This is a genomic window from Proteus faecis (assembly GCF_030286765.1).
GTDB classification, from domain to species: domain Bacteria; phylum Pseudomonadota; class Gammaproteobacteria; order Enterobacterales; family Enterobacteriaceae; genus Proteus; species Proteus faecis.
On sequence record NZ_JASVWV010000011.1, the window covers coordinates 115,344 to 160,784 of the forward strand.

39 protein-coding genes (1 of these 39 cut by a window edge) are annotated in these 45,441 nt (G+C 38.9%); 17 read left to right on the plus strand and 22 right to left on the minus strand.

Going from position 1 to position 45,441, the window contains the following annotated elements:
• On the minus strand, positions 1–1,113 hold the 5' portion of the coding sequence (glpA, locus tag QSH13_RS14280) for an anaerobic glycerol-3-phosphate dehydrogenase subunit A (RefSeq protein ID WP_185901618.1). 546 nt of this gene lie to the left of the window's left edge; only the first 1,113 of its 1,659 coding nucleotides appear in the window; its start codon is at positions 1,111–1,113; the stop codon falls past the left edge of the window.
• Positions 1,114–1,493: 380 nt separating this feature from the next.
• Here glpA and glpT point away from each other — a divergent pair, with 380 nt between their 5' ends.
• The 6 genes from glpT to QSH13_RS14310 all read left to right on the plus strand — a co-directional run bounded on the left by glpT (position 1,494) and on the right by QSH13_RS14310 (position 6,872).
• A complete protein-coding gene (glpT, locus tag QSH13_RS14285) occupies positions 1,494–2,846 on the plus strand; it encodes a glycerol-3-phosphate transporter (RefSeq protein ID WP_109397712.1) in 1,353 nt (450 codons plus the stop codon).
• 136 nt (positions 2,847–2,982) lie between these two features.
• Complete coding sequence (gene glpQ, locus QSH13_RS14290; RefSeq protein WP_109397713.1) at positions 2,983–4,062, plus strand: glycerophosphodiester phosphodiesterase; 1,080 nt, start codon at positions 2,983–2,985, stop codon at positions 4,060–4,062.
• A gap of 187 nt (positions 4,063–4,249) precedes the next feature.
• On the plus strand, positions 4,250–4,807 hold the full coding sequence (locus QSH13_RS14295) for a LemA family protein (RefSeq protein ID WP_109397714.1): 558 nt from the start codon (positions 4,250–4,252) through the stop codon (positions 4,805–4,807).
• A gap of 30 nt (positions 4,808–4,837) precedes the next feature.
• The gene (locus QSH13_RS14300) at positions 4,838–5,911 is read left to right on the plus strand and encodes a hypothetical protein (protein ID WP_109397715.1); all 1,074 of its coding nucleotides are present in this window, start codon (positions 4,838–4,840) and stop codon (positions 5,909–5,911) included.
• A gap of 8 nt (positions 5,912–5,919) precedes the next feature.
• Positions 5,920–6,462, plus strand: coding sequence for a LemA family protein (locus QSH13_RS14305; protein ID WP_109397716.1), 543 nt, complete (start codon positions 5,920–5,922; stop codon positions 6,460–6,462).
• On the plus strand, positions 6,459–6,872 hold the full coding sequence (locus QSH13_RS14310) for a hypothetical protein (protein ID WP_072063824.1): 414 nt from the start codon (positions 6,459–6,461) through the stop codon (positions 6,870–6,872). Before QSH13_RS14305 ends, QSH13_RS14310 begins: the two co-directional genes overlap by 4 nt.
• Before the next feature lie 42 nt (positions 6,873–6,914).
• On the opposite strand, the gene epmA is transcribed toward QSH13_RS14310, so the two are convergent.
• The gene (gene epmA, locus QSH13_RS14315) at positions 6,915–7,892 is read right to left on the minus strand and encodes an elongation factor P--(R)-beta-lysine ligase (RefSeq protein ID WP_072063825.1); all 978 of its coding nucleotides are present in this window, start codon (positions 7,890–7,892) and stop codon (positions 6,915–6,917) included.
• A 941-nt stretch (positions 7,893–8,833) separates the two neighbouring features.
• Between epmA and frdA the strand changes: the two genes are divergently transcribed.
• From frdA to frdD, 4 genes are read left to right on the plus strand one after another with little or no spacing between them, the layout of a single operon-like run.
• Entirely contained in the window at positions 8,834–10,630 is a 1,797-nt protein-coding gene (gene frdA, locus QSH13_RS14320) for a fumarate reductase (quinol) flavoprotein subunit (RefSeq protein WP_109397717.1), read from the plus strand.
• Positions 10,623–11,360, plus strand: a complete 738-nt coding sequence (locus QSH13_RS14325; protein ID WP_109397718.1) for a succinate dehydrogenase/fumarate reductase iron-sulfur subunit — start codon at positions 10,623–10,625, stop codon at positions 11,358–11,360. The genes frdA and QSH13_RS14325 overlap by 8 nt, the downstream gene beginning before the upstream one ends.
• Positions 11,361–11,374: 14 nt before the next feature.
• Complete coding sequence (gene frdC / locus QSH13_RS14330) at positions 11,375–11,767, plus strand: fumarate reductase subunit FrdC (RefSeq protein WP_109397719.1); 393 nt, start codon at positions 11,375–11,377, stop codon at positions 11,765–11,767.
• A 14-nt stretch (positions 11,768–11,781) separates the two neighbouring features.
• A complete protein-coding gene (gene frdD, locus QSH13_RS14335; RefSeq protein ID WP_109397720.1) occupies positions 11,782–12,141 on the plus strand; it encodes a fumarate reductase subunit FrdD in 360 nt (119 codons plus the stop codon).
• A gap of 134 nt (positions 12,142–12,275) precedes the next feature.
• On the opposite strand, the gene sugE is transcribed toward frdD, so the two are convergent.
• From sugE to hydN, 4 genes are all read right to left on the minus strand, one after another.
• Positions 12,276–12,590, minus strand: a complete 315-nt coding sequence (gene sugE, locus QSH13_RS14340) for a quaternary ammonium compound efflux SMR transporter SugE (protein ID WP_006535439.1) — start codon at positions 12,588–12,590, stop codon at positions 12,276–12,278.
• Between the two features lie 131 nt (positions 12,591–12,721).
• A complete protein-coding gene (gene hybG, locus QSH13_RS14345) occupies positions 12,722–13,012 on the minus strand; it encodes a hydrogenase maturation factor HybG (protein WP_036933156.1) in 291 nt (96 codons plus the stop codon).
• A gap of 8 nt (positions 13,013–13,020) precedes the next feature.
• Positions 13,021–13,362: a hydrogenase maturation nickel metallochaperone HypA gene (gene hypA / locus QSH13_RS14350; protein WP_069368214.1), complete on the minus strand. Its 342-nt coding sequence runs from the start codon at positions 13,360–13,362 to the stop codon at positions 13,021–13,023.
• 72 nt (positions 13,363–13,434) lie between these two features.
• Positions 13,435–13,992, minus strand: a complete 558-nt coding sequence (gene hydN, locus QSH13_RS14355; RefSeq protein ID WP_069368213.1) for an electron transport protein HydN — start codon at positions 13,990–13,992, stop codon at positions 13,435–13,437.
• A gap of 412 nt (positions 13,993–14,404) precedes the next feature.
• Between hydN and QSH13_RS14360 the strand changes: the two genes are divergently transcribed.
• Both QSH13_RS14360 and QSH13_RS14365 read left to right on the plus strand, forming a co-directional pair.
• Positions 14,405–16,018: a sigma 54-interacting transcriptional regulator gene (locus tag QSH13_RS14360; RefSeq protein WP_109397721.1), complete on the plus strand. Its 1,614-nt coding sequence runs from the start codon at positions 14,405–14,407 to the stop codon at positions 16,016–16,018.
• A gap of 169 nt (positions 16,019–16,187) precedes the next feature.
• Positions 16,188–17,075, plus strand: a complete 888-nt coding sequence (locus tag QSH13_RS14365) for a 2OG-Fe dioxygenase family protein (protein ID WP_109397722.1) — start codon at positions 16,188–16,190, stop codon at positions 17,073–17,075.
• 259 nt (positions 17,076–17,334) lie between these two features.
• Here QSH13_RS14365 and fdhF read toward each other — a convergent pair whose 3' ends face one another.
• Positions 17,335–19,479: a formate dehydrogenase subunit alpha gene (gene fdhF / locus QSH13_RS14370; RefSeq protein ID WP_109397723.1), complete on the minus strand. Its 2,145-nt coding sequence runs from the start codon at positions 19,477–19,479 to the stop codon at positions 17,335–17,337.
• Positions 19,480–20,006: 527 nt separating this feature from the next.
• On the opposite strand from fdhF, the gene eptB reads away from it, so the two are divergent.
• Positions 20,007–21,698 (plus strand): kdo(2)-lipid A phosphoethanolamine 7''-transferase, encoded by a 1,692-nt coding sequence (gene eptB, locus QSH13_RS14375; RefSeq protein ID WP_109397724.1) that lies wholly within the window; start codon positions 20,007–20,009, stop codon positions 21,696–21,698.
• 79 nt (positions 21,699–21,777) lie between these two features.
• Here eptB and QSH13_RS14380 read toward each other — a convergent pair whose 3' ends face one another.
• From QSH13_RS14380 to QSH13_RS14410, 7 genes are all read right to left on the minus strand, one after another.
• Entirely contained in the window at positions 21,778–22,974 is a 1,197-nt protein-coding gene (locus QSH13_RS14380; RefSeq protein ID WP_109407120.1) for a lactate oxidase, read from the minus strand.
• Between the two features lie 122 nt (positions 22,975–23,096).
• Positions 23,097–23,720: an isochorismate family cysteine hydrolase YcaC gene (gene ycaC / locus QSH13_RS14385; protein ID WP_109397726.1), complete on the minus strand. Its 624-nt coding sequence runs from the start codon at positions 23,718–23,720 to the stop codon at positions 23,097–23,099.
• A gap of 373 nt (positions 23,721–24,093) precedes the next feature.
• Positions 24,094–24,771: a respiratory nitrate reductase subunit gamma gene (narI, locus tag QSH13_RS14390; protein WP_109397727.1), complete on the minus strand. Its 678-nt coding sequence runs from the start codon at positions 24,769–24,771 to the stop codon at positions 24,094–24,096.
• Positions 24,768–25,493, minus strand: coding sequence for a nitrate reductase molybdenum cofactor assembly chaperone (gene narJ, locus QSH13_RS14395; protein ID WP_194294881.1), 726 nt, complete (start codon positions 25,491–25,493; stop codon positions 24,768–24,770). The genes narI and narJ overlap by 4 nt, the downstream gene beginning before the upstream one ends.
• Positions 25,493–27,046 carry a nitrate reductase subunit beta gene (narH, locus tag QSH13_RS14400; protein ID WP_109397729.1) on the minus strand — a complete coding sequence of 518 codons (1,554 nt, stop codon included), beginning with the start codon at positions 27,044–27,046 and terminating at the stop codon, positions 25,493–25,495. Before narH ends, narJ begins: the two co-directional genes overlap by 1 nt.
• Complete coding sequence (locus QSH13_RS14405; RefSeq protein ID WP_249717994.1) at positions 27,046–30,807, minus strand: nitrate reductase subunit alpha; 3,762 nt, start codon at positions 30,805–30,807, stop codon at positions 27,046–27,048. Before QSH13_RS14405 ends, narH begins: the two co-directional genes overlap by 1 nt.
• A gap of 52 nt (positions 30,808–30,859) precedes the next feature.
• Positions 30,860–32,254 carry a NarK family nitrate/nitrite MFS transporter gene (locus tag QSH13_RS14410; RefSeq protein ID WP_109407122.1) on the minus strand — a complete coding sequence of 465 codons (1,395 nt, stop codon included), beginning with the start codon at positions 32,252–32,254 and terminating at the stop codon, positions 30,860–30,862.
• Between the two features lie 297 nt (positions 32,255–32,551).
• Between QSH13_RS14410 and narX the strand changes: the two genes are divergently transcribed.
• Positions 32,552–34,357 carry a nitrate/nitrite two-component system sensor histidine kinase NarX gene (gene narX, locus QSH13_RS14415; RefSeq protein WP_109397732.1) on the plus strand — a complete coding sequence of 602 codons (1,806 nt, stop codon included), beginning with the start codon at positions 32,552–32,554 and terminating at the stop codon, positions 34,355–34,357.
• 25 nt (positions 34,358–34,382) lie between these two features.
• Positions 34,383–35,036, plus strand: coding sequence for a two-component system response regulator NarL (gene narL, locus QSH13_RS14420; RefSeq protein ID WP_369961695.1), 654 nt, complete (start codon positions 34,383–34,385; stop codon positions 35,034–35,036).
• Here narL and QSH13_RS14425 read toward each other — a convergent pair.
• Positions 35,033–35,935 (minus strand): LysR family transcriptional regulator, encoded by a 903-nt coding sequence (locus QSH13_RS14425; protein ID WP_109397734.1) that lies wholly within the window; start codon positions 35,933–35,935, stop codon positions 35,033–35,035. The two genes, narL and QSH13_RS14425, sit on opposite strands and share 4 nt — an antisense overlap.
• 110 nt (positions 35,936–36,045) lie before the next feature.
• Between QSH13_RS14425 and QSH13_RS14430 the strand changes: the two genes are divergently transcribed.
• Positions 36,046–36,486, plus strand: a complete 441-nt coding sequence (locus tag QSH13_RS14430) for a PACE efflux transporter (RefSeq protein ID WP_109397735.1) — start codon at positions 36,046–36,048, stop codon at positions 36,484–36,486.
• 38 nt (positions 36,487–36,524) lie between these two features.
• Here QSH13_RS14430 and QSH13_RS14435 read toward each other — a convergent pair whose 3' ends face one another.
• From QSH13_RS14435 to QSH13_RS14465, 7 genes are all read right to left on the minus strand, one after another.
• Entirely contained in the window at positions 36,525–36,755 is a 231-nt protein-coding gene (locus QSH13_RS14435) for a hypothetical protein (RefSeq protein WP_109397736.1), read from the minus strand.
• A 104-nt stretch (positions 36,756–36,859) separates the two neighbouring features.
• Positions 36,860–37,657, minus strand: coding sequence for a sulfite exporter TauE/SafE family protein (locus tag QSH13_RS14440; protein ID WP_286039308.1), 798 nt, complete (start codon positions 37,655–37,657; stop codon positions 36,860–36,862).
• A 260-nt stretch (positions 37,658–37,917) separates the two neighbouring features.
• On the minus strand, positions 37,918–39,663 hold the full coding sequence (locus QSH13_RS14445) for an acetyl/propionyl/methylcrotonyl-CoA carboxylase subunit alpha (protein ID WP_286039309.1): 1,746 nt from the start codon (positions 39,661–39,663) through the stop codon (positions 37,918–37,920).
• A 16-nt stretch (positions 39,664–39,679) separates the two neighbouring features.
• Positions 39,680–41,257, minus strand: a complete 1,578-nt coding sequence (locus tag QSH13_RS14450; protein WP_286039310.1) for a 5-oxoprolinase subunit B/C family protein — start codon at positions 41,255–41,257, stop codon at positions 39,680–39,682.
• A 14-nt stretch (positions 41,258–41,271) separates the two neighbouring features.
• Positions 41,272–42,078 (minus strand): putative hydro-lyase, encoded by an 807-nt coding sequence (locus QSH13_RS14455; RefSeq protein ID WP_286039311.1) that lies wholly within the window; start codon positions 42,076–42,078, stop codon positions 41,272–41,274.
• Entirely contained in the window at positions 42,075–42,866 is a 792-nt protein-coding gene (locus QSH13_RS14460) for a LamB/YcsF family protein (RefSeq protein WP_109407127.1), read from the minus strand. Before QSH13_RS14460 ends, QSH13_RS14455 begins: the two co-directional genes overlap by 4 nt.
• Before the next feature lie 13 nt (positions 42,867–42,879).
• Positions 42,880–44,130 carry an NRAMP family divalent metal transporter gene (locus tag QSH13_RS14465; RefSeq protein WP_109407126.1) on the minus strand — a complete coding sequence of 417 codons (1,251 nt, stop codon included), beginning with the start codon at positions 44,128–44,130 and terminating at the stop codon, positions 42,880–42,882.
• Positions 44,131–44,596: 466 nt separating this feature from the next.
• Here QSH13_RS14465 and QSH13_RS14470 point away from each other — a divergent pair, with 466 nt between their 5' ends.
• Entirely contained in the window at positions 44,597–45,256 is a 660-nt protein-coding gene (locus QSH13_RS14470; RefSeq protein WP_109397742.1) for a GntR family transcriptional regulator, read from the plus strand.
• The last annotated feature ends 185 nt before the right edge of the window (positions 45,257–45,441 follow it).

The following is a 45,441-nucleotide window of genomic DNA, read 5'->3' on the forward strand; positions in this document are numbered from 1 at the left end:
GCAGATTTTATCTGTTGCCCATTCAGCCATTAAACGGTAAGTCATTAATTTACCGCCAGTAATTGTAATGAAACCTTCTAATCCATCACGTTGAGCATGGTCGAGTAAAACAATACCACGGCTCACATTACGACCGGATGGATCATCATCACTTGCAACTAAAGGACGCACACCTGCATAAGCACGCAAAATTCGAGTTTGAGCCAGTTTTGGCGCCAACATTGAACCTTCACGAATAAGAATATCGACTTCTTCAGGAGTGACATACATATTGTCAATTTCATCGTAAGGTACGCGTGTTGATGTTGTACCAATCAATGAAATGGTATCGCCAGGAACTAAAATATCGGCATCAGCAGGCTTACGACAGCGATTGATCACCATATTGTTAATACGATGACCCAAAATCAATAATGCGCCTTTGGCTGGGAACATACGCACTTTTAACTCGCCATATTCCGCAATTTTTTGCCCCCAAATTCCACCAGCATTTGCCACTATTTGCGCACGAATTTCATACAGTTTTTTCGCTTGATGATCGTAAACTTTCACACCTTTAACACGGTCACCTTCACGAATAAGCCCAACAACTTCATGATAAGTCAGGACTTGTGCACCATGTTCACGGGCATCTAACATATTTGCTGCAGTTAAACGGAAAGGATCGACAGTACCATCAGGTACTTTAACTGCACCGATTAAATTCGGGTTAACAGATGGCTCTAAGCGAATAGCTTCTTCAGGTGAAATCGCTTGAGCATCAATACCTGCAGCTTGGCAAGATTGAATAAAGGTCTGTTGAAACTCTAAAGAATCTTCAGGAAGGGTAATAAAAAGGCCATCCGTTTTTTCAACACAGTGACGAGCGACCCGTTTCAAAATCATGTTTTCTTCAATACACTCACGCGCTGACTCTGGGTCTGTTACTGCATAACGCGCACCACTGTGTAACAATCCATGATTTCGACCGGTTGCACCGGTTGCAATATCATGTCTTTCTAGCAGGACGCAACGTAATCCACGGCGTGCACAGTCTCTTGCCATGCCTGCACCGGTTGCTCCCCCGCCAATAATAATGACATCAGTTTCTGTCACTGGTGAACCGCTCATCATAGAGATGCCCTCTCACATTACATTCAGCAAACGCTTATTTATTCTTTAGCGTTAATTATAGTGTATAAGATACACAAAAAATGTGGTTAATGTTTGATAATGAGCAAAAACGAAAGAGAAACGCTCACGAGTGAAAAATTAAAACCACATATGTGATACTAATCACAAATTATTTAACAAAAAGTATTTGATAAAGTTAACATATCACTCAAAATTGCACATCTTGAAAAATTATTCGACAACTGAGTAATACCTCACAGTAAATTTGATTGTATAAGTTTACTATTAAGTTCGTTAAAGAAAATTTTTTGATAACTTCGTTGTTCGTTTTGTCATTATTTAATATCAACATATTAAAATAAAAGCCATCGGAGGCTAATATGTTAAGTCTGTTTAGACCTGCGCCACATAAAGCGCGTTTGCCAAAAGAGCAGATAGATCCCGTCTATCGTCGTCTGCGTTGGCAGATCTTTATGGGAATTTTCTTCGGTTACGCTGCTTATTATTTAGTAAGAAAAAACTTTGCGTTAGCAATGCCTTATCTTGTAGAAGAAGGTTTTTCTAAAGGTGACCTAGGTTTTGCTTTATCAGGGATCTCGATTGCTTACGGCTTCTCTAAGTTTATCATGGGTTCATTCTCTGACCGTGCAAACCCTCGTTATTTCTTACCTGCAGGTCTTATTTTAGCATCCGCAGTGATGCTAATTATGGGCTTTGTACCATGGGCAACTTCGAGCATTATGATTATGTTCGTTCTGTTGTTCCTTTGTGGTTGGTTCCAAGGTATGGGTTGGCCTCCTTGTGGACGTACTATGGTGCACTGGTGGTCACAGAAAGAACGTGGCGGTATCGTTTCTATCTGGAACTGTGCGCATAACGTTGGTGGTGGCTTACCTCCATTACTATTCTTATTAGGTATGGCATGGTTTAACGACTGGAAAGCAGCGTTATATATGCCAGCATTTGCAGCAATTTTAGTTGCAATGATTGCATTCGCATTAATGCGCGATACTCCTCAATCTTGTGGTCTTCCTTCGATTGAAGAGTACAAAAATGACTACCCACCTGATTATAAAGAAACAGACGAGCAAGAACTGACTGCAAAAGAAATCTTTATGAAGTATGTGTTCCCTAACAAACTTCTGTGGATGATTGCAATCGCAAACGTGTTTGTTTACTTATTGCGTTACGGCGTACTGGACTGGTCACCAACATATCTGCGTGAAGTAAAACACTTCGCAATGGATAAATCATCATGGGCTTACTTCTTATACGAATACGCAGGTATTCCGGGCACACTGCTGTGTGGTTGGATGTCGGATAAAGTGTTCAAAGGTAACCGTGGTGCAACAGGTGTGTTCTTTATGACCTTAGTTACTATCGCAACTATCGTATTCTGGATGAACCCAGCGGGTAACCCGAATGTTGATATGGCGTGTATGTTAATCATCGGTTTCTTAATCTACGGTCCTGTTATGTTGATTGGTCTGCATGCGCTTGAGCTTGCACCGAAAAAAGCAGCAGGTACAGCAGCAGGCTTTACTGGTCTATTCGGCTACTTAGGTGGTTCTGTTGCGGCAAGTGCTATCGTAGGTTACACCGTTGACTACTTCGGCTGGGATGGTGGCTTTATGGTCATGATCGGCGGTAGTGCACTGTCTGTTGTATTATTACTTATCGTGATGGTTACAGAAACCAAACACAAACGTGAAATGCTTCAGAAGTACGAATAATCGCTAACTGATTATTTATGAAATTAGTTAAATCTCATCTCTAAAAACCAAGCCACATCAACTATTTTGATGTGGCTTTTTTTATTGCCAACTGTACATAACTTTATTGTACGTAGAATTAAAATGGAGCTGCTTTATGAGTACATCTTTTAGAATAAAACCGTTAGTTGCAGGCGTTCTTTTAACTCTATCTTTAAGTGCAATCGCACAAACGGCAAGTGATAAGGTCGTTATCGCTCACCGTGGTGCAAGTGGTTATTTGCCTGAACATACGCTACCAGCCAAAGCATTAGCTTATGCCCAAGGCGCAGATTATCTTGAGCAAGACTTAGTGATGACCAAAGACAACGAATTAGTTGTTTTACATGACCACTATCTTGATCGTGTAACAGATGTGGCTGACCGTTATCCTAATAGAGCAAGAAAAGATGGTCGTTATTACGCCATCGACTTTACGCTTGAGGAAATTAAAGGTCTGAAATTTACTGAAGGCTTCGACATTGTTGACGGTAAAAAAGTCCAAAGTTACCCAAATCGTTTCCCTATGGGTAAATCAGATTTTCGTATACATACTTTCCAAGAAGAAATTGAATTTATCCAAGGTCTAAACAAATCTACAGGCCAAGATATTGGTATTTACCCTGAAATTAAAGCGCCTTGGTTCCATGAACAAGAAGGCAAAGACATTACCACCAAAGTATTGGAAGTCCTTAAACAGTACGGTTATACAAAAAAAACCGACAATGTTTATCTGCAATCATTCGATGCTAACGACCTAAAACGCATCAAAACAGAGTTGATGCCAAAAATGGGCATGGATCTAAAACTTGTTCAGTTAATTGCATACACTGACTGGAATGAAACCTATGAAAAACAGCCTGATGGTACATGGACAAATTACAGCTATGAGTGGATGTTCAAGCCAGGAGCAATGAAAGAAATTGCAACTTATGCAGATGGAATTGGTCCTGACTACCACATGTTAGTTGAAGAGAACTCAACACCAGAAAAAGTCACATTAACGGGTATGGCGGCTGATGCCCACGCCAACAAACTCACCATTCATCCATTTACTGTTCGTATTGATAAACTGCCTAAATACGCAAAAGATGGTGATCAGCTATACGATATTATTTATAACCAAGCTGGTGCAGAAGGTGTCTTTACGGACTTCCCTGATTTAGGCGTTAAGTTCCTACAAAAACAAGCTAAATAATTCAAAATACAGCTTGAAGTATAACGAGTATCCTACCCTTTTTTAAAAGGGTAGGATCTTTGCGTCCATTCTGATTGTATATTTCTTCATCTTTCTCTAACTTGTTCTCATAATTTTATTAAAAAATCATAATCACTTTTTGATTTAACTATCATTATTTATTAAATATTTAGAGGAAGGGATCACAATGACAATAATGGCTATTATTTTACTTGTTCTTATCGTTCTATTTATTGGTTGGGGAATTTCAACTTACAATCGACTCATTGCGGCACGCAATCAAGTAAGTAATCAGTTTGCGAATATTGACGTTATTTTAAAACAAAGAGCTGACCAAATTCCTCAATTAATGGCAATAGCTGAAAAAGCAATGGAACACGAAAAAAGTGTATTTATTGCATTAAGTGACGCAAGACAACGCTATTTTAAAGCACAAAATATTAATGAAAAAATCAGTGCATCAAATGAAATGAATACCGCTTTACGGGGTATGATTGCACTCGCTGAAAATTATCCAACATTAATTTCAGGTGAACAATTAGCACTACTTCAAACCGGAGTTAGCGATGTAGAAAATAAAATTGCTCAACGTCGTGAAGGATTTAATGATGCAACGACTCACTACAACACCGCAATAGAGATGTTTCCTGATAGCTTAATTGCCGGCCTTTTTCGCTTTGAACGTATGCAATTACTAGAAATACCAAAAGAAGAGATGAAGTTTGAAGGGATTCATTTTAAGTAAGTTAAATAACCGCATTAAGGATAAATTGCAGTGTTAATTTATTTTTTTATCGGCTGTGCTGTGGGCGTATTAATCTATTTTTTACGTAGTAAACGCTCGAAGAAAAAGAAAAACAACTTGAGTATTATTCCCTTTTTAGGGATCGCATTTGCCGCAGGGAATTACCTTTTTTTCTCACAAGAAACTAACGTTTATCCTAGTGGCGAAAACTCTGTTGTTAATCTGATCTCCTGTATTGCATTCGCTGTTATTTTGCTATTTGCATATGGTATTTCAAACCATATTGCTAATATTGGTGAAAAAGCGATAAAAAATTACCACCAATTACAAAATGAAGGAACCTCTAAATTTTCGGCACTTATCAACACCATATTTATTAGCCTCTTATTATTAAGTTTAAGCTTCAGTTTGTTTATTGATCAAAGATTGTTCTTTTTAAGTTTCGTTTTAATGTTTGTTTACCAAATCGCCAAAAGAACACCTGAAAAACGTTTTTTACGCTTTCAAAAAATTCTAGCAACATCGAAAATCCGCTCTTTAGCCATTGGACTTGTTGAAATTGAAGGCAAGATAACTGCGGGTGAAAAACTAATAAGTCGCCTAGGTAAAAAAGAGTGTTATGGCTACATCTATTATGAATATAACGTATCCACAAATAAAGAAGGCAAAAAAAGCTATCATCAAACACTCTGTGAAAAAAAGATCAATAATTTCACGATGACAGATGATAGCGGATCAATTCAAATTCTTGCGGCTGATAAACCTTTAGTTCATCTTGGTATCAATCCTCATCAAGATCTGGAATATAACAATAAACGTTTTAAGGAGTATATCTTAGAGGCTGATGCTACTTATTTACTAATAGGTAGTGCAGAACCTATCAATGATAAAATAGTGATCACACACAGTGCTCCTCACTATCTATTAGGTTTATCACCACAAGACTATGTTGTTCGTTGGAACAAAGCGCGTCCTTTTCGTCGTAACGCGACTATCATCGTTATCATTGCCCTTTTTGTTATCTTTTCCATTCTAGCAATACCGATGGAATATCAAGACGGCATCCTAACACTTTATTTTAATAACACCTCTTCATCTTGGTAATTGATTATATGGAATGGCTTATTTTCATCATTTTTATTCTCGCCTTGGTTTATTTTTTAATACGCCAATTAGTGATGATTTATAACAATATGGTGATGCTAAAAAATAATTGCTATAAAGCCTTTGCAAATATTGATGTTTTATTAAAAAAACAAGTTGATCTGCTCCCAATGCTGACAGCAATAACACAAAAAGCAATGGAACACGAAAAAGCATTATTTAACCAGCTTACTGAAAATAGAAATAGCTATTTACAAGCTATGGCATTGGATGAAAAAATTAAACTAGCTAATCAGCTATTCCCACAATTAAAAACATCACTAATTATTGCTGAAAAATACCCTGAGCTTATCAGTGGGAAAAATTTACGCCTATTACAGACACAAGCGAAAGAATTAGAAGAGTGTATTGCAGATAGACGTGAATTTTTTAATCAATCTGTCACACTCTATAATACTGAAATACACATTTTTCCTAATGTATTGTTTAAGCTTATTTTTAATTTTAAAGATATCCCTCTTTTCTATCCTAGTAAGGAGGCCACTTTATGATAGAAATTCCCTTTTCTTTTTTTGGTATAACGGATTGGTTTCTAAGCTTTAATGAACCTATCTCGATTATTATGTTTGCCACATTTGGCGTACTGTTCTCTATGGCTATTATTTTGCCATTAATCAGTATCACTCCTTTAAAAAAATATATGTCACAAATTGCAGGAGGATTATTTAGTTCGATATTTGTCAGCTTAATGGTCTTAATTAGTTTTCATTTAATGCTGGGTGTTAATTCTTCATTAAAGCTACTCTTAATTTGGTGGGTTATTTTATTTTCGTGTATTACGTTTTGGTTTATTAACTATCGCTATATGAAAGACGTAACAGGGGATAAGTTTGCGAAGTTTCAAGAAAAAGCCCTTGAAGCAGAGGAAAAACGAAGACAAAATCGAAAATCTAAAAAATAAAAGAGAGCCAAGGCTCTCTTTTTAGCATTATCGATATTGTATTTATGCTCTGTAAACGGGGAATGCAATAACATCACTAAGGCGTTCTACCCCCAGAGCCAGCATAATAAGGCGATCAACCCCTAAAGCCACACCTGAACACTCCGGTAATCCGGCTTCAAGAGCAGCTAAAAAGCGCTCATCAATAGGTTGCTCTGGTAATCCCATTGCTACTCGCTGACGATTGTCACGTTCAAAACGATGTCGTTGTTCCTGTGCATCCGTCAGTTCACGAAATCCGTTCGCTAATTCAACACCTTTAAAATAGACTTCAAAACGCTCTGCGACACGATGATCTTCAGAGCTAATTTCAGCTAATGAGGCTTGTGACGCAGGGAAATGATAGATAAAGGTTGGCTTTTCTAAACCGATATGAGGTTCAACGCCAGAAACAAATAGCAACTGAAGTAGCGTATCTTTATCTTCTTCCGTATCTGCAATATTTGATAAATCCAGTTTTGCCGCCACTTCACGCAATTTTTCTTTATCAACAGATAAAGGGTCAATATCGAGATAACGCAAAAATGCTTGTTGATAAGAGAGTGACTCCGATGCTTCACAATCTAACACTTCTTGCAGTAAATCATCGACTTCATTCATCAACCGGTACATATCAAAACAAGGGCGATACCACTCTAGCATCGTAAATTCCGGATTGTGATATCTACCGGCTTCCTCATTACGGAAGCAACGCCCCATTTGATAAATCGGCCCACTGTTTGCGGCTAATAAACGCTTCATATGATATTCTGGGCTTGTCATCAAATAAAGTTTTAGCCCTTGAGAAGCACCTGGCCCCACAAATTGGGTTTCAAATGGGTAAAGATGAACATCGGTAACGGTAGCCTGACTCATCATCGGTGTTTCAACTTCTAACACGCCACGATCAGTGAAAAAACGCCTAATATTACTGATTATTTTCGCCTTTTTTAGTAAGTTGGCGATTGAGGCGCTTGGCTGCCAATCCGCGATTTCACTCATAAACGAAAAACTCCAACAGAAAACAGAGCGTGCAGTTTACTCGCATCCTCTTCAACAGACAAATTTCTGCTAATAAAGAGGGGTTCATTTTATATTTTTTCACCATTCTTTTCTTTTTTAAGTAAAAACACATAAGACAAATAAATATAATTCTACAAAACATCTACTTTTGGGCACTTTTTATCGTTTAAATAAACACCAACCTAGCGTCAAAAACACCGTGATTTTTCGCTATTTTTATAATAAGAGTTAATTAGAATAATTCTTTTTCTCAATTAGAAATAACAATAAACTAACACTATTCTTATATTTAAATAGCCAAGCTCATCTAAACTTCAAAGTTAACTTTCTATTTAAATCTACGTATTTTGATTAGAATTAAAAACCTTTAGAAATATTATTAATATTTTATTAACAATTAACAAGACAAACCGATTTGTTTTAGATAAATAGTAAAAAATTTATTTTAACTTTTAGAATGGAATTTTATTTATTTAAATTAGACTTAAGAAAGATAAAAAAATTTACCTTTTAAAATCAAGATGTAACAAAAAACCATTGTCATTTTCAATTAAAGTTATCTATACTTTCAAAACAGATTATTCATTACTATTTATAATTTCCAATTTAGAAAAATATATTCTATTTGATCTTCAAGTTTCTCTGGTGGCTTATTATCAAAACCCAGAATTCTTGGTGTGGATCACACTTTTTTTGCGAAATACGGGAAAACCATCATTCATATCAAATTTCGGTGCCCTACATTTCGTTATACTAAAATTACAGTCAATGATAATAAAGATGTTATCAAGCGCAGTCACAAGGCAGTGAAACAATTTAGTTACGGATAGCTTAAAAAAATAGCATTACAAATTAATAATGTCAGTGAATTGAATTCTAGACAATTATTCCAATTTTCACTTGAACAATGGAGAAGCGCAGTGCAAACCTTTAATGCCGATATAGCGATAATCGGAGCCGGGGGCGCAGGCTTACGAGCAGCAATAGCTGCAGCGGAAGCGAATCCTCAACTGAAAATTGCTCTGATCTCAAAAGTTTACCCAATGCGTAGCCACACCGTGGCAGCAGAAGGCGGATCAGCAGCAGTGACTCAGGCTCACGACTCCTATGATTTCCACTTCAATGATACCGTTTCAGGCGGTGACTGGTTGTGTGAACAGGATGTCGTAGATTACTTCGTTGAGCATTGTCCAACAGAGATGACTCAACTAGAACTCTGGGGCTGTCCTTGGAGCCGTAAAGAAGACGGGTCAGTCAACGTCCGACGTTTTGGTGGGATGAAGATCGAACGGACCTGGTTCGCAGCCGATAAAACCGGCTTCCATATGCTACATACCCTGTTCCAAACATCCTTAAAATATCCACAAATTCAACGTTTCGACGAACACTTTGTTCTCGATATCCTCGTTGATGAAGGTCACGCTCGTGGTCTTGTTGCTATTAATATGATGGAAGGTACGAAAGTTCAGATCCGTGCTAATGCTGTCATTATGGCAACGGGTGGTGCTGGACGTGTTTATCGTTTCAATACCAATGGCGGTATTGTTACTGGTGATGGTATGGGTATCGCTTTACGTCATGGCGTTCCACTGCGTGATATGGAATTTGTTCAATATCACCCAACTGGACTACCTGGTTCAGGTATCCTGATGACCGAAGGTTGTCGTGGTGAAGGTGGTATTCTGGTCAATAAAGATGGCTATCGTTATCTGCAAGATTACGGTCTAGGACCAGAAACACCATTAGGTAAACCAGAAAATAAATACATGGAATTAGGTCCTCGCGATAAAGTTTCTCAAGCTTTCTGGCATGAGTGGCGTGCAGGCCGTACCATCAAAACTCACCGTGGTGATGTTGTTCATCTTGATTTACGTCATCTGGGTGCGAAAAAACTTCATGAACGTCTGCCATTTATTTGTGAACTGGCAAAAGCGTATGTGGGTGTTGACCCAGTTAATGAACCAATCCCTGTTCGTCCTACTGCTCACTACACTATGGGTGGTATCGAAACTAACCAACAAACTGAGACTCGTATTAAAGGTCTGTTTGCGGTGGGTGAATGTTCATCGGTCGGCTTACACGGTGCTAACCGTTTAGGTTCTAACTCACTGGCTGAGCTGGTTGTATTCGGTCGTCTTGCAGGTGAAGAAGCCGTTCGTTGTGCACAAGAAGCAGCACCAGCTAACGCATCAGCATTAGATGCTCGTACTCGTGATATCGAAGATGGCCTGAAAAAGCTGATGAACCAAAAAGGTTCAGAAAGCTGGTCACAAATTCGTGATGAAATGGGTGAATCAATGGAAGAAGGTTGCGGTATCTATCGTACACCTGAGTTAATGCAAAAAACCATTGATAAACTGGCTGAATTGAAAGAACGTTTCAAACGCGTTGAAATTAAAGACACCAGTAGCGTCTTTAATACAGATTTACTGTACAAAATCGAGCTTGGTTTTGGTTTAGATGTCGCTGAATGTATGGCTCATTCCGCAATTAATCGTAAAGAGTCTCGTGGTGCACACCAACGTCTTGACGAAGGTTGTACTGAGCGTGATGACGTGAACTTCCTGAAACATACTCTGGCGTTCTATAACCCAGAAGGTGCCCCTCGCTTAGAATATAGCGATGTGAAGATCACGAAGTCTGCTCCTGCTAAACGTGTCTATGGTGGTGAAGCGACTGCACAAGACAAGCAGAATAAGGAGAAAGCGAATGGCTGATGACATGAAGCACATTAAAATGGAAGTCATGCGCTATAACCCAGAAACGGACAAAGCGCCTCATTTCGTCACTTATGATGTTCCTTATGATGAGCAAACGTCATTATTGGACGCATTGGGTTATATTAAAGACAATTTAGCGCCTGATCTCTCTTACCGTTGGTCTTGTCGTATGGCGATTTGCGGCTCTTGCGGCATGATGGTCAACAAAGTGCCTAAATTGGCCTGTAAAACGTTTATACGTGAATATCCAGACGGTTTAAGAGTTGAAGCGTTGGGTAACTTCCCTGTTGAGCGTGACCTTGTTGTCGATATGACTCACTTTATCGAAAGCTTAGAAGCGATTAAACCTTATATCATCGGTAATGATCGTAAGCCTTCAGAAGGGACGAATAAACAGACTCCTGCTCAAATGGCGAAATACCATCAATTCTCTGGTTGTATCAACTGTGGTCTTTGCTATGCAGCATGTCCTCAGTTTGGTCTAAACCCAGAATTTATTGGCCCAGCAGCAATTACATTAGCTCAACGTTACAACACAGATAGTCGTGACCATGGGGCAAAAGAGCGTATGCCTCAGTTAAATGGTGAGAACGGTGTCTGGTCTTGTACCTTTGTTGGCTACTGCTCTGAAGTCTGTCCAAAACATGTGGATCCTGCTGCCGCTATTCAGCAAGGTAAAGCAGCCAGTGCGCAAGACTTTGTCATTGCGATGCTGAAACCACGTTAAGGAGGAAACAAGACATGACAACAAAACGTAAGCCTTATGTTCGTGGCATGCAACCAAACTGGTGGACGAAACTTGGATTCTATCGTTTCTATATCACCCGTGAAGGGACTTGTCTTCCACAACTTTGGTTCAGTCTGGTTGTACTGTTTGGTGTATTCGCACTGAAAAATGGACCCGAAAGTTGGGCAGGTTTCGTTGGATTCCTAAGTAACCCAATTGTAATGCTGATTAACATTGTGACTCTTATTGCAACGTTATTTCACACCGCGACTTGGTTTAAACTTGCACCAAAAGCAGTGGTTATTGTTGTAAAAGATGAAAAAATGCCTCAAGAACCTATCGTACGTGGTTTTTGGGCTGTCACTATCGTTGTTACTGCCGTTATTCTGGCAGTGGCGTTAATTTAACCCAGGAGGAAATAATGAATCAGAATCAACTTCCTAAGCGCTCTGATGAACCTATTTTCTGGGGATTATTTGGTGCAGGTGGTATGTGGAGTGCGATTGTTTCTCCAGCAATCATCATCCTGCTCGGTATCCTAATCCCAATGGGTGTTGCGCCAGAAGCATTTACTTATGAACGTATTATGGCATTTAGCCAAAGCATCATTGGTCGTCTGTTCTTACTGCTAATGATCATTCTGCCAGTATGGTGTGCATTACACCGTATTCACCATACTCTGCACGATTTTAAAGTGCATGTACCTGCAAGCAAATGGGTATTCTATGGTGGTGCAGCAATTATCAGCGTTATCGCTATCATTGGTGTATTTACACTATAATTGATTAATACGTAACGATTAAAAGCCACTCTATGAGTGGCTTTTTTTATTAAAATTTTTTAATTACATTTAGCTGATTAAAATACGCTTTAATAAAACAGAATTCGGAATCACTTATCCCAAATATTCGGGTTTTAACTCGCTAATTTCAGCCCAATAATACCAAAAATAATCATTGCTAAACTCAGTAAGCGATAGATATTCGCGGACTCACCAAAAACCAAAATACCGAAGATTGCGGTACCCACTGCGCCAATACCCGTCCAAATTGCATAAGCCGTACCCGCAGGCAAACCTTTCATGGCATAAGACAACATTCCCATGCTCACAACCATGGCGCTAATGGTAATAATACTTGGTGTTAAACGCGTAAAACCGTGTGTGTATTTAAGGCCGACGGCCCAAACGATTTCTAATAAACCCGCGATAAGAAGAATAATCCAAGACATAACGTCCCCTACTCAATAAGTTGGGGTCGTCCCCTGAATACAAAGATAAAAAGCTGGGTCGTCCCAGCTTTAGAAAGATGAAGTCCAAGTATAAGAAAAAGAAATTAATCATGCAATAGTACAAAACTAACTCAGTTTTTCTTAGGTGCGCCTTCCTCACCATAAAGAAAAGCAGAAACATCATCTTCCACTTCTCCCATTGCCATTAAAGCATCCAGCGTCTCTTTTGCTTCTTCTTCATTGACGATACTCATAGCAAAACCAACATGCACTAACACCCATTTACCAATCATCGTATGAGGCTCACCTTCACAGACTAGCGCAATATTAACTTCTCGTTTAACGCCACAAACATCGACCATTGCATTTTCAGTGATTGTTTTTCCAACTTCAACAACCTGACCTGGAATACCAAGACACATAACAACCCCTATTCGATCTCTATTTGCTTTATTCGCATTGCATCGTCATTTTCAACGCGCAGATTCTGGCTACCACAAGATGGGCAACCTGCATTAAATGTTGAAACAGTAACAACTTGGTGACAATCCCAACACCATGCTTTCGCGGGGATAACCTCAATATGTAATTCACAGCCTTGAGCAAGGGTGTCTCTGCAAACAATATCAAAGCAAAATTCAAGTGCACTAACTTCAACACAAGATAATGCGCCAATTTCCATCCATACGCTTTTTACTTTTTTGGCATTATTTAATTTAGCTTGAGAATCTATTATCTCAAATGCGCTCTGGCAAAGCGTGATTTCATGCATGTCGATACCTTATTGAAGCAGGATAAATAATAGCAACTATAGTATCAGCACATAGTTGCTTTATTATTGATCTTAGAACAACAATTCAGCACCGGTCTCAAAAGCAGCTTTACGACGACGCTCTTTGACCATTTCTTCAAGCGCATCTCTATCAATACACACTAAAGCATGTGTTGGACAGACTTCAATACATGCAGGACCCGCTTCACGGTGGTGACATAAATCGCATTTGTTTGCTTCCGCTTTAAATGCCTCAATCGCATTAAGCGCAGTTGATTTGCGCATAATTGGACGAGAAACCACTTCCATCGTGCCATAAGGACAAGCCAATACACAGGTTTTACAGCCGATACATTTTTCCTGATCGACATAGTAATAATCTTTGTTATGAATGATAGCGCCATTCGGACACACATTGGCACAAGGGGCATCTTCACATTGATGACAAACAACTGCTGTACTGATTGAAAACCCCTTGATCACATGAATACGCGGTTGGAAATTCTGCTCACTAATTTGGTCAATGGCTAAATTATCTTGGTCTGCTTGCTGATGTGACACAACACAAGCCACTTCACAAGTATGGCAACCAATACATTTTTTAGGGTCTGCAATGATGAAACGGTTCATCATATTCTCCTGATCTTTGTTATCTTTGTTATATATAGCCGTTATATATGGCGATAAATGCAACGAGTTATTCTAATTAAGAGTAATAATTAGAGTATCAATAAAATGAATCTAGCACGGTTCATGCCAATATATTTTTGGTATAACTATTCCTTATTTTTCAATTAAATAATTTTCAAATAAAAATGATTATTGATTAATAAATAAGTCACTTCGTCAAATTATTCGACATTTTTGACGATAAAATAAAACGCTATATATTTTATTATATAATTATTTAATGCATTTATATTTTCAGTTTCATTACATATACAAAAATAGCGGGTTGGATCAAAAATGATTCAGTCATTGATATAAATTTATTATAAACCTACTACAATATAGCTAATTTTTTAGGGCAATCGGTGGTGTCATGAAATTAAGCAGTAACAATGCTGAAACTATGGAGAGCCTTCGTAATGAGCGCAACCAATATCGCATTTTGGTTGATATCACAAATTCTGTATTAGCTCATCTAGACATGGATGGTCTTATTTCTGAAGTCTCTAAAGAAATACATCGTTTTTTTGGACTGAACCATATTAGTCTTATGTTATGCCGTACCTCATCACAAAATAGTGGTGAAGGTATTCTTTATTCTAGTCGTTATCAGACTGGGAAATCTGTCATTCGCCAACAACGTAAATTTAGTAGCGCGAATAACAAAGCCGAAGAAATTATTAATCAGAATAAACCTGTCTTAATTGATATTAATAAAGAAGATCAGGAAGATGTTTTGATTAAGCGTCTAGTTAAGCAAAATATGCAGACGGCTTTGTTATTGCCACTGGCTTTTAATCACAAACCTCTTGGCTTATTAATTTTAGCGCATGAAATAGGAAGCGTTTTTACTAACGATACTTGCCAATTACTTCAACAAATTGCGGCTCGTATTGGTATTGCCATTGAAAATGCAGCCGCTTATGAAGAGATAACGCATTTAAAAGATAGTTTAAAGAATGAGAATATTTGGCTTAATGAACAGATAGATAATAGTGCAGGTTTTAGTGAGATTATTTATCAAAGCGATGCTATGCATAATGTGCTCGAACAGATTGAATTAGTGGCACAAAGTGATAGTACCGTTCTTATATTAGGTGAAACAGGAACTGGTAAAGAATTAATTGCACGCGCTATCCATCGTCTTAGCCAGCGAAAAAGTAAGACGATGATAAAGATGAACTGCGCAGCCGTACCTTCTGGCCTTTTAGAAAGCGATCTCTTTGGTCACGATAAAGGTGCATTCACCGGTGCAACAAATACACATATTGGCCGATTTGAAATGGCGGATAAAAGTACCCTATTTCTAGATGAAATTGGTGATATGCCTATTGAATTACAACCTAAACTGCTACGTGTTCTCCAAGAACGAGAAATAGAAAGATTAGGTGGTAATAAAGTGATCCCTGTGGATGTCAGACTGATTGCGGCAACGAATAAAGATCTTCATGATTTAACGGATGAAGGTGAGTTTAGAGAAGATCTTTATTATCGGCTTAATGTTTTTCCTATTATTATTCCGCCATTAAGAGAGCGACCTGAAGATATTCCGCTTTTAGCAAAACATTTTACGCAAAAAATTGCGCGAAGAATGGATAGAAAAATAGATTGTATTCCAGCTAACGCATTGGAACAATTAACACATTACCCATGGCCGGGTAATGTTCGTGAACTTGAAAATATTATTGAGCGCGCGGTTATTTTAACGCGTGGTTCAACATTAAACCTTCAATTAAAAGAGTTACATATTAATAAGCCCTCTCGTTTAAAACAGGTGCTATCTCAACCTTCATCTATTGAAAAGCGTATGCAAACTAATGCGCCAGAAAGTGATGATGAGGAGCGAGAAAGGATCATTCAAGCATTAAGAGAAACCAACGGTGTAGTTGCTGGTGCTAGAGGTGCCGCTTTAAAATTAGGATTAAAAAGAACAACGTTATTATCACGGATGCAACGTTTAGGTATTTCAATTCCAGAAATACTTTAATTCTGAAATAATTACTTATTTAATTAGAGTGTAATTAATTTATTACACTCTTTTATTTCATTTATTTGAAACTTATTAATCTCTATCTATAATTTAATTGATCGCATTTCATTAGATAATCCTCTAATTAATTATTAATAATATAAACCATCAATGGAGCATATTATATATGAATAGCCTGCTTATAGATAAAATTAGTGAAATAAGAAAAGAGTACAAAAATAATAAATATGTTTTTATTCCCCAAAATATAGTTATTGATTTAATAAAGCAATTAGGTGCTAAAGAAAAAGATATTAATACATTAATGGAATATGGCGACTATTTGGCACAAGATCCAACGCTTTCATTTCGCCATACTCGAACAGGACGCTACCTTTTTGATAATGATATCGAAACAATCTCCAGACTAGAGTATCAACCTTTTGTTCTCACCGAAGAAGATGGATTTATTCGAGAAGACAGTGGTGCACAAAGGCATTTCAGAGCGCTGGATGATCGCTGGCAGAGCAATACAGCCTATCAAGCCTTATTAAAATTAAAAATGCTATTAATTCAAGGGAATACATTTACTCCTCGTCACTTAACAGATCAAAATTCACCTAAGTCAATATCAACTGTTTTTCATTTAAGATTAATTGCCCAACCCGATTCTTTAAGTGAACTTTCCATTGAAGGTGTTCATAAAGATGGTGTTGATCACACGATGATCGTGATGATGAATAAGAATAACGTTAAGGATAATACAGGCGCCTTGCGGGTTCATTCACCGAAGGAAGCCATAGGAACACCTTGGCAAAAGATTACCCCTGAAAATGTGCTTTATGAGCACAATAATGCACAATATCTTGATATTTTATTAATTGCAGATAATGAATTAAATCATAGTGGCACACCTATTTTTACTCATGATAATAAAAATCAGGCTTACCAAGATTTTATCGTTTTACTCTCTCGCTATCCAACGGTTGATTCTCATCCATCACATAAATTTGATTCGATGAATTCACATCCTGACTTGCCTTTAACACTTTATTTAAATCAGCAAGCCTCTTAGTCATAGCGCGTTATCGCATAAATTAAAAAGCAACTTATCGACTTGATTTAGAAAAAGATTATATTGAAAGTAACATTTTACTTTTTTATTGTGAACCAACGCATGGTGAACATTCAAACAAAAGTTAAGTGATTTTTCTGCGATAAACAGAAAAGAACAAGCTCCGACAGTAATAAAAAACCATAAAAAAACCGAGTTTATTAACATAAGGTCAATAAACTCGGTCTTAAGGCAGAAAAACAATACTAATGAGGTCAGATTAGCCCTCGGCGGCTTCTCTTAAACGACGTTTAATATTGCTGTACTCCGTTTTCACATAGTGTTCTGCCTGAGCCTGTTCCTTGATTGGCTCAACACATACTGCACAATATTTATACTCAGGAGTTTTGGTAATTGGACTTAAGTTTTCTGCAACGAGTTCGTTACAAGCACCAATCCACCACTGGTAAGTCATATATACCGCACCTTTATTCGGTCTATCACTGACTGCAGCGCGCGTAATAACTTTACCTTGACGAGAGCGTATCCAAACTAACTCTTGATCTTTAATACCCAATTGTTTGGCATCTTCAGTATTTAACTGAACATAGCCAGGCTCATCTGCTAATGCAGCCAATGCCTTACAGTTACCTGTCATTGAACGGCAAGAGTAGTGCCCAACTTCACGAACTGTTGCCAGTACCATTGGGAATTCATCAGACAGTTTGTCAATTGGTGGCGCCCACTCACAAGTAAAGAATTGACCTTTACCATTAGGGGTATCAAATTTACCGCCTTCGTACAGATATTGTGTACCTGGGCTATCTTCTGTTGGGCAAGGCCATTGAATGTAAGCCAAGTCCGCCATTTTTTCGTAAGTCGCACCGTAATAAATTGGGCATAACTCACGCAACTCATCCCAAATTTCTTTGGTATTGTTGTAATGCATTGGATAACCCATTGCTGTTGCCATCAGACTGATAATTTGCCAGTCTGTTTTTACATCGCCAACAGGTTCAACAGCTTTATAGAAACGTTGGAAGCCACGGTCTGCTGCAGTATAAACACCTTCATGCTCACCCCATGATGTTGCAGGGAAAATAACGTCAGCAATAGACGCTGTTTTAGTCATAAAGATATCTTGTACTATCAATAGATCCAGTTTTTCAAACGTTCTACGGATTGTCGCTAAATCAGGCTCCGTTTGCAGTGGATCTTCACCCATAATATAGTGCGCTTTTAATAAGCCGTGATCGATATTATGAGGAACTTCACTTAACGCATAGCCTATTTCATCAGGCATAGATTCAATGCCCCAGAATTTAGCAAATTTCTCCCGCGCTTTTTCGTCAGTAACGTATTGATAACCTGGTAGTGTGTTAGGTAATGCCCCCATATCACACGCACCTTGTACGTTATTTTGACCACGAACAGGGCCAACTCCGACGTATTTTTTACCTAAATTACCCGTTAATAAGGCCAAACTAGTCAGTGAACGAACCGTTTCAACGCCTTGGTAGAATTGAGTTACCCCCATTCCCCAAAGAATTGTTGCTGTTTCTGCTTTCGCGTACATACGTGCAGCTTCACGAATAATTTGAGCACTTAAACCTGTTATTTCTTCAACTGATTCAGGTGTATAGCTTTCAACTAATTTACAATACTCTTCAAATTGCTCGGTGTGATTTTCGATAAAGGATTTATCATGCAATCCTTCTTCAATAATCACATGCGCAATCGCATTTAATAGCGCAATGTTAGAGCCATTTTTCAAGCCTAAGTGTAAATCAGCTAAACGTGCTGTTTCGATGTAACGAGGGTCACATACAATAATTTTGGCACCCTTTTCTTTCGCCTTAACAATACGGCGAGCAACAATAGGATGCGAGTCTGCGGCATTATAACCGAAGACAAATAGACATTTGGTATCCTCAATCTCAACGATTGAGTTGCTCATAGCACCATTACCGACCGAACGCTGCAGACCTGCAACCGAAGGGCCGTGTCAGACACGAGCACAGCAGTCTATATTATTATTTCCGATAACCGCACGAGCGAATTTCTGCATAACGAAGTTAGCTTCGTTACCAGGGCCTCGTGAAGAGCCGGTTGTCATAATAGATTTAGCACCGTATTTCTCTTTGATAGCAAGAAGCTTGCTACTGGCAAACTCAATCGCTTCTTCCCAAGAAACCGCTTCTAATTTTCCGCCTCTTTCACGACGGATCATTGGTGTTTTAAGACGTGGAGTCAGTATCTTAGTATCATGGATAAAATCCCATCCATAATACCCTTTCAGACACAGCTCACCTTGGTTTGTTAAACCATTGGCTCCTTCAGCGCCAATGATTTTACCGTTTTCCACCTTCAGGTAGATTTTGCATCCTGAGGCGCAATACGGACAGACCGTGATGACTTTTTTCATCAACATTGCTCCTGTGTTCATCAACTTTCAGGCTATTACCTGATTCTCTCCTCTATCTATGCAGAGAGTGTGCCAAAGAAGCACGCTTTTTTATATTTCTGCAATGCAATGAAAAATAAAGAAAAATAAAATCAAAAAATCAGTAAGAAAATAATAAAGATTAAAATAGCAAGCGATGTTCGACACTAATGACGATATTTATGTCGATTAGATATCTATAAAAACACGTTATACATAAGGCTTTATAGCAAAAGAACGTTCTTTATTTAGCGAAAATAACGATGATGCAAATACACGTTCTTATCTGCCTCTATCAGGATCTTGCCATATATAATGATGACAACCTTCTAATATCGCTATCAATACGTCTATTTATTAGAACTATTCAAAATTAATAATTTTGATATCAATGTAATTCAAAGAAAAAATTTTTAAACTTCAATAAAAAAAAGAACATAATACTGAACCTGAAAACAACTTTGTGGTCTTAAAGACCTCTACACCATATACATTGATAATAACTGAACATGCAAAAATTAAAGTTTTTAAGGTTTTCGAAAGAAAATATTGTCCTTTTTTTAGCTATCTATCTTGGTTTTTTTCTAAATATTTCCGTTTACATTGGCCGATACGGCACACAGAATACAAACAACCCCCTCATTGATGTATTATATATTCTAGGTGAAGTTGTCGTTAATATTGCCTTTACCTTCTTTTTACTGCGTTTACTTTCCTTTTTTGGTTCCCTCTTTTTTAAAATAGTCGCCTCTTTTATTCTTATCGTCAGCGTTTGTGCTAGCTACTATATTTCGTTTTACGATGTTGTCATTGGTTACGGTATTATTATTTCTACCCTAACCACAGATACCGATTTATCAAAAGAGCTGGTTAGTCCTAATGTCATTATTTGGATTATTGGCTTATCTATTTTGCCATTAACACTTATTTGGCTATGTAAAAAACCAGAAAAAAATCTCACTACAGAGCAAAAGAAAAAAATCTGGATAAAAAACACAGCCAAAATGCTTGTGATTGCCGTCGCTGTATTTGCTTATCTAAAGACCTTAGATTCAAAACAGAAAGCCTACGAAATCAAAAATAACTTAGATTTACCCAGCTACAGTGGTGGTTTAAGTTACGCATACTTGCCCACAAACTGGATCATTCCATTGTTCCAATATGCAATAACACAGTATGACGATACATTTAATAACCAAAATATTTTTGATCCCGCTGATCACTTCACTTACCAACCCTCAAAAGCGAATGAAGATGTGTATGTTGTCTTTATTATCGGTGAAACAGCAAGATGGGATCATATGGGGTTGTTAGGATATGAACGTCAAACGAATCCTCTATTAAGCCAAGAGAAAAATCTTGTTGCCTTTAAAGGTGTTTCTTGTGATACCGCAACAAAGCTCTCTTTAAAATGTATGTTTGTGCGAGAAAACGGAACAGAAAGTAACGATCAGCGAACATTAAAAGAGAACAATATTTTCTCAGTATTAAGTCAACTAGGTATGTCATCAGAGCTGTTCTCAATGCAAAGCGAGTTGTGGTTTTACAATAAACTTGATTTAAATAACTACGCAATGAAAGAGATGATGACAGCAAAAAATAGTAATTTTGGTAAAGAGCTTGATGACACCTTATTAATTGCTGAAACGGCAAATGCAGTTTCTCAGCATCCAAAGGGGAATCATTTAGTGATTTTACATACTAAAGGCTCTCACTTTATGTATTCGCAACGTTACCCTGAGTCATTCAAAAAATACCAGCCTGAATGTTTAAATGTGGATGATGAGTGTACTAAAGAGCAGTTAGTCAATGCTTATGATAACTCTATTCTTTATACTGACTATTTTATTGATGGCATCCTCGATACATTACGCGATAAAAAAGCCATTGTATTTTATACCTCCGATCACGGTGAATCTATTTCAGAAAAAGGTGGCTTACACGGCACACCAAAAGAAATCGCACCACCAGAACAATTTAAAATACCTTTCTTAGTTTGGATGTCAGATAGCTATTTAGCCGAACCTGAAAATAAGCAGTTATTTGATAACCTAAAACGTAATCAAGATGCGGAGCGCACATTCTATCATCACAATATTTTTGACTCGATGTTAGGTTGCTTGGGTTATTCATCCCCTGATGGTGGCATTAATAATCAAAATAATCTCTGTTTTGGTGAGACACCATCAACCGAAAAATAGATCTTTAATCAGTTATTAGACAAAACCCCACACTCAAATTAAGCGTGGGGTTTTTATTATTCTTAACTAAATAAGCTAATTATTGATTAAAACTAGCATCGGTATAAAGATGTGTCGCTTGAATATCTTTTACTGTTTTTGCGCCACCTAACATCATATTAATTTTTAATTCTTTATTTAAATGTTGGATAACTGAATTTACACCTTCAGCCCCGCCTAAATTTAATCCATAAAGAATCGGGCGACCAATAGCCACAACATCTGCACCACTAGCTAACGCTTTAAAGACATGTGAACCACGACGTACACCACTATCGAAAACAATAGGTACACGTTTGTTCACCACTTTAGCAATCGCCGGTAATACATCAATGGTTGCTGGTGCACTATCTAATTGACGGCCACCGTGATTAGAAACCCAAATCGCATCTGCACCAGCTTTAATGGCGGTATCTGCATCTTCAGGCGATTCAATACCTTTTACAATCACAGGTAAACCAGACATTTTTTTCACATACTGAATATCTGCTGGTGTGAAGGCTTGTTTAGCTTGTGCATAAATTTCACTAATCCCCGCACCTTTACCTGTTTTCGATTTATCATCACTGATTTTTGCAAATGCTTCCAAGTTGGCAAAGCCTAATGGAAATTGGAAATTATTTTTCACGTCATCTTCACGATAACCACCAACAGAAGAGTCGATAGTCATAATGATACCTTTAGCGCCATACTGTTTTGCTTGAGATAAAATATACTCGTTAAAGGCATCATTTTTACTCATATACAATTGAAAGAAGAAAGGATAACCCGGTTGAGCATCTGCCACTTCTTTAATGGTTTTATTACCATAAGTACTTAATGAAAATATAGAACCTGCTTTTGCCATACCTTTTGCTGTGGCAACTTCGCCTTGTTGATGTGCAAGCCCTTGAGCTGCCATCGGTGCCTGAATAATAGGCGTATCTAATTTAATACCTAAAAATTCTGTTTTTAAATTTAAGTCAGAAAATTCGATGCCTTGTAATGAACGAGGCATAATATATTTTTTATCAAATGCAGTTGTATTTGAACGTAAATTATTTTCGTCTTCAGCGCCACCACGAATATAACCAAAAGCGCCTTTTTCCATATTAGCTTGAACTTGTGCTTCCATGGTTTTTAAGTTGACTATTTTAATTGGACCTTCAGCAGTACTTGCTTTATATTCAGCCGCCTGTGCAACACCCACACTTAATGCCATCGCAATAGCGGTTGTTTTTAATATTTTACTTTTCATTTTCTATCCGTTTATTAATTAAGGGCTTATATCTATAATTTAATAAAACTAAATTTTAATTAAATTATATTTTTCAAAAAATAATATAAGCCCTATTTTTAGATAAAACTTAAATTAACCGCTTACTTTTTTGTTAAAGTATTATAGCTTGTCATAAGATTACGATAGTCTGGGATATGGTTAGCAAACAGCGTGCCTAATCCTTCGATATCATTACGCCAATCACGGTGTAACTCACAAGCTAAACCAAACCAGTTAATTAATTGTGCCCCTGCTTTTGACATTCTGTCCCACGCAGAGTCACGAGAAATCGCATTGAAAGTTCCTGAAGCATCCGTGACAACAAAGACTTCAAAACCTTCTTCAAGTGCAGATAATGCAGGGAATGCAACACAAACTTCAGTCACAACACCCGCAATAATCAGTTGTTTTTTACCTGTTGCTTTAACGGCTTTAACGAAATCTTCGTTATCCCATGCGTTGATTTGACCAGGGCGAGCGATATAGGGAGCATCTGGGAACATTTCGACGAGCTGAGGCATTAGAGGACCATTAGGACCATCTTCAAAAGAAGTCGTTAAAATGGTAGGTAAATTAAAATATTTAGCGGCATTAGCTAATGCTAATACATTATTATTGAATTTATCAGGCTCGATATCTCTGACTAAAGAGAGTAATCCAGCTTGATGATCTACCAGCAGAACAGCGGCATTATTTTTATCAATACGATGATATTTAAAGCTCATAATAATCTCCGATAGTATAATAGAGGTAAGACTCAATTAAATCATAGCACCAAATTTACATGGCAAGACTCAGATTAATTTAAATTTACACTTGAGTTTATTTATTAATAATAACCAATCAATTATCTATCTTTAAATTTAATTAAATATCACGATATTTAATTAACTGTTTATTACTTTATATAAATTCATTTCGTTAAAAACAATTATAGGTGTAACCATTCTTAAATGAATCTAAAGATTATTGCTTTAACCATTCAAAAAATTTGTTGATGTTTTAACTCAGGAATAAAAGATAAAAAAACCCCCGCAGGCGGGGGGGAGAAAGCGCAACTAAAAGATCTCTAACTTACTATCAGGAGATGGGTATTCATTAATGACGATTACGCACAATTTGATAGCGACGAGTTAAGTACTCAACTGGCACGCTCCAAATATGAACTAATCGACAGAATGGGAACAATAAAAAAATCGTCATACCTAAAAAAATGTGCAATTTAAATACGAATGCGACACCTTCAAGATGAGCTGAAGCACCACCGTGGAAAGTCACTATGGATTGTGCCCAAGCCACCAGCTTCATCATTTCGCTACCATCCATATGTTGAGCTGAGAAGGGAATAGTTAGCAAACCTAACGCGACTTGAATAACCAATAGCGTTAAAATCATAATGTCACCAAATGAAGATGTGGCTCTTACCCGTGGGTTGGTTAAACGGCGTTTTAATAACATGATCCCCCCCACCAGCATTAACACACCACAAGTACCACCACCGACCATCGCCATAATTTGTTTATATTCAATTGGTAAGAAAGATTCATACATCCAATGTGGCGTTAACATTCCCAGAAAGTGACCAGCAAAAATACCAAGGATCCCAACATGAAATAAGTTAGAAGCAAGGCGCATATTTTTCTTGTCTAACATCTGGCTAGAGCCAGCACGCCATGTATATTGACCATAGTCGTAACGTAACCAGCTACCGATAATAAAAACGGCACCAGCAATATAGGGATAGATATCAAAAAATAACATATTGATGTAATTCATTTTTGTGCTCCCGTATCCAACGAATTCCCCACGTTGAGATATTGAACTGTAGTCTCTTGTGCAAAACGACGCTGATGTTGGCTGATTTTTCCGCTACCACATTGCGTGCCTTCTCCAAGAAACGTCACTTGTTCTTCTTCCCACACAGCATCTAATGCAGCAGGTGTATCATCTAAAGGCTCTTTTGCTACTTGAGCCGTCAACTGTGATGCTTCCAATTCACTTTGTGAAAGGCAAAGTAACACATCAAAGAGAGCGTGATAGTCACTACCACGTTGTTTTAAACGTTCACCTAACAGAGCCAAAATAGGCGCTATATTGTTTAGCCCTTCAATACTCTCGGTTGTAGGTAAAAACGTTAAGTACTCAAGATACGTTGGCAAATAGTCAGGAAGTTCACGACAACTTAATGTGATCCCCGCGTGTTGATATTGATTGAGTAAATCAACCATTGCCTGACCACGATCGCGAGACTCACCATGAACGTGTTCAAATAACAGCAGTGATCGCGCCCTGCCTCTATCAAAAAGCTCACTGTAATGGGCTTGCGCATCTAACAATGATTGTTGCGTTAAGGTATGAATAAATGCCATTAATTTCGCGACTTGAGTCACAGGAAGCTCATCGGCTTCCTGTAATGCATCGATAAGTTCATTTCGGTTATCCCACAATTCTTGTGTGGGATAATCTAAAAGATGAGAAATCACTTTCAGAGAGATCATTATATTTTCTCCTCTGAACGACGTTCATCTTGTGGGGTTCTTGGTGTGATATCAATCGCATCAATACGATGACTATTAAACAAATTAAATTTGCTATCACTGCCATGGCAACCGTCACCAAAGCTAAAACCACAACCATTACGTTCTGGGAAAGCTTCTCTTGCAAGTTCACGATGACTTGATGGAATAACAAAGCGATCTTCATAATTAGCAATAGCTAGATAACGATACATCTCTTGTGCCTGCGCTTCAGTCAAACCTACTTGCTCTAATGCACTTAGGTCTGTTTTGCCTTCTACGGCTTCAGCACGTTTGTAATGGCGCATCGCTAGCATACGTTTTAATGCTAATAAAACAGGTGCCGTATCACCCGCTGTCAGTAAGTTTGCTAAATACTGAACTGGAATACGTAAACTTTCTACATCAGGCAACACACCAGTATGCGGTAAGACACCCGCGTCAGCAGCTGATTGAATAGGTGACAAAGGCGGTACATACCAAACCATGGGTAAGGTGCGATATTCAGGATGCAGTGGTAATGCCAGCTTCCAATCCACAGCCATTTTATAAACAGGTGAGCGCTGTGCTGCATCAATCACACTTAATGGTATACCTTGCTCTTCTGCTGCTTTGATCACGTCAGGATCAAATGGATCTAAGAAGATATCTAACTGGCTTTGGTATAAATCTTTTTCATTATCCGCACTGGCAGCTTGTGAGATTTTATCTGCGTCATACAGCATCACCCCAAGATAACGAATACGTCCGACACAGGTTTCTGAGCACAATGTTGGTTGACCAGCTTCAATACGTGGATAACAGAAAATACATTTTTCTGACTTACCGCTTTTCCAGTTGAAGTAGATTTTTTTGTATGGGCATCCAGTTAAACACATGCGCCATCCACGGCATTTATCTTGGTCAATAAGCACAATGCCATCTTCAGCACGTTTATAAATCGCACCACTTGGGCATGTCGCAACACAAGCAGGATTTAAGCAGTGTTCACATAAACGTGGTAAATACATCATGAATGTATTTTCAAACTGCCCATACATCTCTTTTTGCATATTGGCGAAGTTTTTATCCGCAGCACGTTTGCTAAATTCGCCCCCTAAATCATCTTCCCAGTTAGGGCCTTTTTCGATCTTGGTCATGCGCTGGCCAGTGATCAGCGAACGAGGACGTGCTGTCGGTAATGAACCTTCTGGTGCATTTTTTAAATGCTCATAATCATAATCAAATGGCTCATAGTAATCGTCTAATGCTGGGACATCTGGGTTGGCAAAAATTTTAGATAATAGACCAACACGGTTACCCATTCTTGGTACTAATTTACCTTTGATATTTTTGATCCAGCCACCTTTCCACTTCTCTTGGTCCTCCCAATTTTGTGGATACCCTGTCCCCGGTTTAGTCTCAACGTTATTGAACCAAGCGTATTCAACACCTTCACGACTGGTCCAAACATTTTTACAGGTTACTGAACAGGTATGGCAACCGATACATTTGTCGAGGTTCAGTACCATACCGACTTGTGAACGAATTTTCATTATGCCTTCTCCTGTCCATTCAGGGTCTGTTGATAAGCATCACCTTCACCATCAAGCCAATCAATCTGTTTCATTTTACGCACCACAACAAACTCATCACGGTTAGAGCCCACAGTGCCGTAATAGTTAAAGCTATAAGCTAACTGAGCATATCCACCAATCATATGAGTTGGTTTAGGACAAACACGCGTCACAGAGTTATGAATACCACCACGCATGCCTGTTATTTCAGAGCCCGGTAGATTTATTTGACGTTCCTGAGCGTGATACATATAAATCATGCCATCAGGAATACGTTGGCTAACAATCGCTCTTGCAGTTAATGCTCCATTACTGTTGTATGCTTCAACCCAATCGTTATCACTAATTCCCATCTCTTTAGCATCATCTTCACTCAGCCAAACCACAGGGCCACCACGACCGAGCGTTAACATCAGTAAGTTATCGCTATACGTTGAGTGAATACCCCATTTTTGGTGAGGCGTCAGGAAATTCAGCGCTTTTTCAGGGAAACCATTTGGTTTTTTGCCTTTAACTGCATCAATCGCCTTAGTATCAATTGGTGGACGATAGACCACTAAACTTTCACCATAAGCACGCATCCACTCGTGATCTTGATACAACTGCTGACGACCGCTTAAAGTACGCCAAGGGATCATCTCGTGAACATTGGTATAACAAGCGTTATAAGAGACGTGCTCATCTTCAAGACCAGACCATGTAGGGCTTGAGATGATCTTACGAGGTTGAGCAACAATATCGCGGAAACGAATTTTTTCGTCTTCTTTTACTTTAGCTAAATGAGTGTGATCGCGTCCTGTCACTTTACTTAGCGCATCCCACGCTTTTACAGCCACTTGACCATTAGTTTCAGGTGCTAAAGAGAGGATAACTTCGGCGGCATCAATCGCCGTTTCAATCGCTGGACGCCCTTTTGCCACACCTTCATGACGAACACGATTGAGTTTCTTCAGAAAATCGACTTCTGTCTGAGTATTCCAACTGATCCCTTTACCGCCATTACCTAGTTTATCCATTAACGGCCCAAGTGAGGTAAAGCGAGCATAGGTATTTGGATAATCACGCTCAACAGGGATCAGGTGTGGGGCTGTTTTACCCGGAATTAGGTCACATTCACCTTTTTTCCAATCTTTTACATCAAAAGGCTGTGCCATTTCAGCGGCAGAGTCATGCTGAATAGGTAATGTCACTAAATCCGTTTCGACACCTAAATGACCTACACACAATTTAGAGAAGGTTTTAGCGATACCTTTATAGATTTCCCAATCTGTTTTCGACTCCCAAGCAGGATCAACCGCAGCGGTTAATGGATGAATAAATGGATGCATATCCGACGTATTCATATCATCTTTTTCATACCATGTAGCGGTGGGTAAAACGATATCGGAAAACAGGCAAGTGCTCGACATACGGAAGTCTAACGTCACGACTAAATCAACTTTACCTTCACCGCCTTTATCTTGCCATTCCACTTCTTGTGGTTTAACTTGGCCTTGTTCGCCTAAATCTTTACCTTGTAATCCGTTTTCAGTTCCCAGCAAATATTTCAGTAAATACTCATGCCCTTTACCCGCCGAACCTAACAAGTTAGAACGCCAGATAAATAAATTACGCGGGAAATTTTGTGGATTATCAGGTTGCTCTGAAGCAAAGCGGATCTCACCTGATTTCAATGCATTAACGGTGTAATCAATAGCACTAACACCCGCTTGTTGCGCTTTTTTCGCAATAGACAGAGGGTTTAAATTTAATTGAGGCGCGGAAGGCAACCATCCCATACGTTCTGAACGTACGTTCATATCAACCAAACTACCGCTAAAACGAGATTTATCCGCCAATGGCGATAACAACTCTGTTGGTGATACGGTTTCATAACGCCACTGACTCGAGTGGTTATAGAAAAATGACGTACTGTTCATATGGCGAGGCGGGCGCTGCCAGTCAAGGCCAAAGGCTAATGGTAACCAACCCGTTTGTGGACGCAGTTTTTCTTGTCCAACATAGTGAGCCCAACCCCCACCACTTTGACCGACACAACCACAGAAAATCAGCATATTAATAATGCCGCGATAAGTCATATCCATGTGATACCAGTGGTTAATACCGGCTCCCACAATCACCATAGAACGACCATGTGTTTTTTCTGCGTTATCTGCAAACTCACGTGCAATACGAGTGATATCTTGACGGCTTACACCCGTCACTTTTTCAGCCCATGCCGGTGAATACGCCTTAATTTCATCGTAGCTTGACGCACAGTTTTCATCATTTAAACCGCGATCAACACCGTAGTTGGCTAACAATAAATCATAGACAGTTGTGATGTATTTCTCTTCACCGTTCGCAAGTGTAATACGCTTAGCCGGCAGTTTATGAATAATCACATCATCAAGGGTAACACCTTCAAAGTATTCACTCTTGAGCCCGCCAAAGTAAGGGAATGCCACATCAACAATATCATCGTGATTATCTAAAAGGCCTAATTGTAAAGTGATATCTTCGCCACTTTTGCCATCTTTAGGCTCTAGGTTCCATTTAGCAACACCTTCCCAACGAAAGCCCATTGACCCTTGAGGAGCAACCAATTGCTGTGTTTTCTCATCAATGGCAATGGTTTTCCACTCTGGATTTTTCTCCTGATCCAGATTGTTCACTAAATCAGAAGCACGCAACATACGACCTGCAACTAGCTTGCCTGAATCGTGCTTATCTAACATCACCAACATCGGCATATCAGTGTAAGTGCGTACATAGTTACTAAAATATTCAGTTTGGCGTTTAACGTGGAACTCGTTAAGAATAACGTGTCCCATCGCCATTGCCATTGCACTATCAGTACCTTGCTTTGGATTTAACCATTGGTCACAAAGTTTCGCGATTTCAGCATAATCAGGTGTTACCGCAACAGTTTTAGTCCCTTTGTAGCGAACTTCGGTAAAGAAGTGGGCATCTGGTGTACGTGTTTGTGGTACGTTAGAGCCCCATGCAATCAGGTAAGAAGAGTTATACCAATCTGCTGATTCAGGAACATCGGTTTGCTCACCCCAAGTCATGGGTGATGCGGGTGGTAAGTCACAATACCAGTCATAGAAACTTAAGCATGCGCCACCTATCAGAGACAAATAACGCGCTCCTGCAGCATATGAGACCATCGACATAGCTGGAATTGGCGAGAAACCGATAATACGATCGGGCCCAAACTCTTTCGCTGTAAACACGTTAGAAGCGGCAATGATTTCATTCACTTCTGACCATGAAGAACGCACAAAACCACCACGTCCACGCGCTTGTTTATAGCTTTTGGTTTTTTCTGGCGAGCGAACAATAGAAGCCCATGCATCAACAGGATCACTATGCTGTACTTTTGCTTCACGCCATAATTTAATGAGACGTTTACGTACCATTGGGTATTTAACGCGATTCGCGCTATATAAATACCATGAATAGCTTGCACCACGAGGACAACCACGAGGCTCATGATCCGGTAAATCAGGACGTGTGCGCGGGTAGTCCGTTTGTTGGGTTTCCCATGTGACTAACCCATTTTTGACGTAAATTTTCCAGCTACAAGAACCGGTACAGTTTACACCATGAGTAGAACGAACGATTTTGTCGTGTTGCCAGCGACTACGGTAACCATCTTCCCAATCGCGGTTAACATTTAGCGCTTGGCCATGATCCTGTGAAAAGGTATCACCAAGCTGCTTAAAATAGCGGAATCTATCGAGAAACTTACTCATCAGATACTCTCCCAATGCGCGCGAGCGCTCTCACATTGCGTATAATTCGTCATTATTGTTTATTGTGTTTACGCCCATAGACCAACCAAGTGATCAAGACGCAGGCAATATAAAATAGAACAAAGATTTTCATTGCACCGGCAGGTGAACCAGTCATAGCCAGTGATGTACCAAAGGCTTTCGGAATAAAAAAGCCACCAATTGCACCAATCGCGGAGATAAAACCAAGTGCAGCCGCACTTTCTGTTACCGCTTCTTTTTGAGCATCTTCGTCTGTAGCACCTTGTGCTTTCATGCGATCAATCGTGATTTTTCTAAACACCACTGCAATCATTTGGAATGTGGAGCCGCTACCTAACCCCGCAGTTAAAAACAGCACCATAAAAACACCGAAGAAGGCGATAAATGAACCACCCGCGCCATTGACAGGCAGTGTTAAGAAAAGTAAAGCGGAGAAAATTGCCATAATGATAAAATTAATCAGCGTGACTCTAATGCCGCCAAATTTATCAGACAAAGCCCCACCCACAGGGCGAGCTAATGCACCTAATAAAGGCCCAAAGAAGGCATAATGCAAAATAACGATATCGGGGAATTGGGTTTTAGAAAGCATGGCAAAACCCGCAGAGAAGCCTATAAATGAACCAAAAGAACATAGGTATAAAATACTTAACAACCAGAGGTGCCCCCGTTTTAAAACAGGTAATTGCTGGCTTAAAGAAGCTTTGTTAGCCGCAAGGTCATTCATACCAAACCAAGCCGCAAACGTCAGAATAAGTAAGAAAGGAACCCAAATCCATGCGGCATTTTCTAGCCATAAACGTGAACCATCAGGCTGAACAACACCAGGGCCACTAAACATAGCAAACACACCCACACCAATAACTAATGGTGCAACTAATTGCATGACGCTGACACCCAAATTGCCTAATCCGCCATTTAATCCTAATGCACCGCCTTGGCGTGCTTTAGGGAAGAAAAAGCTAATGTTTGCCATACTGGATGCAAAGTTTGCACCTGCAAAACCACATAGCAGTGAAATCACAATAAAAGTTGAGTAAGACGTTGTGGTGTCTTGCACTGCAAAACCAAGCCAAATACAAGGAATGATTAGAAATACAGTACTCATAGCAGTCCAACGACGACCACCAAAAATAGGAATAACGAAAGAGTAAGGAACGCGTAAAATAGCACCCGATACTGAAGGCAGGGCAGTCAGCATAAACAGCTGATCTGTGGTAAAGTTAAAACCAACTTTGTTCAAATTTACTGCAACGGCACTAAAAAGCATCCATACGCAGAATGATAAAAGTAAACAAGGAACAGAAATCCATAAATTGCGTGAAGCGATCTTTTGACCAGTCTTTTCCCAAAAAGCTTTATCTTCAGGGTGCCAATCTTCGATCACCCCTTTTCTCATTTTTTCTGGGTGTTGAGTGAGTGCCATAACAACCTCGATTAACGGTTAGATTGGCATCTTTGTACGATTAGAATTGTTAATTAGTCATGATCTGCATCAAGCAAACATTTGTTTGTTTTTTGAACTAAAATCATTGTTTACACCTAAGTATTAATAACATAACCCTTAATTTTTTATTTTAAATTAATTAGTTAAATTAAAAACACTATAATTTAGAAGTGAAATTATCCCCATTGGATATTTAGGAGTAATACTTTAGTAGTATATGACATTTGGTGTCTTTTTAAGGCAATATAGCGCCAGAATAAACTTGGAAAAATAACGATGAGTACACATAAAATCCAATGGCACTACCGTTTTTCAATTATTAATCAGATAGCGATATTAATGTTACTTTTCACGCTATTGGGTGTGGTAGGAATGGCGATTTCTAACCATATTATTTTGAGTGTGCAAGGTAATGCTCATGCCATTAATAAATCAGGATCGTTGCGAATGCAAAGCTATCGCTTGCTATCTGCTTTACCTCTAGATGAACAACATCGTTATTATCTTCACGAATTAGAAACCGACTTAGACAGTGGTGAATTACGTCAAGTCTTAAGCAATAAATCGCTACAATCACAATATGCTCAATTAAATACATACTGGAAAGATACCTTAAAACCAACCTTACTTTATGCTCAGCAACGCGATGAAGCTAAACAAGAAGTTGCCTTGTTTGTTTCACAGCTAGATAAACTAGTATTAAGTATCGACCAACTTACAGAACAAAAAATCAGGCTGGTGGCTTATACCCAGCTTATTTTCACGGCACTCACACTGTTATTACTGTTTGGCTCTGTTTGGCATTTCCGTCGCCGTTTATTACATCCTTGGCAACAACTTATGGCGATGGCTAATTCCATTGGTCATGGTGATTTTTCAGCACGTTTCCACCAGCGTACACACCATGATGAAATTGCCACATTGGGTATTGCACTCAACACCATGTCAGAAGAGCTGTCTACGCTGTATAGCGAATTAGAAAAAAGAGTGGTTGAAAAAACTCACGACTTACAACAGAAAAATAAAGTGCTCTCTTATCTCTATCATTCAAGCCAACAATTACACTCTCCGGCACCACTTTGTGCCCGATTAAGACAGATATTATTTGAGCTTCAACAAATCATTCCCGATACTTATTTTCAGATACGTTTATATGAAGATAATCATCACACACTATTTAATGAAATCAGTTTAGAACTTAAACCACGCGCCGAACATTGTCCTGATCCACAATGTGAACGTTGTGATGATACCTCTTCTGATACCATTCCATTACATAGTGAATTATTGCATTGGGAACTTGCTGATCAAATTCATCGTTATGGATTATTTGTCATGCAACTACCAGAACACACCACGCTAACAGATGAACAGAATAATTTAATGTTATTGCTGACAAAACAGATCTCGGCAATGCTGGCAATGGAACAACAAAACGAGCAACAACAGCAGCTTTTATTAATGGATGAACGTTCGGCTATTGCTCGTGAATTACATGACTCTATTGCTCAATCGCTTTCTTGTTTAAAAATGCAAGTTAGCTATTTGCAGATGCAGTCAGAAACCTTACCCGATAATTGTCAAAAACTCCTTAAAGAGATGCGAGAAGAGCTTAATGTGGCTTATCGTCAATTAAGAGAACTGTTAACCACGTTTCGTTTAAAACTCACCGAGCCAGGATTACTTGCTGCATTAGAAAGTACATTGACTGAATTTAATCAGCGCCTTGGTTTCCCTATTAATTTTGACTATCAATTACCCGCAAAATGTGTGAATTCACATCAAAGTATTCACGTTGTACAAATCGTCCGGGAAGCATTAAATAATATTTTACAACATGCCAATGCCAATTGGGCTGAAGTCTCTTTATCTCTAAATAATGGCATGGTTGAACTAAAAATTAATGATAACGGTGAAGGAATTAGCCCAGAACCTGAAAAATTAAATCATTATGGTCTTATTATTATGCGTGAACGCGCAAATAGCTTAAATGGTTCTTATACTATAAAAGTACGTGAACAGGGCGGTACTCAAGTATTTGTTAAATTTCCATTAATAACTACTCATAAAGACCCTGTCTAAATTGGAGCAAGTCGTAATGAATAATATGGGATCCCCCACAGAAAAAGCGACAATTTTACTCATTGATGATCATCCGATGCTACGCAATGGTGTAAAACAACTTTTAAGCCTCGATACAACACTCACAGTCGTTGGGGAAGCTGGAGATGGTATTCAAGGTGTGAAACTCGCTGAAGAGTTAGATCCTGATTTAATCTTACTCGATCTGAATATGCCAGGAATGAATGGTTTTGAAACACTTGATCAACTTCGATTAAAGTCGTTATCAGGCCGGATCGTTGTTTTTAGCGTATCAAATTATAGCGATGATTTAATCACAGCGTTAAAACGTGGTGCAGATGGCTATCTTTTAAAAGATATGGAGCCTGAAGAATTACTTGCAGCGCTAAAACAAGCAGCCGCCGGAAAAATGGTTGTCAGCCCTACGTTAACCCCTATTTTAGCCGAATCATTACGTGAAGATCGTTCTGAGGGTGAGCGTGATATTGAGCAACTCACCCCGCGTGAACGCGATATTTTAAAACTGATAGCACAAGGATTATCAAATAAAATGATCGCACGTAAGCTTGATATCACAGAAAGTACGGTCAAAGTGCATGTAAAACATCTACTGAAAAAGATGAAGCTAAAATCTCGTGTTGAAGTTGCTGTTTGGGTTCATCAACAACGCGTCGATTAATTAAAGTTAGGTACAATGGGCTGGTGAGTACTCATCAGCTCAACTAACTCTTTTGCCCCTTTTTGTAACGACTCCCCTTTTAGCCACATGGCATGAATAGGCAATCGCAACTCATTTTTCGTATTCTTGAACTGCAGCTGTTTTAATTTACCTTTTTGCAATTGAGCATAAATCAGCGAATAGGGTAAATTCCCCCATCCCATTCCCGCTTCAACCATACCCAAAGCCATTTGAAAACTATCGGTTTGCCAATAATTCGTTGCCACTAATGAGCGCTCATCTCTTAACTCTTTGGTATGACTTGCGATCATAATTTGGCGCACATTGACCAGATCTTCAATAAACACACTTGCAGGGTGTGCTAATGCAATATGACTTGCAGATATTGTTGCCACCAATGACTCAGAACCAAGATATTGAAATTGCTCATCACCATTCACATACAAGCCCCCATAAACTAAGCTTAATTGAATTTTATGCGAATGTAGCATCTCAATAATATCGTCTTGTGCCGCAGTTATCACATTCACATTAAGTAATGGATAACGTTGGGTTAATTCAGATAATGCAGGTAATAAATAATCAGGATTAATATCAGCCGCAACACCAATATTTAAAACACTTTCAAGATCCATGGAAAGCTCTTGTGCGTGCACTTGTAATAATTTTAATTGCTCTGCGATCATTCTGGCATGAGGCTCAAGTGCTTTTGCTTTTTCAGTTGGTTGAGGCTCTCGAGATGATCGCTCAAAAAGTGCATAACCTAATTCAGCTTCCATATTAGCAATCGCCATACTAACTGCTGATGGAACGCGTTTTAATGAACGTGCAGCCGCTGAGAAAGATCCCTTATCCATCACGGCTAAAAATATCGCAATATGTTCACTTGAGAACTGCATGTTCACTCCTGATGTTTCAGTTAAATTGATACTAGCTGACTTTTCCTATCACTCTTACTGATTTATCTTACGACGCTTAATGGCACGGATCCACAGAAAAAGAGAGCACAATGCAAGGTATTAAACGAAAAATTATCTACGTAACAGCATATGAGGTTTTTGGGTGGGTTATTTCATCAGTCGGGCTTGCACTTTTGGCTGATAGTTCAACCGCAGTAACCGGCCCATTAGCGCTTGTGATCACCACAATCGCGGTGAGTTGGAATTTTATTTATAACTGTCTATTTGAATTTTGGGAGAGTCGACAAGTTTCGAGGATCCGAACTTTTAGACGCCGTTTAGTACATGCCATTGGATTTCAGCTAACACTAGTGCTCTATTTAATTCCATTAATTGCGTGGTGGCTTAATGTTTCGTTATGGCAAGCGCTAGTTATGGACTTTGCGCTGATCATCATCATCCCTTGTTATACCTTCATTTATAACTGGATATTTGACAAAGTCTTTGGCTTACCAAAATCTGCATTACCTGAGAATGCACCTGTAGCCTAGATGACAAGTAAATTGAAGGGTGTGATCCGTAATTTGGATCACACTTTAATAGGATAGATATCTTCCAACGCAAATTGTTCAATGCCACCTTCTAATTCGCAACGACCTAAACCAATATTTTTATCATCAGCGGTCGTTCTTCTTAGTAACTTACCTGTCACTTGAGAAAGCGTTGGATCAATTTCAATCACACGATAATACTCTTTCATATAGCTCTCTTCACCTAGCGCCATATAAACTAAAAACTCATCACCTATTTTAATATTCATCTCGTTTTTACTTACTCTTAGTAGTTAATCTAATGATGATAGAATAAGTTTAGTCTAACTAAAGGCAATAAGAGAAAGATTGACTCACTCGATATTACATTAAGTTAATTTATTAACTTCCAGCTCATCATAATGATGCTGATCAGAATAAAAGACAGTGTTAAATATTGGAAAAAACGCTCTGATAAATAGACAAGTAAATAGCGTGCTAATGGAATGGAGAGTAATGAGCCTAAACAAAGAATAAGTGCCGTGTGGACATCAGTATAACCACCAGCACTATAAGCAATCGCTGATCCACCTGAAAGGATCGTGGTAATAAAAATAGAAGTACCGATTGCCTCTTTAATGCCCATTTGTGCAAAACGCATTAACACAGGCAACACCACTAATCCCCCTCCGACACCAGTTGCACCAAGAACAAACCCAGCACTGACTCCTGGCACAAATAAGGAAGAAAAAGTCACTGAAGAAGGTGGCGGTAAAACAATTAAAGGATTTGAACTTGCTGATCTTCTTAACATTCGCTGTAAAAATAAAATCAATGAAAACACAATGGTAACGATCATTAAAATATTAATACCCGATTCAACACGATCGTAATATTGAGGTTGTGATCCCAGCCATGTCACACCGTAACTTGCTAAGAATGTTGCTGGAAACATTATCCCTAAGCTCAATAGTGCAGGTTTTAATGGAATATTACCTAACCGAAAATGGATATAAGAAGATGAGAGCTTCATTAGCATCGAGAGTAAATTTGCTGTTGCAACCGCTGCTAATGCATTCATACCAAAAAGATAAATAAGAACAGGTAATAGAATAACACCACCACCTACACCGGTCGTTGTAATAACTAACCCTATTGCAGCACCAATAATCAGTTGAGTTACAAGCAACATCCAATTTCCTTTTTGGTTAAAATTTAACAAACTTCGATTATAGGCAAAATAACTTATAACCAAAAGGAATTAGATATAACAAATAGGAATATAAATAAAGTTATTATAAAAAAGCCCCTTAATATGAAATGACCTCATAGTGACTGCTCCCCGCCCTGTCGGGCGAGCTTCCCACTTCTTAGACCGCAACCGTCTGTCTAAGGGGCTGATATTATAAACAGATAATATTTTATTAATCAGTAGCTTATTTTTTAATGTTTTTAGTTTATTTCTGCTAACACCATTTCTGCTGAAAAGTAATCACCTGTTTTGGCTTTTTGAACAAGTACACCATCACGAGAAGCGACCACCTGAACCTCCATTTTCATTGCTTCCATAATGGCAATAACATCACCTTCTTTGACTTTGTCACCATCAGATAAGATCCAGCTATGTAATACACCAGAGATTGGTGCGGTAACTGCTTTTTCATTCTCTTTTTTCTCATGACTGGCATTAATTGCTGTTGGTACTACCGCAGAGAGTGATAATAATTGAGCAGGCAAAGCGAGTTCATGTCGACGACCATCAATTTCAATAAAAGTACGAACGAGCTCTTCATTTTTTGCCGGAGTGCTTCGAGGAAAATAGCTATTTTTCGCCTGAAAATCAGTTTCAATCCAACGGGTATGCACTTTAAAATATTCTGTAAAATCGGTATGCGCCATCATTTCACAATGGAAAGGCAATACGCTTGCCACACCTTCGATTTTAAATTCAGATAACGCTCGTCGAGCCCGTGCAATGGCTTGTTCACGTGTTGCACCTGTCACTATCAGTTTTGCCATCATCGAATCGAATTGACGTGAAACCTGATTATTTTCCGCAACACCACTATCTACACGAACACCAGGACCAGAAGGCTGAGAGAAGTGTGTAATTAAACCCGGCGTAGGTAAAAAGCCTTTCGCCGGATCTTCCGCATTGATCCTAAATTCAAAAGAGTGACCTCGTGGAACAGGGGTTTTATCAATACTGAGTGGCAACCCGTCAGCAATACGTAACTGCTCTATCACTAAATCGATACCCGCTGTTTCTTCTGTAACCGGATGCTCTACTTGTAAACGTGTATTCACTTCTAGAAATGAGATAATACCATTTGCACTTAATAAAAACTCAACTGTACCGGCTCCGACATAACCCGCTTTAGCACAAATATCTTTAGCTGATTGATGAATACGTTCACGTTGTTCATCTGTTAAATAAGGTGCTGGGGCTTCTTCAATAAGCTTTTGATTACGGCGTTGTAACGAACAATCTCGCGTTCCGACAACAACAACATTACCTAATTTATCGGCGATAATTTGCGCTTCAATATGACGAGGTTTATCTAAGAATTGCTCAACATAACATTCACCGCGACCAAATGCAGTTACAGCTTCTCGTACAGCAGAATGATAGAGCTCTTCAATCTCTTCCATTTTATGAGCGATCTTTAAACCCCGTCCACCACCACCAAAAGCGGCTTTAATAGCAACAGGTAGGCCATATTGCTTGGCAAAATCTAGAACCTCTTTAGCATCATTAACGGGATCTGCGGTGCCATTTACAAGAGGAGCACCGACAGATTGTGCAATTTTGCGAGCTTTCACTTTGTCGCCAAGCACTTCAATCGTTTCTGGGCTAGGACCTATCCAAATAAATCCAGCATCCTGTACTGCTTTTGCAAAATCAGCTCGTTCAGAAAGAAAACCATAACCGGGATGGATCATCGTTGCTTTAGCTTTATGAGCAATATCAATAATTTTATTAATATCTAGATAGCTTTCTTTCGGCAAATTACCCTTGAGTCCATAAGCTTCATCAGCAAGACGAACATGCAGTGCATCAATATCATCATTAGCATAAATGGCAATTGAAGTGGCACCATAATCCTGGCAAGCACGAATAATACGAACAGCAATTTCGCCTCTATTGGCAATCAATACTCTATGCTTCACTCGTTGTTTTTGGTTAATTGTTGTCATGAGTGGCATTCTCCTATCAATATTCTTGAAATTCGGTAATTGGGTTAAAACGAATTTTAGCGTTAACAGGGATCTGCCCTGCGAGTGGTAAGTGATATTCAGCAACAGCGCCAATAACAGGGTATCCTCCTGTTAAAGGATGGTCGTTAAGAAACAAAACAGGTTGCCCATTAATCGGCACTTGTATTGCACCAATGCAAGTACCTTCACTCGATAGTTCTTGTTGTTGTTCTCGTGCCAAAGGTATTTCACCCAATAAACGTAAACCAATACGATTAGACTGTGGCGTCACTTGCCATAATTGAGACGTTAATGTCTTTATCGCTTCAGTTGTAAACCAGTCAGTACGAGGGCCTAAAACGATATCAAGTGTGACGATATCACCTTGTTTTGGCAGTGCAGATATTGGCTGTTCATCGGCAACAATACCGTTTGAGATACTCTCATTATTCAGATGAAGAACATCCCCTTCTTGTAAAGCATTAGGGCCGATTTGTGCCAAAGTATCAAACGCATAACTACCTAACACTTTTGGTAATTTAAACCCGCCTCTCACGGCAAGATAGCTACGCACACCTGCTTTTGGTATACCTAAAATAATTTCATCACCACAACGAACATCTATAGGTTGATAACCAGATAAAGATTCATTCTCTCCCGACTCATGTTTTAGCGTAATAGCGCAATCAGCCCCTGTTAAAGCAATCACACAATCTTGTCGTGCTTTAAGAGTCAGTCCACCTTGTGTTATCTCAAGTGCAACAAAAGTTGTGGGATTACCCACTAAACGATTAGCTGCATGTAAAGCCGGTTTATCAAGTGCACCTGAAGCTGAAACGCCCATTGATGCCGCACCAATACGCCCTTCATCTTGAAATAAAGTTTGTAGCCCCGCTGAAATAACATATAACCCTTTATCATTTAACGAGAGCGAAGAAGTGATGGCTGATTTTTTCTCAGGTAGTGAAACAGTTATTGATGTCTTTTGTACATCGACAAAATGCACTTCATTACCGGGTAATAGAAAGGCGGGCTGTTCACGAGAGAGATCCCACATTTTTATCTCTGTGGTACCAATAAGTTGCCAACCACCAGGGCTTTGTTGTGGATAAACCCCACTAAATTCACCGGCTAATCCGACAGAGCCTGCAGGGATCCGTGTACGAGGAGTTTTACGACGAGGTACATAGAGCTGGCTTTCATCGGCGATCAAATAAGCAAAGCCTGGGGCAAAACCAGTAAATGCAACTTGATAGGTTTGTTCTGTGTGTCTGCGGATCACTTCACTGGTTGTGATCCCTAATAATTCAGCGACCTCATTGAGATCTTCACCTTGATAATGAACAGGGATCGTTAATGATTGTGTTTGACGTGCTGATACCGCTTTGACTTCTAATTGTCGAAGCTGAAACACAAGCTCTTCAGCCGTGATCAGCCACGGTGTATAGTGAATTAAAAGTGTTTTTGCAGCGGGCACAATATCTTGAATAGCAGCAATATCCGCTTGTTTAACAGATTCATACAATGCGAGTGTCTCTTTTAAAGAGGAAAGCTCGACAAGTAAATGAGATAAGTTAACAGGTAAAAAGCGCAAATTATCATCCTCCCTTATACATGATAAGCTGCATCAGGTACATCAGTGATAAACATATGTCCCGGAGCATGGCTGAGTGCGAAAGGAACACCTGAACGCATCACTGCCGCTTGTGGAGTCACACCACAAGCCCAAAATACAGGGATCTCACCATCTTCAATCCTCACTGGAGAGCCAAAGTCTGGCGACATAATATCTTTAATACCTAGAGCATCAGGTGAGCCAATATGTACAGGAGCACCATGTACCGAAGGGAAACGTCCGCTAATCATCACAGCATCCGCGACTTTATCAGCTGGAATAGGACGCATTGAAACCACTAACTCACCTTCTAATCGTCCAGCAGGACGACACAAGCGATTCGTTTTATACATCGGAACATTGCAGTTATCTGTGATATGGCGGATCTCAATGCCCGCTTCTAACATCGGTGTTTCAAATGTAAAACTACAACCAATAAGGAAAGTGACTAAATCAGGATGTTGCTCCCAGACTTTAGTCGCATCCGTGATTTCATCCACCAATTTTCCATTTTTCCAAACTCGATACAAAGGAATATCAGTACGTAAATCAGCGTGTTCCGCCAAAACTGTACGATAGCTTCCAGCCTCACAAACATCTAATATTGGACAACTTTTTGGATTACGTTGAGCATAAAGCAGAAAATCAAATGCCCAATCACGAGGCAAACTAATCATATTAGCTTGGGTCATTCCCTTCGCCATACCTGCTGTTGGTTTTACTAAACCATTACGAATAGCTAATCGAGCTTCTTGTGCTTTAGCAATGGCATCCGCAGTAGCTTGCATTAAATTACTCATTTTTGTACCTCATTTTTAAGTGACAGAGGTGCAAAAGGTTTAATGCTAACACCATGATTAATCAAAATTTCTTTTACACTTTGAGCAAGCGTTACAGCATCAGGACTATCACCATGAACACAAATAGAATCAGCTTCTATCGCAGTAAAAATACCTTCTATAGACTCAACGCCACCTTCTTGCACAAGCTGTAACATGCGCTGTGCTACATGTTTAGGATCATGTAAAACTGCGCCCTCTTTTTTACGAGAAACCAGCGAACCATCCGCGTGATAAGCTCTATCTGCAAAGGCTTCGGCAATAACACGAAGCCCTTTTTCCTTTGCAAGTGTAATTAAGGGGGAGCCCGCTAAAGCAACTAATACCAATTGAGGATCTACAGCAAGTATCGCCTCAATAACCGCAAGTGCTTGACGTTTATCATGAGCAATTGTGTTATACAACGCGCCATGAGGCTTAACATAAGTCACGCTCAACCCCACTGCTTTAGCCAATCCTTGCAAAGCTCCTATTTGATAAATCACATCTGCGGTTAATTCGTCACTGGCGATATCCATATTCCGACGACCAAAACCCACTAAATCAGGATAAGAGACATGTGCCCCTATTGCGACATTGTGTTGTTTTGCTGCTTTTAATGTTTTTAAAATTCCATCTGGTGAACCGGCATGAAATCCGCAAGCAATATTGGCACTACTGACAATTTCCAGCACTGCATCATCATTGCCCATTGTCCATTGACCAAAGCTTTCGCCTAAGTCACTATTTAAATCGATAACTTTTATCATCGTCATTATTCTCTTAAGCAATGTTGAGGTAATTGAAAATAGCCCCCACGGACATAATGCCCATATACCAAGTCAGCGCACAGACAAAAATACCTGACCACAGTAACCATGATGGATATTTATAACCATTCATAAGATCTTGGCGACGCCATGCAACAAAAATAAATAGTGTCATACCAATAGGTAAAATTAGGCCATTAAAACCACCGGCAAAGACTAATAATGCAGCCGGTGCAGTTCCCATAACCATATAAATGGCGAGTGAAATAGCGATGAATATAATGGTTGCGATATTACGTTGGCGCTCAGTAATACCTTTTTTAAATACAGTAATAAATGACATTGAGGTATAAGCAGCACCAATCACACTTGTTAATGCAGCTGCCCATAAAATAAGACCGAAGATGCGTAATCCAGTTAACCCCGCCGCATGTTGAAATGCTTGAGAAGCTGGATTGGCCGCATGGCTAGAAATATCTAATGTTACGCCACTGGCAACCACACCTAAAATCGCAAGGAACAAGATATAGCGCATTAATCCAACAACTAAAATTCCTTTGGTTGCAGCACTTGATACGGCGTCAATATTCTCAATACCCGTTGTTCCTTTATCAAGAAGACGGTGAGCCCCCGCATAACAGATATAGCCCCCCACCGTACCACCAACAATTGTAGTGATCGTAGCGAAGTTAATCGCATCAGGTAAAACAGTTTGTCTTAATGCTTCACCAATTGGAGGATTAGAAGCAAACATTACAAAAACTGTCAGTAAGATCATGACAATACCAAGCACGATAATCATACGATCAATAAAATTACTGGCTTTACGTGATGAGAAAATATAAATCGCAAGTAAAGCACTTAACATTCCACCCCATTTAGGGTCGAGACCAACCATTGCATTAAGCCCTAAGCCAGCACCTGCAATATTACCCACGTTAAACACTAAGCCACCAAAAATAACTAACACAGCAAGTAAATAGCCACTACCTGGTATTGCTTTGTTAGCAATATCTGAAGCACGCATATTGGTAACGGTGATCACTCGCCAAATACTTTGCTGAACAACATAGTCAATAATGATTGATGCCAAAATACCAAATGCAAATGCAGCTCCCATAGTGGCAGTAAAGGTTGCAGTTTGAGTAATAAAACCGGGTCCAATTGCTGATGTCGCCATTAAAAAAATGGCAGCTATTAATGAAGAACGCCGACTTTTTATAAAAGAAGTTGATGTTGTATTTGCAGAATCTTGTGTAGCCATAAGCTACCCCCTTTATCATCATTATTTTAATTATTATTACTAAGGCAATTAACATGCCATTGTTGAGCATGACTACGTAATTGTTAACCATCTGATATTAGATTGTTGAACAATTAATAATAATAGATGAATAAATAAGCAAATGGATTTAAATATGGGATGATAAAAGTGCAAAGAAGATCTCACTTTTAACATTTTATTGACAATAATAACTCGTTAGTTAGTCATGAATATGCACTTAAATAAGGCATAGAAAGATCAGTTGCACAAAAATAGTGCACTAAATTAAAGGAAAAATAAGTTTAATCACTAAATTATTGTGAGAAAAAATTAAGTTTTTTTGATAAAAATAAATAGACAGTCATACTCATACAGTGAGAAGTACGACAGAGTGACATAATAGAGGTTATATATTACAAAACACACTGATAGAATAGACGCTTCTATTAAGATAAAGCAGAAGATAATGCAGAAAAAAACATCTCCACAAATTCTTTCTCAAAAAGTCGCAAATATTATTCGGCAAAAAATCACTATTGGAGAATTACCTCCTGGTGAAAGATTATCAGAAACTGCATTAAGTGAAACGCTAGAGATATCACGTAATACTTTAAGAGAGGTTTTTCGTGTTCTTACCCAAGAAGGGCTTTTAACTTATAAGCCTAATCGCGGTGTTTTTGTTTCTGTACCAGATATGGCAAGTATCATGGATATTTATCGTGTAAGGCGATTAATTGAATGTGATGCTCTACGACATTCTTATCCTATGCATCCCGCTATTGTTAGAATGCAAGATAGTGTTAATCAAGCAAAAGTTTTTCAAAAACAACAAGATTGGAGCGGTGTAGGAACCTGTAATATGCATTTTCATACCGCAATTGTTGAACTTTCAGATAGTCCTAGATTATTTAAACAGTACCAACTGATTCTAGCAGAATTACGTTTAGCCTTCGGTTTATTAAACGATCCTCAATTGCTACATGCACCATATATTGAGAAAAATGAGCACATTTTAACGCTTTTAATAGATGGAAAAGCTCAAGAAGCAGCAATAGCAATGGAAAGCTATTTAGAAATTTCAGAAAGAACCGTACTCGCTGCGTTTTCTCGTCATAACTTTTGCTAAAAGATCATAAAAATGCCCTCAATAAGGGCATTTTATATTCAGAAAATTGCTCATTTTTTAAAAACCCCAAACGCAAAAAAGCCAACCCAGTGGGTTGGCTTTCTCGTCTTATTTAATGCCTGGCAGTTCCCTACTCTCACATGGGGAGACCCCACACTACCATCGGCGCTACAACGTTTCACTTC

Bases quoted from the DNA above. Each gene is read 5' to 3' on its own strand.
- QSH13_RS14325 (WP_109397718.1), top strand. From the start codon at position 10,623: ATGGCTGATGACATGAAGCACATTAAAATGGAAGTCATGCGCTATAAC.
- QSH13_RS14430 (WP_109397735.1), top strand. From the start codon at position 36,046: ATGCAAGGTATTAAACGAAAAATTATCTACGTAACAGCATATGAGGTT.
- hydN (WP_069368213.1), bottom strand. From the start codon at position 13,992: ATGAACCGTTTCATCATTGCAGACCCTAAAAAATGTATTGGTTGCCAT.
- QSH13_RS14365 (WP_109397722.1), top strand. From the start codon at position 16,188: ATGAATAGCCTGCTTATAGATAAAATTAGTGAAATAAGAAAAGAGTAC.
- QSH13_RS14470 (WP_109397742.1), top strand. From the start codon at position 44,597: ATGCAGAAAAAAACATCTCCACAAATTCTTTCTCAAAAAGTCGCAAAT.
- QSH13_RS14425 (WP_109397734.1), bottom strand. From the start codon at position 35,935: ATGCAGTTCTCAAGTGAACATATTGCGATATTTTTAGCCGTGATGGAT.
- QSH13_RS14440 (WP_286039308.1), bottom strand. From the start codon at position 37,657: ATGTTGCTTGTAACTCAACTGATTATTGGTGCTGCAATAGGGTTAGTT.
- QSH13_RS14405 (WP_249717994.1), bottom strand. From the start codon at position 30,807: ATGAGTAAGTTTCTCGATAGATTCCGCTATTTTAAGCAGCTTGGTGAT.
- QSH13_RS14305 (WP_109397716.1), top strand. From the start codon at position 5,920: ATGGAATGGCTTATTTTCATCATTTTTATTCTCGCCTTGGTTTATTTT.
- QSH13_RS14410 (WP_109407122.1), bottom strand. From the start codon at position 32,254: ATGGCACTCACTCAACACCCAGAAAAAATGAGAAAAGGGGTGATCGAA.
- QSH13_RS14310 (WP_072063824.1), top strand. From the start codon at position 6,459: ATGATAGAAATTCCCTTTTCTTTTTTTGGTATAACGGATTGGTTTCTA.
- sugE (WP_006535439.1), bottom strand. From the start codon at position 12,590: ATGTCTTGGATTATTCTTCTTATCGCGGGTTTATTAGAAATCGTTTGG.
- ycaC (WP_109397726.1), bottom strand. From the start codon at position 23,720: ATGAGCTTTAAATATCATCGTATTGATAAAAATAATGCCGCTGTTCTG.
- epmA (WP_072063825.1), bottom strand. From the start codon at position 7,892: ATGAGTGAAATCGCGGATTGGCAGCCAAGCGCCTCAATCGCCAACTTA.
- narI (WP_109397727.1), bottom strand. From the start codon at position 24,771: ATGAATTACATCAATATGTTATTTTTTGATATCTATCCCTATATTGCT.
- hypA (WP_069368214.1), bottom strand. From the start codon at position 13,362: ATGCATGAAATCACGCTTTGCCAGAGCGCATTTGAGATAATAGATTCT.
- narX (WP_109397732.1), top strand. From the start codon at position 32,552: ATGAGTACACATAAAATCCAATGGCACTACCGTTTTTCAATTATTAAT.
- QSH13_RS14445 (WP_286039309.1), bottom strand. From the start codon at position 39,663: ATGACAACAATTAACCAAAAACAACGAGTGAAGCATAGAGTATTGATT.
- glpQ (WP_109397713.1), top strand. From the start codon at position 2,983: ATGAGTACATCTTTTAGAATAAAACCGTTAGTTGCAGGCGTTCTTTTA.
- QSH13_RS14380 (WP_109407120.1), bottom strand. From the start codon at position 22,974: ATGAAAAGTAAAATATTAAAAACAACCGCTATTGCGATGGCATTAAGT.
- glpT (WP_109397712.1), top strand. From the start codon at position 1,494: ATGTTAAGTCTGTTTAGACCTGCGCCACATAAAGCGCGTTTGCCAAAA.
- narH (WP_109397729.1), bottom strand. From the start codon at position 27,046: ATGAAAATTCGTTCACAAGTCGGTATGGTACTGAACCTCGACAAATGT.
- narJ (WP_194294881.1), bottom strand. From the start codon at position 25,493: ATGATCTCTCTGAAAGTGATTTCTCATCTTTTAGATTATCCCACACAA.
- QSH13_RS14435 (WP_109397736.1), bottom strand. From the start codon at position 36,755: ATGAATATTAAAATAGGTGATGAGTTTTTAGTTTATATGGCGCTAGGT.
- QSH13_RS14460 (WP_109407127.1), bottom strand. From the start codon at position 42,866: ATGATAAAAGTTATCGATTTAAATAGTGACTTAGGCGAAAGCTTTGGT.
- hybG (WP_036933156.1), bottom strand. From the start codon at position 13,012: ATGTGTCTTGGTATTCCAGGTCAGGTTGTTGAAGTTGGAAAAACAATC.
- QSH13_RS14455 (WP_286039311.1), bottom strand. From the start codon at position 42,078: ATGAGTAATTTAATGCAAGCTACTGCGGATGCCATTGCTAAAGCACAA.
- QSH13_RS14295 (WP_109397714.1), top strand. From the start codon at position 4,250: ATGACAATAATGGCTATTATTTTACTTGTTCTTATCGTTCTATTTATT.
- QSH13_RS14465 (WP_109407126.1), bottom strand. From the start codon at position 44,130: ATGGCTACACAAGATTCTGCAAATACAACATCAACTTCTTTTATAAAA.
- narL (WP_369961695.1), top strand. From the start codon at position 34,383: ATGGGATCCCCCACAGAAAAAGCGACAATTTTACTCATTGATGATCAT.
- frdC (WP_109397719.1), top strand. From the start codon at position 11,375: ATGACAACAAAACGTAAGCCTTATGTTCGTGGCATGCAACCAAACTGG.
- frdD (WP_109397720.1), top strand. From the start codon at position 11,782: ATGAATCAGAATCAACTTCCTAAGCGCTCTGATGAACCTATTTTCTGG.
- QSH13_RS14360 (WP_109397721.1), top strand. From the start codon at position 14,405: ATGAAATTAAGCAGTAACAATGCTGAAACTATGGAGAGCCTTCGTAAT.
- eptB (WP_109397724.1), top strand. From the start codon at position 20,007: ATGCAAAAATTAAAGTTTTTAAGGTTTTCGAAAGAAAATATTGTCCTT.